Raw genomic sequence first — 57,671 nt, forward strand, 5'->3', positions numbered from 1 at the left:
TACATATTTATCATTTTCATTAAATGTAATACTTGCTGATCCATTATCTAATGTTTTTACAAAACACGCCTGCATAGGTTGTAAATATTGATTTACTGCTGAACCTTCTACATTATTGGTATTTCCTGCAAAAGTGTAGGTAACATAAGCTCCTCTTCCGTTAGCACCTCCTACTTTCGGATCCCAAACGTAATAGAAATTAGAATTCAAATTAGAACTATTAGCCAATACTCCACTCATATCAACAGCAGATTGATAAGGGTTTCCAATGAAATTGTAGCCATTGGCACTAAAACTTAAATTAGTGTTTGTGTACGTTCCAATTTTTAAAGTTCCGCTAGTTCTTAAAGTGGTAATTGTAGGCACGGGTGTATTGGTAGACATGTCAATAGAACGATCTCCTCTTACCATTAATCGAAATGGAGCTCCTGCAGTTAGCGCGTTTGTAGCGGTAGTGTTCGAAATAGCGGACCAAGTTTGCGCTGTATTACCAAAAACAAATAACGAAGCAGCGCCAGATAACGTGGCATCAAATCCATTTGCTCCAGTAGTTGATCCCGCAATGTGCGTTCCGTAACCTGCTGCAGTATTAGAATTGTTTGCGTAAGATGTCGACGTATTATTTTGATTTTCTTGCCAGTTGTACTTGATTGTAGTTGATGTCGTTACCGGAGAACTTAATAATCTATAAGCTCTTTTGGCGGGAATATACCTTTCAACAACAATATTATCTACGGTACCTCCTGTTGATTGTTCAACAATTGCAGTTTTATCAACAACACTTTTCATAACTAGTTTTTCACCTCCATCAATAGTGCCTTGAGTAGCTAGTAAACCGTCCGTAATGGTTAATTTTCCTGAATTTACTGTTGCTGTACCAGAAGATTTATCGAGTTCCAATCTTTTAGTGATGTCAGATACTCCAAAATCAAAAGTTTGAGTATTGTTCCCCGTAACATTTAGTGTTCCATTTGACAAGGTTAGTGTTCCATTATTATCAATGTCGCCAGCAACATATAATTTTCCTGTTCCTAGTGTAATGGTGCCATTGTTAACTATTCCGTCATTAGTATAAAGGAAGTCAGAGTCAGAAATATAGATTTCTTCTCCTGATTCTACTTTTAATTGCGAATAGCAATAAGTAGAAGAAATAAATACAAACAATAAGAGTAATTTAGTTTTCATGTTTACAAACCTTATATTTTAAAAGCCTGCAAATTTATTTCAAAAGAGTTGTTTGAAAGGGCAATAAAATCCGTAATCTGTCCAAAAAATATAAAAAAAGGACAATTTTAATGATGTCTTTCAAGTGTAAATAATGTTATATATTTTTCATTGAAAAGTAGTTTAAAACATTGATTTTTAATGTATAGTATGATAAAACATGCTGAATTATTATATTTTATACCATATAATAATACCAAAAAACATAAAATTTCTGTTTTTTTTGTCGAACTTGTAAGCTGACCGGGTTTAGTAGTTAGACCAATGAAAAGCTTTCCAATGCTTTTGAATTTATTCGGAATCTACGGATGGCTTTTTTGATTTTAGGGCAGTTTTTTTTAAGTCGTTTTGTCTCTTTTAATTTTAATAGGCGAGGCTACTTTTATGACGTATTCTTTTGTAAAAAAAAACATTAATATTAAAGATTTTAAATTAAATGCTTTATTTATAATTTATTACTAAGAATAAGAATGAAACAACGATGAATTACTCTTTAAGTTTAACTCTGTAGATGTAGGTCTCGCTAAACCCTGTAGCCTCCGAAATTTCCTTTACATTTTTCCCTTCTTTCCGCAACTTTACCACTAATTCTTTTCGAAGATCCGTTATTATATTTCCTGGTTTTTTTGGTTTCAATAGGTTGTATAATTGGATAGTATTAATCTTAAAGTGTTCGTTTATTGTTTTGATTCCAACGGTACTTATATTGTTTTCAATAAATTGAATAATATCGTTACGGCTTATTTTCTTTTGATATAAAACAGTAGACTCTTTTAGTTTAAGTTTTTTTCTGACTTTTATAAGTACAAAAATTAAAAGAAAAATAACGCACAGTAGGACTGCTGTAAGTATAGTCCAATGATTATTTTGATATGTGATTTGGGATTTTGATTTATTATTATCAATAAGTAGTTGTAGTTTGTTGAGGTCTATTTTGTACAAGCCATTAATACTGCCCGCGTAAAGTATATTCTTTTCTGTATATAGAGCTCTTTTATTAAATTCTACTCCATTTATAACAATTTGTATTTCCTTAGTTTCTAAGTTGTAGGTATATAGGCCAAAGTTTGTTGCTACAATAAGTTGTTTGTCATTTATAGAAAGTAAAGTGTGAGCGTCATTAAATTCAGCTATTTTTGAAAATCCCGTATCTGTTTCAGCATATAATTCATTGGTCGTGAGCAGGTAGTTTTTCCCATTTAAATAGATGGCGCTAAGTATTGTGGATGGCAATGAAAAATTTGTGCTTATTTTATTGCTGATAAGATCATAAATCATAAAGTTTTCTTCGCTACAGAACATTATTATATTTTCAAATTTGGATGTAAATAGAACAGGGTCCTGTCCTTTTTTTCGATAAATAAATTTGGCTTGCTTTCCATATTTATCTGTTTTATACATTCCATTATTGCAGAAATAGTAAATGAATTGATTTTTTGTATCATAGAAAATATCATCAACTTCACCCAAAGTTTGTCTGGCTACCATTTTTATTTTGGTAATGGAATTTTTCTCAGGTCTATCTGCAGAAATGAGCAATAACTGATTTGAGAAATAGATATAACCTGTATCTTCTATTTCACGAATGTGTCCTTCGGTAAAAGGAGGGAATTCTAACTTGGTCCCTTTACGATAAATACCGGAGTAGGTCCCTACATAATTCTTGCTGATTGTCCTAATGCTATGATTTCTATAGATTATGCTATAAGGTATGATGTCAAAAAGATAAAGCCTTCCTCCTGTTACTATGTAGAGTTTTTTTTCTGTTTTTGCGTAAAATTGCTCTTTTGGGTCATTAGGATAAGGTAACAAATGGTTGAATTTCCTGTTTTCATACTTTTTTATGCCTCCTCGTCTAACCTCTAACTCTCCTTTGTTATTCAAATCAACGTAACCCAATTCGTTTTGAACAGATTTTGCCATTTCACCCTCCCATTTTTGCACTCCTCCAGAACTTCCAGTATAAATGTTGCCATCTTTGTCTTGAATAATATTATAGTAAAAAGGATGAGATACCACTTTATTTAATATAGTATCATTTTGCGAGAAGCAAGAGCCAAATTGGATAAAAAATAAAAAAAGGATAAAATTTATACGCATTTTGACCAAAATTTATTTTATTTTAAAATTTATACAAACATAATTAATTATTGAAAGATAAAAAAATAGAAATATTACAAGCTGAAATATAGTTTTGCGGCATTAATTTTTTCTGGCTTTTTTTAGATATCAGGAAATACTTTATAAGACTATTTTTTAAAGCCTTTATTTCGATTAGGAATATTTTTAATGTTCCTTTTAAACTCATTTTGGCTATCCGTAGTGTACATTATAAAAAGGATTTAATGATTTTCCTTTTGCTCTTAAAGAATTTATAGTATATGGGCAGGTATTTGAAATTGTTTAGTATTTATTTTGGTGTCTTTACTTTACTGTGGTATAACAGCTAAAATAAATAGCGCCCGTATTGGACTTACTGTGGGTACTATAGAAATGCCTTTGGTGCGTCAGTAAATTACAAGTAATTGTTATAAATAGATCTATCCATTAAAAAAAAGTATTCAAAAATAACTTTATAAAAAAACAAAAATGAAATTAAAAAAAATTAGTTTATTAGTATTATTCGTTCTTACAATTATTTCTTGTGAAAAAGAGAAAAGCGTATCTGTTGATTTTCCAGAAGGAATTATTAGTTATAATTATGCGCTAGGAACAGAAAATATCCAAGGACAAACTCCAATTAATCTCGAAAATGCAATTACTGAAAAAATCAGTACAAAAGACCTTGAAATTCATTACAATTCTATAATATTAAGTAGTGTTCAGAATACGGTTGAAAATTTAAAAATAAATTTATCGGATGAAGACAAAGTCCTAAATTATATTACAATTAAAGGATTAAGATATGAATTACAACAATTCCATTTTCACCATCACAGTGAGCATACTGTAAATGGTCAATACAGTGAAATGGAAATTCATTTTGTTCACAAATCGTCAACTGGTGCATATGCTGTTTTAGGTGTTTTAGTAAAAGAGGGACAAACTATTAATAGCTCTTTAAAAACTTTAATAAGTGATTCTCCTGATGCAATTGGAATAAGTTCGTACAATACCAGTTTCGATTTAAATGCAATATTGCCTTTGCAAACAAATAAATATTTTACTTATAGTGGTTCTCTTACTACACCAAATATGGATACCACACCAAATCAAGGTCCATTGACTTGGATTGTTTTCAAAAACAATATCACTTTGACTGCAGCTCAAGTTGAAGAATATAAATTGAAATATGAAGAAGATAATTTCCGTGTAATTCAGCCATTAAATAACAGAACAGTTTATGAAAACAACTAAGTAATTCATAACTCTATAATTAAATAAGCCGTCTCAAAATTCAATTTTGAGACGTTTTTTTTTAAGATTAAATCGGTTTGGGGAAATAAAATTGTTTAAAACAATCCCGATTTGTTTTTCCAAACCAACCACACAAACAATCCTAAATACATCATACAAACCACAAACTTCATAAAACTCGAGGCTAAAAAACCAATAAACGATCCTGTTGCCGCTTTCAGCGCCCGATGATGATCTTTATAATCAAAAAGAAGTTCGCCTGCCAATGCACCGACAAACGGGCCAATAATAAATCCAAAAGGAATTGGAGCAAGAATTCCAACGATTAAACCAATATTAGTTCCCCAAATTCCATACGAACTCCCTCCAAATCGCTTAGTTCCTTTGGCCGGAATCACATAATCTAACACAGAAATAAGGATGGTAATCAATAACGTAATTCCAATAATCCAATAATTGGCAGGAACAGCAGTTGTAAAATAGAGTAGCAGTAAACCAATCCAACTCAGGCCTGGCCCAGGTAAAACAGGCATAAAACTCCCGAAAACCCCAACAATCATACAAACAAACCCAAGAATTAAAAGAACGATATCCATATATTTATTTTTAGTAATTTTGTGAATATAAAACAAAATTCATTCCATATTCAAAACAGGAAAAAACAATTGCATCAGTTGCTTTATATCCAAAACAAAAGAAATGGTTTTCAGAGTCCCGTGAAGATTATTTCCTTTCTAAAGCAACTCAAAAAAAATAATTGTATTTTTATAAAAAATTAGATTAAAACAACCACAGTACATTGAAGCATTATTCCTTTTTTTTAGTTTGTATCCTTTTTAATTCCTGTCAGTATTTCGACAAGCAGATTCCTTCGGAAAAGGAGTTGTTGCAAAAGGAATTAAAGGCCATCAATTGGAAAGAAGTCGACGAATACCCATCGCTACTCGATTGTGAAAAAATAGAAGATAAAAAACAACGCCAACAATGTTTTTTTGAGATTTTAACCCAGCTCATACAGGAGAAATTAAGCACCGACACGCTTTCGGTTCTTTATCCGGAATTAGACACCATCGAGGTCAGAGTCACTATTTTTCCTGATGCAACCATGCAATTCGAACCCCAATTTCCCAAAGATTCGGTCGCATATGACACCATAAAAATCGATAGTATTCTCAAAGCCCGTTTAGTTGATTTTCCAAAAGTGAATCCAGCCATTAAACGCGGAATTCCGGTAAAAACTCAATTTATACTTCCGGTCATTCTCAAAGTCGAATAATTTTTATCCTCAGCACAGTCTATGGAGGAGCTATTTCCAGCTATTCGTTGCAATCTTGTCTGCCGAAACCCGGCAAACAAGGATTTTCACTGCTATCTGGGCTAGGGCTTTAGTGTAAATTAGAACGTTCTGCCTTTCCATTGGTATTTTCCAAACAACGAGTACAAAGCTACACTGGTACTGAAAAAAGGATAAAACAAACTACTCAAAATCAAATAACGCATTTTACTTTTATTCAAAAAATGATTCGACTTGTAAATCAAAACGGTATCGACAAGAAATTTTAAAGCAACTAATACAAATACATTCTGGAAAGTAGTTAAACCCAAGACCCAATACCCAATACCCAAAATCCAAGACAAATTCCCCACAAAAACCAACAGTCCTAATCGGATTCCAAAAGTACTTTGATACGAACTGGTTTTAGATGCCCAACGAACGCGTTGGTAAAACAACGATTTCCAGTCATTCAAAGGTTTAGTTGTAACAATCGTATTTCGAGATTTCAAATAATGCACTTTTTCAGGCGATTTTGCAATTGCTTTTTGCAACAGAAAAACATCATCACCGCTGGCAATTTTGTCATTTCCTTCAAAACCATTTACATCCAAAAATAACGATTTGGTATACGCAAAGTTGGCACCATTACACATAAACCCTTTGTTGATTCCAAAACTCCCAATGGTTGCGCCCTGTAAACTCGCCAAATCCAACTGTTGGAAATGATGCAAAAACGAATTGCCACGATCATACGTTACCGAGCCGGCAATCATCGCAACATCATGAAGCTGAATGTAATTGTCTAAGGTCAATAACCAGTTTGTATTGACCACACAATCGGCATCGGTGGTGATAATCCAGTCTGTAGTCACAATTTGCATCGCAGTTACAATAGCATCTTTTTTGGGTGAATTCGAAACCCGAATGTTCTTTATTATTTGAATATTGTCTCTCGATTGCGCTCGAGATGATAATGAAATATTGAACTCTTCTTCAGAAAAATCATCAACCAAAATCACTTCAAACAATTCCATCGGATAATTCAGCTTCGACAAACTCTCTAATAGAATCGGTAAATTTTCGGCTTCATTCCGGAAAGGAACAATAATTGAGAATTTTGTTTTTGGCATTAAGCCAGTATATTCAATTGTATTCACTTTGGTAAAACCATAAATCAGTACAATTATCGCCAAGCAATATGATAGGATTATAAGGTATAAAACAATTGTAATCATCATCTTTTATTGCGTTTTGTCTCCTTCTACTTTGGAAAGGATTTTAAAATTCAACACATAATAAGTGCCAATTATCACCGGTAAAACCACATTCAAAAACCACATTAAAGTCGAAATGAAAATCACAATCCATTCGTTTACACCAAGAATCCCAAAGAAATAAACCGCCACACTTCCTTTTACGGCAAAGTCCAAAAACTGAAAAGTAGGCAAGGAAGAAGCTAAAAAATAAACAGACGAAATGGTCGCAATCAAGGTGAAATAAGGTAAATCAACATCAAAAGCCAGAAATAAAAAGTAGTATTGGTGTGAGAAAACCAGATAGCGGCAAATGCCTAAAAAAATATTTTTTTGATGAATCGATTTTGGGATTTCATTGATCTTATGAATCAGTTTTTCGATCGAATACCCTTTGATTGTGATTTTTTTGACTGAAAATAAAACTATGAAAAGTAGTATTAGAAATCCAAAAAGCAGCGCTACAGTTTTTGTGGTAATAACATTGTACTGCGCATTGAAATACAACAACCCGAAAATTCCAAAAATAACGGTCAATATCATTTGGATTCCGTTGCAAATCAGGTTTAGGAAAATCACTTTTTTAGTGTTTGATTTGTCAAAAAACAACGCTTTCCCGGCATATTCTCCCACGCCGTTTGGCGTAAAAAGTCCCGCAGTTAATGCGCCAAGAACTTGTTTGGTTGCATCTCCCAAAGAGATTTTATGGATAAATTCAACTAAGTTTTGCCATTTTAATATTTCAAAAAACCGATTCAGAACGCTCAATAACAAAATAAAGGCGATTCCGCCAATGGATTGATTTTTTTGGAATAACACAATGAATTTCTGCCAATCCAGTTTATCGTTATTGGCCAATTGATTGTAAATAAAATAAAACGCACCTCCCACAATCAAAAGTTTGATTAGAAGTACAAGGAATTGCTTAGTTTTGTGTGGAATTGAAATCATTACTGCAAAATAACAAATTAAAATTGGCAAACGAACGCATCATATTAGGAATTGACCCCGGAACGACGATTATGGGTTTTGGATTGATAAAAGTTGTTGGCAAGAACATGCAGTTTTTGCAACTGAACGAATTGCAATTGTCCAAATACGACAATCATTATCAAAAGCTGAAAATTATTTTCGAACGTACGATTGAGTTAATTGATACGCATAATCCGGATGAAATCGCAATCGAAGCGCCTTTCTTTGGTAAAAATGTGCAATCGATGCTAAAGTTGGGACGCGCACAAGGCGTTGCCATGGCGGCGGGACTTTCAAGAGATATTCCAATTACCGAATACGAACCAAAAAAAATAAAAATGGCGATTACCGGAAACGGAAATGCCAGTAAAGAGCAAGTTGCCAAAATGCTGCAGCAGCTTTTAGGACTGAAAGAATTACCTAAAAACCTAGATTCAACTGATGGATTGGCAGCCGCAGTTTGTCATTTTTTCAATTCCGGAAAAGTGGTTGGCGCCAAAAGTTATACCGGTTGGGATGCTTTTGTAAAACAAAACGAAGAACGGGTTAAAAAATAGTAGCCGGTTTTCAGTTTGCACAACTGACCACTAAAACTGAACACTGAATACTAAATCAATGAGCGGAATCTACATACATATTCCTTTTTGCAAGCAGGCGTGTCATTACTGCGACTTCCATTTTTCGACTTCAATGAAGAAGAAAGAAGAAATGGTTTTGGCTATTGCCAAAGAAATTCAAATGCGCAAAAGTGAGTTTGAAAATGAAGATATCGAAACCATTTATTTTGGTGGAGGAACGCCAAGTGTTTTAACTTCAGAAGAAATTAATTTTTTGATTGCTGCAGTTTATAGCCATTATTCTGTGATTGAAAATCCCGAAATTACACTGGAAGCCAATCCTGATGATTTGTCAAGCGAACGAATAATTGAATTGTCTAAAAGTAAAATTAACCGATTAAGCATTGGAATTCAGTCTTTTTTTGAAGAAGATTTGCAACTGATGAACCGCGCTCATAATTCGGCTGAAGCCAAAAAATGCTTAGAAGAAGCAACTCAGTATTTCGACAATATTTCCCTTGATTTAATCTACGGAATTCCAGCAATGAGTAATGAAACATGGAAACAAAATATTGAAACAGCGCTGTCTTTTGGTATTCCGCATATTTCGAGTTATGCCTTAACGGTAGAACCAAAAACGGCTTTGAATAAACTCATTCAAACCGGAAAAATTACGGCGCCTAAAGACGAAGTCGCGCAAGAGCATTTTGCTATTTTGGTCGAAATGCTTGAAAATAATAGTTTCATTCATTATGAATTGTCAAATTTTGGCAAAGAAAACTATTTTTCCAAGAATAATTCAGCGTATTGGTTGGGGAAAAAATACATCGGAATTGGTCCTTCGGCACACAGTTATGATGGCGTTTCCCGAAGTTGGAATGTGTCGAATAATTCGCTGTATATAAAATCCATTCAAGAAAATAAACTGCCTAACGAAACTGAAATTCTTTCAATTGCTGACCGTTATAATGAATATGTTATGACCGGTTTACGAACGATTTGGGGCGTTTCTTTGGATAGAATCGGAACCGAATTTGGAAGCGAATATTTAGAATATTTGAACAAACAAGCACAGAAATTCCTTGATGATGATTTAGTTTTTATCGAAAACAATATTTTGAAACCAACTCCAAAAGGAAAGTTTTTGACGGATGGAATTGCGTCAGATTTATTTATCCTGAACTAGTTTCAGGATCTGTTGATTTTAAATTGATTTATGTATGGAAAAAGGATTTACATATATTTTGACTAATAAAAATGCCACTGTTTTATACGTAGGAGCAACCAAAAATCTTAAAAATAGAGTTGATTGCCATAGAAATGGGACAGGAGCATTTTTTACAAAAAAATATAATGCCACAATTTTAATTTATTTTGAAGAGTTTGATTATTGGAGTGATGCTTTTAAAAGAGAAAAACAACTTAAAAATTGGCATAAAGATTGGAAATGGAATATTGCAAAACTTTCAAATCCTGAATTAAAAGATTTATATTTGAACTTATAAAGTATCTCTGGATGAGATGCTGAAATAAATTCAGCATAAATGCTAGCAACAATTGATAACTTCAAAGTCAATCTATCAAATCCCATTGATATTTCGATTCCATTAACCAATACGGAGGAGAATCCAATTGCCTGGTATATCGACAAGCCAGTCATTGAGCCTGTGGTTTTTGGCGATTGGATAGGAAGTGTAAACAAAGGCGCATCAACTAATTTTAATTCTATTTCCTTCAATCCTCATGGACATGGAACGCACACAGAATGTCTGGGGCATATTACACGCGAATTTTACAGTATTAATCAATCGTTGAAACAGTTTTTCTTTTTGGCCGAATTGATTTCGGTTGTGCCGGAATTGCAAGGAGAAGATTTGGTAATAACGTTAGAAAACATCTCGACTGCGCTCGATGTGACATTGAAGTTAGGTGTTCTAAAAGAAGCCCTAATCATTAGAACGCTACCTAATTTTAAAATAAAAAAGTCTTTAAAATATTCGAATACCAATCCGGCTTATCTTTCTGAAGAGGCTGCGCGTTTCATTCGCGAAAGCGGAATTCAACATTTATTGATTGATTTGCCAAGCGTCGATAAAGAAAAAGATGATGGAAAATTATTGGCACACAAAGCCTTTTGGAATGTTACCAATGTCAACAATCTGAATGCTGATGCGCGATTGGATTGCACGATTACCGAAATGATTTTTGTTCCAGATGAAGTGAAAGACGGCAGTTATTTGCTGAATTTACAAATTGCATCTTTTGAGAATGACGCGAGTCCGAGTAAGCCAGTTTTGTATGCTATTTTAAACGATAAATGAAATAATTTTAAAAAATGAATTTAGAAACGTACTACGAATATTGCCTTTCTAAAAAAGGAGTGACGGAACATTTCCCTTTTGACGAAGATACTTTAGTTTTTAAAGTAGGTGGAAAAATGTTTGCTCTGTCTTCTTTAAGTCAATGGGAAAAAGGGAATCCATCGGTTAATTTAAAATGTGATCCCGAATATGCTCAAGAACTACGAGCGCAATACGATGCCATTCAACCGGGTTTTCACATGAGCAAGGTTCATTGGAATACGATTGCTTTAAATGAAGGGCTTTCGGATCAGTTTTTAGAAGAATTGATTGACCATTCCTATGAATTGGTTTTCAAAAGTTTAACAAAGAAATTGCAAACTGAAATTCAGGAATTAGAAAATTAGGCATTACTTTTGCAAGGCATATGGAATAAATTATAAACACATTCTGAATAAATTCAGCATAAAATGAAAGAACAATTTAAGAAGTTTTTAAACGAAGAACAAGACCCAAAAGCTATTGAAAAAATCGCTTCAAAATTGAGTGATTTATTGATGAAGAATGAAGAAATAGGCTATATCGCGGTTCAGAAAAAACCAGCAATTACAGTTCTTCCGGACAGTATTGTATTGACCAATAAAAGAATTATCATTTGTAAGCCCAAAAATCTGGGACTTTCAATGGATTTTATTGATTTTACTTGGGACGAAATAGAAGGAACTTTTGTAAAAGAAAATATTTTAGGTTCTGAATTTTCGTTTTCGACCAAAACGAATATGGACGTTTCGATTGATTATATTCCTAAAATCCAAGCCCGAAAAATATTTACTTATGCTAAAGAGCAACTAGATATTCTGAAAAATGGTGCTCCATCTGCGTCAATACTTCCTGATGAAATTCCAGTTGTGCCAGTAGATGAAGAAGAAGTTATTGAAGAAATGGAAACAGAAGAAGTAACTAGTTTTGCCGAAATAATGCCGGTTGTTCCTCATTATTCAGAGCCAGTTCAAGAGAATGTTGCTTCAACCACAGAAAATAAATCAGGCGAATTGTCACAAGATGAACTTTTTGCGAAATTACAGAATTACAAAAAATTACTGGATAACGGTTTGATTCTTCAAGGCGAATACGATGCTTTCAAGAAAGAAATTCTAAGTCAGATGTAGCTAGTTATAAAGATCGAAAGTCCTAAAGTCAAAAGATATTTTCTCTTTTAACTTTAGGACTTTCAAATTTTTAATATTCAGATTAAAGTGTTCTTTTCTGCTTTTCCACAAAATTATTAGATTGTAATTCTAATAAATCCGCCGCGTTTTTTCGTTGTAAATCATACAGGTTTTTGTCTTCGGCAATGTCATTATATACTTTGTCATGCATGGCAGCACTTGTTTTAACCAGTAAATTTCTTTGGTATTTGTCTTGTTCTATTGTTGCTTTTAATGCGGTTTCTAAATCTTCCGATTTATAGTCGTATTCTCCTTTTGGCGACAAAAGTTTAGCAATAATTGGCGACGTTTCTATGGCTAAAAACAACAACATGATAAAAAAGGAAGGCAACCAAGGCAGTTTATTCAACGCATTGATTCGTGCCATTAAGCCGTCAAAACCATCAATAATAGGTTGGGTTTCGGTAATTTTTTTGTCTAAATCAGTTTGGAGGGTTTTGGTGTTTTTTTCTTTTTCGGCTATTTTGGCTAAGTTGTTTTTTTGTAAAGTGTCCAGTTCTTTTTTAGCCAAATCGTGTTTGGCTATTTTTTCTTTAAAAACAGGGCCTTTACCTAATTTTTTAGTCCCGGCAGTTCCTTCGGCTTCGGTGATGTAGGTTTCGTATAAAGTGTTTACTTCTTTCTCTTTCTTGGTAATTTCTGCTTTTAGACTGGCAATTTCCGTTTTGTTTTTGTCCAAATCGGATTTGAAATAATTAGCCACTTCTTTTTTATTATTCAAAGCCATGGCATTTTTTTCTTTCAAAAGAACGGTATTGATTTCTTTTTCGAAAATTTTAATCTCTAAAGGTTTCGAAATCACGATGGCAATAATTATAGCCAGAATAATTCGGGGCGTTGCCTGCAAAAATTCGCTCCACAAATTATCTCTTTTTCGAATGGTGGAAACAATAAAACGATCCAGATTAAAGATGAGTAAACTCCAGACAATTCCAAAAAGAATTGCGGGAACAACATCATCAAAAACGGTGAAAAGCGCATAAGAACTGGCAATAAACGCCATAACTGCGGTAAAGAAAACGGTGGCGCCAATACCTACATATTTGGTTTGTTCGCCTTCGGAGCAACCTTCAAGAAGGTTTTTATCGGCTCCGGAACAGAGGATAAAAAATTGTTTTAACATGATTGATTATTTTGATTGATTGATGTTTGCAAATTTAACGCCAAAAAATGAATATTGGTATAAATGATTGATATCTTTTCGATTAGCGTTCAGTTTGATGTATTGTAATAAAAAAGAGCCGCTCTTTACGAACAGCTCCTTTTCTTTTTTGAATTAATAATAACTTATGCTATTGGCGCACCAGCCATGATTTCGGAATTGGCAAATGCTGAAAATTTGGCAAAGTTAGCTTTGAATTTTTGGGCTAATTCCACTGCTTTCTTATCGTATAGTTCAGGGTCTTCCCAAGTATTTCTTGGATTCAATATTTCGCTTGGAACATTAGGACACGATTGTGGTTTAGCAAACCCAAATACTTTATGGTTTTCATAAGCCACATTGTCTAATTCTCCGTTTAATGCTGCGGTAATCATAGCACGCGTGTATTTCAATTTCATGCGACTGCCTATTCCGTAAGGTCCGCCTGTCCATCCTGTATTGATGAGCCATACTTTTACATTTCCGTCTTTCATTTTTTTACTCAGCATTTCTGCATATTTTGTGGGATGTAAAGGCATGAATGGAGCCCCAAAACAAGCGGAGAAATTAGGTTGTGGTTCTGTTACTCCGGCTTCTGTTCCGGCTACTTTTGCGGTATAACCCGAAATAAAATGATAAGCGGCCTGTCCCGGAGTCAGTTTTGAAATAGGAGGTATGATTCCAAAAGAATCGGCTGTGAGGAAAAATATATTTTTAGGGTTTTCACCAATAGAACCTGGCTGAATGTTGTCGATGTGATAGATAGGGTAGCTTACTCGTGTGTTTGGAGTGATGGAAATATCTTGATAATCAACCTCGTTTGTCCCTTCTTTGAAAATAACATTTTCTAAAAGCGCCCCTTTTTTGATGGCTCTAAAAATGTCCGGTTCATTCTCTTCTGAAAGATTGATAACTTTGGCGTAACAGCCTCCTTCAAAATTGAAAACGGTATTTTCATTGGTCCAGCCATGCTCATCGTCACCAATCAGTTTTCGGTTAGGATCGGCGGATAAAGTAGTTTTTCCGGTTCCTGATAAACCAAAGAAAATTGCGGTGTCTCCGTCTTCTCCTACATTGGCACTGCAATGCATAGGTAACGTATTTTTGAAAACCGGCAGAATAAAATTTAAAGCAGAGAAAATCCCTTTTTTTATTTCTCCTGTATATCCCGTTCCGCCAATAAGCGCAATTTTTCGGGTAAAATCTATTATGGCAAAATTACTTTGGCGCGTCCCGTCAACAGCTGGATTGGCTTCAAAATGTGGGGCACAAATTACGGACCATTCTGCTGTAAAATCATCGAGTTCCTCTATTTCCGGTCTCAAAAACATATTGAAACAAAATAAATTTGACCAAGCGGTTTCGGTAACTACTCTCACATTCAATCGGTAATTAGGGTCGGCGCAAACATAAGTATCTCTTACAAAAACTTCCTTTTTGGAGAGGTAAGCAGTTACTTTTGTGTACAAAGCATCAAAAGCGGCTGGCTCAAAAGGAATATTTACATTTCCCCACCATACTTTGTCTTCTGTAATGTTGTCTTTTACAATAAATCGGTCTTGAGGAGAACGTCCTGTAAATTGACCGGTGTTGATGGCCAATGCGCCTGTTGAATTTTCAGTTCCTTGTCCGGATTGAATCGTTAAATCGTGTAATTCGTTAGCGCTTAATTGGTAATGAATCGTAGGGCTTGTAATACCTAAGTCAGTTAACGCAATCGATTTCGTAAAAAGGGCGTAGTTGTCCATAAATTTCTAGTTGTGAGTGTTGTTTTTTAAGACTGCAAAAGTAGAAATTATTTATCAGAAAGATTTGTACTATTCTATTTTAACGTTTTTTTCTTTAAAAAATGGAATAGTAAAACGCTCCATCCCAGTATTAACAGGAGTCCGCCGATAGGAGTTACAAAACCGATAACTTTAAAATCAAATGAAGTGAGGCTGTTTGTTGCTAATAAATAAATAGAGCCAGAGAAAAAGATTACGCCAAAAACAATTAAAAACCAGATGGATTTTTTTGTTTTTTGAGGAAAATCATTCAGGCTTCCAAGGAACAATAAAAACAAGGCATGATACATTTGATAACGCACTCCGGTTTCAAAAGTGACAAGCGCTTCAACCGGCAAGATTTTTTTTAAGGCATGTGCACCAAAAGCACCCAAAATGATTGCTATTATCCCGAAAATTGCTCCTGTAGAAAGTATCTTTTTGTCCATTTTAAATTTATTTTATACAAAAGTATTCCTTATATCGTTAGTAGTAAAATTTTTTACAAGATACTTTTATCTGTATTTAACACAATAGATTTGTTATAAATACAACAATATTGTATGTTTGTGTTACATTTATTTATAAATATGAGAACAATTCTAATTATTGGTGCAGGAAGATCAGCTTCGTCGTTGATACAGTATCTTTTGAATAAATCCGAAAAAGAAAATTTACATCTAGTAATTGGGGATTTATCTTTGGCTTTGGCCGAAAAAAAGACCAATAACCATCCTAATGCTACGCCAATAGCATTAGATATTCTTGATGAAAATCAACGAAAAAAGGCCATTCAAAATGCGACTATTGTCATCTCGATGTTGCCGGCGCATTTGCATATAGAGGTTGCAAAAGATTGTATTTTATATAAAAAACATTTAGTTACGGCATCATACATCAGTGATGCGATGCAGGAACTGGATGCTGTTGCCAAAGAAAATAATTTGATTTTCATGAACGAAATTGGCCTCGATCCCGGAATAGATCATATGAGTGCCATGAAAGTAATTGATGAAATTACAGCCAAAGGCGGAAAAATGCTCTTGTTCGAATCTTTTTGTGGTGGATTAGTAGCGCCGGAATCTGACACGAATCTTTGGAATTATAAATTTACCTGGGCGCCTCGCAATGTAGTTCTTGCCGGACAAGGCGGCGCTGCAAAATTCATACAAGAAGGTGCATATAAATACATTCCTTATGTAAACCTGTTTCGCAGAACCGAATTTCTTCAAGTTGAAGGATACGGGAAATTTGAGGCGTATTCTAATAGGGATTCGTTGAAATATCGCAGTGTTTACGGTCTCGACAATGTTCTTACTTTATACCGGGGAACGATACGCCGCGTAGGATTTTCGAAAGCGTGGAATATGTTTGTGCAACTGGGAATGACCGATGACAGTTATATTATGGAAGGTTCAGAGGAAATGAGTTACCGTCAATATGTGAATTCATTTTTGCCGTACCATCCAACGGATTCGGTTGAAATTAAGATGCGTTTGATTCTTAAAATTGACCAAGATGACATCATGTGGGACAAGCTTTTAGAACTGGATTTGTTTAACAGAGATAAAAAAGTAGGCTTGAAAAATGCTACTCCAGCCCAAATTTTAGAAAAAATCCTTTCTGAGAGTTGGACTCTTCAGCCGGATGATAAAGATATGATTGTGATGTACCATAAATTTGGTTACGAAATAAACGGCAAAAAAGAGCAAATCGATTCAAAAATGGTGTGTATTGGCGAAGACCAAACCTATACCGCTATGGCAAAAACAGTAGGATTACCTGTTGCTATGGCCACTTTATTGATACTCAACGGTACTATAACTACGCCGGGAGTTCAGCTGCCGATTCGTAAAGAAGTGTACCTGCCGATATTGAAAGAATTAGAAGAATATGGCGTTGTTTTTCACGAACAGTCCATGCCGTATTTGGGATATAATCCCGATAAAAATTTTAGTTAATAGTTTTTTAGATTTTTTTTGGTTTGATAAATCCGTTACTCTCGACATTTTGAGAGTTACGGATTTTTTTATGGAATCAATTCTTCTGTAATCAATTCGCCGTTGTTGTAGTTTCGTACCATGATATGCTTCCCTTTTTCGTCAAAAAAATGCCAGTCGCCGTCATAAAACCAGTGGGTTTCGATGGAGTTTGTCGTCGTTTTTGTGAGCCCTTTTGATTGTACTTTACCGTTTTTATGATACGTTGTGGTTTGGCATAAATTGGATTTGTATTTTTCTCGTTTAATTAGTTTTCCGTTCAAGTAATACCTCCATTTTTTGATGGGATCTCCGTTATGGTATTTCCCTATGGATTTATAGTGCAAACTGTCGAGGGAATAGTGCTCTATCCAAAGGCCTTCTCTGTTTTTATTTATTTTTTGGTTAATGGGTTTAGTCTTACAGCCTATAACTGCCAGAAAACTGAGGAGAACGAGTAGCTGTTTCATAGACTGATTTTGGTTTAAGGAAAAATAGTGTGGTATAAATTTAGTTTAAAAACTAAGAGAACTGCTTATTGAAAGGGATTATTTAATCGTTCCTGCAAAGTGTTTAAATAAGTAGTAATACGCAAAATTTTAGGCTAAGGACCCAAGTTTTTACGTTGGTGTACGTAAAATTTTAGGATAGGAACCTAAAATTTTACCCCTTGTAACGTAAAATTTTACGTCATTAGGCTAAAGTTTTACGTATCGATACGTAAAATTTTACGTTGGTAACCTAAAATGGTAGGTTGTACTACTTAAATTTTTAGGTTATTGGGCGGTTTTTGGTAGTGCGTTATTGGGTGTTTTGGACGAATGGGATGCGTACTGCGATTTGCGTTAGGGATTGTAATGGAAATCCTTTATATTTTTTTTAAAATATAAAGATTGCAATGGAAAGCCCGACCGAAGGGAACGCCCAAAAAAAAAATCCGCTCATGTAGAACGGATTTTGGTTTGATATAATAGATGTAAGTATTGAGGCGGAATTTATTCATAAAGGAATCTCGACTGCACTCGATTTGACAAAGGATTTATTTGCTTAATGCTACGAAATACTTGTAAAACAACGGAATGGTTTCGATTCCTTTGAGGTAATTAAAGATTCCAAAATGTTCGTTTGGCGAGTGAATAGCGTCGCTGTCCAGGCCAAATCCCATTAGGATGGTTTTGCTTTTGAGTTCTTTTTCGAACAGCGCGACGATGGGAATACTACCGCCGGAACGTACCGGAATAGCCGGAACGCCAAAGGTTTCGGTATAGGCCATGTTTGCGGCTTTGTAGCCAATGCTGTCTATTGGGGTTACGTAGCCCTGCCCGCCATGGTGTGGTTTTACTTTGACGGTAACGCCTGCCGGAGCGATGCTGATGAAGTGTTTGGTGAACAGTTCAGTGATTGTTGACCAGTCTTGGTTTGGGACTAATCGCATGGAGATTTTGGCGAAAGCCTTACTTGCAATTACCGTTTTGGCACCTTCACCGGTGTATCCTCCCCAGATTCCGTTGACGTCCAGTGTAGGGCGAATGGAGTTTCTTTCGTTGGTGACATAGCCTTTTTCTCCATAAACATCATTTAGGTCTAGTGCTTTTTTATAATTTTCTAAGTTGAAAGGCGCTTTGGCCATTTCGGCTCTTTCTTCCAGGGATATTTCGGTGACATTGTCATAGAAACCGGGAATGGTGATGTGGTTGTTTTCGTCATGAAGCGAGGCAATCATCTTGGCCAAAACATTGATGGGATTTGCAACTGCGCCACCATACAATCCCGAGTGTAAATCACGATTAGGGCCTGTAACTTCTACTTCTACATAGCTTAATCCGCGTAATCCGGTTGTGATTGACGGTTGCTGATTAGAGATCATTCCGGTATCTGAAATTAAAATCACATCGTTTTTCAGTTTTTCCTGATTGCGTTCTACAAACCAGCTCAAGCTTTGTGAGCCAATTTCTTCTTCGCCTTCAATCATAAATTTTATGTTGCAAGGCAAAGTGTTGTTCTGCACCATATATTCTAAGGCTTTTACGTGCATGTACATTTGGCCTTTGTCGTCACAAGAGCCACGGGCAAAAATAGCTCCCTCGGGATGAATTTCGGTTTCTTTGATTACGGGTTCAAACGGAGGGGAAGTCCATAATTCTATTGGGTCAGCTGGTTGTACATCATAATGTCCGTAAACTAAAACCGTAGGTAAAGTTGGGTCTATTATTTTTTCGCCATATACAATTGGGTTTCCCGGAGTGTCACAAATTTCGACAAAATCACAGCCGGCTTTTTCTAAACTGGCTTTAACAGCATTGGCCGTTTTGATGATATCTTGAGCATAAGCAGGGTCTGCACTAACGGAAGGAATTTTCAACAACTCGATTAACTCATTGATAAAGCGGTCTTTGTGTTGTTGTACGTATGCTTTTATATTTTCCATAATGGGCTTTTTTTTATACTTTCAAAAATACAAAAAAGAGTATGAATATTTTTTGCAAAAATTACTTTGAAAGTTAGAAGATATGTTTATATTTGCACCCACAATTACGCGGATATGGTGAAATTGGTAGACATGCCAGACTTAGGATCTGGTGCCGCAAGGCGTGTAGGTTCGAGTCCTATTATCCGCACAAAAAAAGCTTCTCAATCGAGAAGCTTTTTTTATTTAAAATTACTATTCTGTTTTAATCCAGGCGTTTATTTTTTTCTCTAATAAAGCCAAAGGCAATGCTCCGGATTCCAATACTTTTTCATGAAATTTCTTGATGTCGAATTTGGCTCCCATTTTTGCTTCTGCTTTTTTGCGAAGTTCGATTATTTTAAGCTGACCAATTTTATACGACAAAGCTTGACCCGGAATGGCCATATAGCGTTCTATTTCCGGAATAATACTGGCTTCACTTTCGGCTTCATTGGCTAAGGAATAATCTATGGCTTGCTCTCTTGTCCAGCCTTTGCTGTGAATTCCGGTATCAACCACCAAACGAATTGCCCGGTGCATTTCATTGCTTAACATCCCAAAATATTGATATGGATCTTGGTACAATCCTAATTCTTTTCCTAAACTTTCCGTATACAAAGCCCATCCTTCTACGTAAGCTCCAAAACCACTAAATTTTCTAAAATCAGGTAGATTTTTGTTTTCTTGCTGCAACGATATTTGAAAATGATGTCCAGGAATGGCTTCATGAAGGAATAAATCTTCATCACCATAAACATTGTAATTTTTCACATCCGGAATGGGAACATAAAAAATCCCCGGGCGAGAACCATCCGCAAGACCTTGGTTATACTCGGCGCTGCCTGTTTTTTCTCTAAAAGCTTCGGTTCTTCTAATTTCAAATTTTGTTTTGGGTTGCAACAAGAATAATCGGTTGACGTTTGGCTTTATCCTTTCGTAAATCGATTCAAAATTGGCGATAACCTGTTCTGGTTTGGTAAAGGGTTTTAGCTCTTTTTTATTCCGAACTTCTTCAAAAAACGCTAATAACGTGCCTTTGAAACCAACTTGATTTTTTACTTTTTCCATTTCGGCATTCAATCGGGCTACCTCTTTTAAACCTAATTCGTGAATTTCTTCCGGAGTCATTTCGGTAGTTGTATAGGCTTTTGCATAAGCGGCATACAATTCTTTTCCAAAAGCTAAACTGCCTATTCCGCTGGTTGTTCTGCTGGCGGGAAGGTATTCGTTTTTCAAGAAATCAGTCATTTTTTTATACTGCGGAATCAATTTGTCCTTGATTGTTGCGGTGTATTTTGCGGTTAAATCTTTTTTGACTGCCTCAGAAAAAGTATTAGGCATTAGTTTTATGGCTGAGTAAAATAAATTGTCTTCTATTTTTGGTGTAGGCATTTCGGCAAATTGCGGAATCATTTTTATCGTTAAAGCTTTTGGTAAAACGGCTCCTTGTTTGATTCCTTTTTTCATATAAACCATTGCGGAGTCAATCCAAACGGCATATTTATCCATTCTTTTTAAAAAATTGGTATAGTCTTTCTCCGTTTTAAAAGGCTGTGCTCCAGTTCCACCGGCCAATTGTCCCATAACAAGATGCGTTCCCCAAAATTGATGAACAGGCATTAAATTAGTAGGCTGTTTCAATAATTCTTTGCCAATTTTGCATTCCCATTCTATAATATGGTAGCTGATTTTCTCTTCTTCTGACAATTTTGTGGTGTCAACAGCTGTCAGTTCTTTTTCGTATTTATCAATGAAAAGGGATTGTTTTTTGGCGTAAGAATCGGTCATTTCAAATTCTAACTTGTCGTTGAATTCATTTAAACCGTTAGATGTTGCGCTGAGCGGATCAAGTGCGTTCTTATCGGTGAAATAACTTTTCGTCAAAGCCGTAAAATCGATTGATTTCTCTTCTTTTTTACAATTTACCAGCAGTAGCATTGTTGAAAAAAGAATTAATTGAAGGGCAATTTTTTTCATAGTCGTAAATTTAAAACATACGTAAATCTAATGTATTTTATTGAATATCAAAAACTTCATAAAAAGTAGTTTTTAAATTTTGCTTGGAACTTCTTCTTTATATGGGTCTAAAAACGCAACAGTGATTTAGGGAACTAACCGTAGTTTTAACTGTTTTTAAATCAATTTTCCCTAAATTTACGTTCCTTAATACAGCATTTAAATGAAAAACAAATTCTTCGTTATTTTGTTTGCTATCGGAAATATGCTTACAATTGAAGCTCAAGAAAAAAAAGACAATCTGACTATGAATCCATTTTTTCAGGCCTACGAAACACCGTATAATGTGCCGCCTTTTGATAAAATTAAAAACGAACATTTTAAACCGGCAATTTTAGAAGGAATCAAGCGGCATGATGTTGAAATCAACACGATTATAAATGCTGTAGAAGTTCCCACGTTTGAAAATACGGTTCTTGCCATGGAAAATGCGGGCGAATTATTGTCTAATGCCAATGTGGTTTTCTCAAATTTGAACTCGGCAAATACCAACAAAGAACTTCAGAATATTGCCAAAGAAATCGCACCAAATCTATCGGCTCACAGAGATGATATTTATTTGAATGCTAAATTATTTGCCAAAGTAAAAGCACTTTGGAACCAAAAAGAAACTCTAAATCTGAACTTAGAGCAGGCTAAAATTCTGGATAATTTATATAAAGATTTTGTTCGAAGTGGTGCAAATTTATCCGATTCTGATAAAGAAATCCTGAGAAAAATTAATGGTGAATTGTCACTTATAAGTTTAAAATACGGACAGAATATTTTGGCTGAAACCAATAAATATGAGTTGGTTATCGACGCCCAAAAAGATTTAGCAGGACTGCCGCAAGGATTGATTGATGCGGCTGCAGCCGATGCTAAAGCAAAAGGGAAAGAGGGAAAATGGGTTTTTACGCTTTCAAATTCAAGTGTGATGCCTTTTTTACAATATAGCTCTAATCGAGAATTGAGAGAACAAATCTGGAATGCGTATCAAACCAGAGGCAATCATGATGATGAGTTAGATAATAAGGCAAATGCTGTAAAATTGGCAAATCTTCGTGGGCAAAAAGCACGCTTGTTGGGGTATCAATCTCATTCTGATTATGTATTGGAAGAATCGATGGCCAAAAAACCGGTGAATGTAAATAAACTACTGAATGATTTGTGGAAACCAGCTTTGGAAATCGCTAAAACAGAAGCAGCCGATATTCAAAAAATGATGGTCAAGGAAGGAATTAAAGGGACAGTTCAACCGTATGATTGGCGCTATTACACCGAAAAAATCAGGAAAGAACGTTTTGATTTAGATGAGGAGGAGCTAAGGCCTTATTTTAGTTTAGAGCATGTTCGAAAAGGAGTTTTTCAGGTTGCCGAAAAATTATACGGATTACAATTTAAAGAACTGAATTCGGTTCCAAAATATCATGAAGACGCCTCCGTTTGGGAAGTTACAGAGGCAAATGGAACTCTTGTTGGGATTCTGTACATGGACTTTCATCCTCGTGATTCTAAGCGCGGTGGCGCTTGGATGACTTCTTTCAGAAATCAAAAAACGGTTGATGGGAAGCGTCAGGCACCAGTGATTGCAATCGTCTGTAATTTTACCAAACCATCCGGCGAAACTCCGGCGCTTTTAACTTTTGATGAAGTATCGACTTTTTTCCATGAATTCGGACATTCCTTGCACGGATTATTATCTAATGTAACGTATAAAAGTCTTGCAGGAACAAGCGTTCCAAGAGATTTTGTAGAATTGCCTTCGCAAATAATGGAAAATTGGGCAGCAGAACCCGAAGTTTTAAAAATGTATGCCAAGCATTATAAAACGGGCGCAGTAATTCCGGATGCTTTAATCAATAAATTAAAAAAAGCGGGGACTTTTGATCAAGGTTTTGCAACTACAGAATATCTAGCGGCTTCGTTATTGGATTTAGAATACCATTCTCAGACCAAAGACATTACGGTTGATGCAAATGCTTTCGAAAAAGCAGCGATGACAAAAATTGGATTAATCTCCTCGATTATTCCAAGGTATAGAAGCACGTATTTCAGTCATATTTTTTCAGGAGGATATTCTTCCGGATATTACAGCTACATTTGGTCGGGTGTTTTAGATACAGATGCTTTCGAAGCATTTAAAACAACCACTTTATTCAATCCAGAAAAGGCCAAATTATTCCGCGAAAACATATTAGAAAAAGGAGGGACAGAAGATCCAATGGTTTTATACAAACGCTTTCGTGGTGCAGAACCCAGTATTGAACCTTTGTTACGAAAAAGAGGTTTAGACCAAAAACCGGAAACGCTCAAAAAAGTGAAAGGCTGATACAATACGTTTTTAAAACAAAAACCTACAACACTTGATGTTGTAGGTTTTTTTATTTTCATCAATTCATACTATCCGTGATAGACTCTCGAAGAGATAATTTTGTTTTCCTTGATGTCTAATACTTCTGCTACGGGCAAATCATTTTCTCCATCAACCGTTCGAATGTATTCCATAAAAACGCGGTCTCCATTTGCCGTCAGCGATTTTACTTTGTAATTAAGACTTGGCAGCGTATCAAATGCTTCTTGCCACCATTCGCGCAAAGCTTGTTTTCCGGTAATAAGACCTTGAGTTTCGGGATTATGTATTTTTAGTTTTGGACTAAAATGTATGGCATCATCATCATAAAGCGACAAGAGTTTTTCCAGCTCTTTATTGTTGAATGTTTCAAACCATTTGAAGGCAATCGATTGTAATTTTTCGGGGGTCATAGGTTTTTTTTTAAATGAAAAATCCCATATAGCGCAATGCCAATGGGATTTATGGTGTATTTCAAAGAGTTTTATACGTTCTTCAAATTGATAATTTCTTGTTCTGTAAGTAATCTCCAGTTTCCTCTTGGCAAATTCTTTTTGGTCAAACCTGCAAAAGCAACGCGGTCAATACGCAATACATTATAATCAAAATGTTCAAAAATAGAACGAACCACTTTCACGTTAGCCGATCTTAATTGCAAACCAATTTCGCTTTTTGCTTCTCCTTCAATGTAACTCACATCTTCCACAAAAACGCGGTGTCCGTCAAGAGTCAATCCTTTTTGTATTTTTTCTAAATCCTCAAATTTCAAGTTTTTATCTAATGAAACTTGGTAAATTTTAGATGATTTTTGGCTTGGTAATGTAAACTTACGAATCATATCCGTGTCATTCGTGAACAATAACAAACCAGTTGTATTCTTGTCCATTCTTCCAACAGCACCAATTTTTGCAGTTGTAGAACCTTTTACCAATTCCAATACATTACGATATTCCTGACCTTCGTCCATGGCAGTCGTAAAGTTTTTTGGTTTGTTCAGTAAAATGTACACTTTTTTCTCCGGCGTCAATGTAGCACCGTCAAAATTCACAACATCACCCGGTTTTACCATGTAACCCATTTCGGTTACCGGAATTCCGTTTACTTTTACCGTTCCGGATTGAATGTAAATATCCGCGTCACGTCTGGAACACGCACCAGAATTAGAGATATATTTATTCAAACGAATTTCGTCTTTTACCTTTGGTCTTTTAGGAGCCTGATTTGGTTTTTTCTCTACTTTATCAGTAGCAACATCAGCAACTTTAGTATTTATTTTTACTTTTTTTGGCCCTTGTGCCCTTTTTTGCATCGCAGGTTTTGGCTTGTTAGAACTTGGTCTAGAACTCGTTGGTCTAGCGCCACTTCTCTTATTATTGCCTTCCTTGTTATTCATAATATTCTATAATTTGTGCAAAGATAGTATTTATATCATTGGGAAACGATTTTCACCAATTAGAAAACGCTAACTACTTAATTAAATGAGTTTTAATTTAATTTTCAGGAGCTGTTTCCCGCTATCCGCTCTATCTTTATTGCCGAACTCCGGCAATAAAGGATGCCGCTGCTATCGGGGCTAGGCTACAGTAGGAATTAGAAAAGTTTCGGGTTTTTAGAGCATCCCCAAAAAAGAGGAATGCGTCATCAGCAATAATTTTTTTCCATGCCACAACACACTCGGATTGATAAGTACAATACAAAAAACGCCGGCAACAATCAACAACTTCAGGACATTATGAAGCCATAAGAATTGTTCTTTACTATTAGACTTCCATAAGTATAACAAAAAGAAAATCAGAACAATCAGGCAGGCATAAAAGTAAATGTCCATATAGCCCACATCGTAAATTTCAATCAAAATATACACCGGAACAACCGTAAGAATTGTCAGGACAGTAATTGCTTTTTTAGAAATAATTTCACCGTAAAGTATCGGAATCGTTTTGTAATTATTGGCTAAATCACCTTTCAAATTTTCTAAATCTTTAATCATCTCCCGAACCAAAAGCAATAAAAACAAGAACGTTGCATGCGCAAAAATCACCGCAAAATGGGATTTATGATTCTCAATTTCATCAAACGAAATCTGATTGTAGAAATACAATAAAATGGCAAAAAAAGGAATTACAGCCAGTAAAGCCGCGGTTAGATTACCAATTATAGCGTATTTTTTTATTTTATGGGAATAAAACCAAATCAAGAAAATATAAGCCGAAAAGAATAAAAATGCCCGCCAAGAAACAAATAAAGCCATCAATGAAGTGATAAAATTCAGGGTGAAATAAACACTCAACTTTGTTTTCTGACTGACCAATCGGTCTAGCATGGATTTATTCGGGCGATTAATTAAATCTTTTTGACTGTCATAAAAATTATTAATGATATATCCCGAAGCAATAGTAAGCGATGAAGCAAAAACAAGAATAAACAAGTTGAAATCGAGCAAAATACTAAGTGCTCCTTTCTCAGGCGCCAAAATAAATATAGCCGAAAGGTATTGCGCCAGAATAATAATCGGAATGTTGTACCCTCTGACTACAGAGAACAAACTGACAATTTTCAGAATTAATAGCTTGCTCTTTCTGCTTAACATCGAAAAGGGTTAAAAAATTGAAAAGGAATTAGAATTGATAAACGACTTCTAGTTTATAATCCTTCAAAGATAATTTGGCACGTTCTAAATCTTCGGTAAAACCCAGAATATAACCGCCACCGCCGGAACCACACAATTTCAAGTAATAATCATTACTGTCAATTCCTTGTTGCCAAATGCCGTGAAATTGTTCCGGAATCATAGGTTTGAAATTATTCAAAACTACTTTCGACAATTTTTTAGTATTCATGAACAATGATTTCATATCGCCACCCAGGAAATTTTCTACACAAGCATCCGTATATTTTACAAATTGGTTTTTCAGCATAGCACGAAATCCTTTGTCTTTCAGGTTTTCCATAAAAATGTTCACCATTGGAGCAGTTTCGCCCACAATTCCTGAATCCAATAAAAATACGGCGCCTTTTCCGTCAAAACTTTGTGTCGGAATTCCCGTTGCTTCAATATTGTCTTTTGAATTAATCAAAATCGGAATACTCAAATAACTGTTTAAAGGGTCTAAACCAGAACTTTTTCCGTGGAAAAAACTCTCCATTTGAGAAAATATATTTTTTAACTGCAATAATTTTTCACGCGTTAAATTCTCAAGAACCGTGATTTTATGTTGTGCATATTTGTCGTAAATAGCCGCTACAAGAGCGCCACTGCTTCCCACACCATATCCTTGGGGAATGCTGGAATCAAAATACATTCCGGTTTCAACATCATTTTTTAAAGTAGCTATGTCAAAAGTCACTAAATCAGGTTGTTCGTTTTGCAACGTTTCTAAATAAGTGACAAAACGTTTTAAATTACCATTTGATTTTACGGCTTCTTCAGAAGGATTTGCATCTCTTTTTAAGGCTCCGTTGTAAAAATTATAAGGAATAGACAATCCTTTTGAGTCACGAATGATACCGTATTCTCCAAAGAGTAATATTTTTGAGTAAAATAAAGGTCCTTTCATATTTAATTGACAATTAATGGTCGCTTTAACTTTAAAAACTAAAGGTATAAAAAAATTAGTATTGAACTGCGCCAATTCCAATTTGGTCACAAAGGTACTGACCATTTTGGCAATAGCCAACTAATTCGTCCTTAATAAATTGTAACACCTTTTCTTTTACATTTTTTGGATACAAAACATGCACATTTGCGCCGGCATCCAGAGTAAAACAAACCGGAATTACAGTCTCATTTCTGAATTTCCAAATCGCATTAATAATTTGCAACGTGTTGGGCTTCATTAAAATAAAATACGGCATCGAAGTCATCATCATCGCATGCAAAGTCAGGGCTTCACTTTCTACAATTTTGATAAATTCGGTTAGATTTCCGTTTTCAAAAATAGGAATCAGTTGATCTAAATTTTCATGTGCTTGAGCAAATCGCCTTTCGGCAAAAGGGTGGTTGTGCATCAAATCATGGCCAACAGTACTCGAAACTTGTTTTTCGCCTTTGTCAACGAGCAAAATAGTATCTTGGAAATCTTTGAAATTATCATGAATAGCATACGGATATTCCACGCCAAACAAATCAGAACTTCCTTTTATATTGGCTTGATTTCCCCAGACTACAACACTTCCTTTTATGCTTCTGCAAGCACTTCCGGAACCTAAACGGGCCAAAAGAGATGCTTTTTGATAAAAATATTCTTCGGTCATTTCTGGGTTTAAAGCTTTTTCTAAACTCATCAGGTTCATCGCCAAAGCTGCCATTCCAGAAGCCGATGAAGCAATTCCTGAACTGTGCGGAAAGGTATTTTCCGTGTCAATCGTGAAATGATAGTCTTTTAAAAACGGCATATAGATTTCAATGCGTTCCAGAAATTTCTGAATTTTTGGTTTGAAATCTTCTTTTGGTTTTCCTTCAAAAAGTAAATCGAATGAAAAATTCCCAGTATTTATTTTTTTGGCGAAAGCCAATTTAGTTATCGTTTTACATGCATTCAAAGTAAAACTCACCGAAGGATTTGCAGGTATCTGATGTTCCTTTTTGCCCCAATATTTTACAAGAGCAATATTGCTGGGTGCGCTCCATTGAAAATTTCCGCTTTCTATGGTTTGAGAATATTTTGATGGAATAAAATCGGTTGCTGCAATCATAAATTTAAAAATTTACGCAAAGATACTTTTTTTGGGTTATTTGTTTATTCGTTTAGTTGGTTATTCGTTAGAAAGATTTGAGTAAATTTGAGCCATTAAAAAACCAACTATTTCAAGTTATATAAAAAGATTAAAAGCGTGTGCTACACGATTTAGTACGTTTATATTTTCTTAAATTACGAATATGGTTAAAAAACTTCTATTTTAAAAAATTAAAAATGAATAAAATCACCCGAATAATTCTTGTCGTTGTTGTGTGTCTTTCTATTGGTTACATGTCCGGTGTCGTTACCCGTTCTGCGATAACCACTTGGTATCCTACGTTGATAAAACCCAGTTTTAATCCACCCAATTGGATATTTGCACCCGTTTGGAGTTTGTTGTATGTAATGATGGGCGTTGCTGCCGGATTGGTTTGGGATCGTATAGACACTAATAAAGAAGGAGTAAAAAAAGCCTTTTTTTTCTTTGCCATTCAATTAATCTTGAATGCGTTGTGGTCTTATCTCTTTTTCGGATTGCACAACCCAATGTTAGCAGGCTTAGAAATTATTTTATTGTGGCTGATGATTTATGAAACCTATGTTCAGTTTGCAAAAATCAATACAATAGCAGGATATTTATTTATTCCGTACTTACTTTGGGTAAGTTTTGCATCGGTTTTAAATGGCAGTATTTGGTGGTTGAATAGATAATTTTAGCCCTTTCCCGATTTTAAATCGGGAAAGTGATTTTTTTAAACAGCATTTGCCACAATAAACCCGCTCGTCCACGCATTTTGGAAATTAAATCCACCGGTAATCGCGTCGATATTGACGATTTCACCTGCAAAATATAAGTTTTCATGCAGTTTGCTTTCCATGGTTTTAAAGTTGATTTCCTTTAAATCGATTCCGCCAGCCGTTACAAATTCTTCTTTAAAAGTGCTTTTTCCATTGACTTGAAAAGTTCCATTTGTCAATTGATTTGCTAAATTCTGCAATTGTATTTTTGATAAATCTGCCCATTTGGTTTCGGCTTCAATATTTGATGCCAAAACTAAACTTTCCCACAACCGATTGGGAAATTCAAATGGTGATTTTTTAGAAACTGCTTTTTTGGCGTGTTCTTGTTTTAAATCTTTCAATATTTTTTCGGCATCTTCGGTGTCAACATCATTCAGCCAATTTACAAATAGGGTGAATTGATAATTCTTATCGTGCAAAATCCGTGCGCCCCAAGCTGATAATTTTAATATCGCCGGACCGCTCATTCCCCAATGAGTGATTAACAAAGGCCCAGTTGAAGCAAGTTTGGTATCTTTTACTTTTACAGATACTTGTGCTGCAACTCCCGGTAATTCTTTTATTCTGGAATCTTTGATATTAAATGTAAATAGGGAAGGAACCGGCGTTACAATGGCGTGACCAAAACTTTGAAGCATTTCCCAAATTTTTGGATTGCTTCCGGTAGCCAGAATTAATTTTTCCGCAAGATAGTTTTCACTTTGGGTTTCGATTTTCCATTCATTTTCTTTTTTGAAAATACATTGAACACTTTGTCCCGTAAGTACAGCAATTCCTAGTTTTTGTGTAGCTTTTAGGAAGCAATCAATAATGGTTTGCGACGAATTTGAAACGGGGAACATACGTCCGTCGTCTTCAATTTTGAGTTCTACACCGTGTTTTTCAAACCATTCAATTGTATCGCCAGAGCAAAAATGATGAAATGGACCTCGCAATTCTTTTTCGCCACGCGGATAAAATTTCACCAGTTCATTGGGTTCAAAACACGCATGGGTAACATTGCATCTTCCACCTCCGGAAACACGGACTTTGCCGAGTACATCTGCGCCACGTTCCAGAATAGCTACTTTCAGTTTTGGATTTTTTTCTACAATATTGATTGCGGTAAAAAAACCTGCAGCGCCTCCGCCAACGATTATAATGTCAAAATTTTGGTTCATATTCTATCTGGGAAATCGGTGATGATTGCGTTTACGTTGTATGTTTTTATTTTTTGAATGGCTTCATATTCATTGACAGTCCAAGGAAAAACCTGAATGCCTTTTGCCTGAATTTGAGCGGTATTATCTTGGGTCAACAAATGAAATTCGGGATGAATGGCTTCGGCTTTCATGAACTTAGCAAATGAAAAAGCAAGGTCTAAATTGGTTTCAGTTAAAATCCCAATTGGAATATTTTCATTCAAAAAACGAACTTCTTGCACCGCATTCCAATCAAAACTGGAAATTAAAAAATTAGCATACTTCCAGTTTTTCTCCCAAATATATTTCTCAATCAGGGCTACAACTGCCGATGCCGTTCCTTTTCCTTTGAGTTCAATATTGATGAAACACGTTTGATTAACCAGATCAAAAACTTCGTTCAAGGTCGGAATTTGTTGCTCTAGTTCCGAGGCTTGTTTTTCATTTATCCGGAAAGTCTTCAATTCTTGCAAAGATAAGGTATTTACAAAACCTTTTCCATTCGTGGTCCGGTCAATTGTGTCGTCATGAATAACGATTATTTGACCATCAAGACTCAAATGCACATCGAGTTCAATTCCGTCAACACCCATTTCTATTGCTTTCTCAAAAGAAAACAAGCTGTTTTCAGAAGCATACCCTTTGGCGCCACGATGTCCGATTTTGAGCATTTTGATTTTATTTTTGGTAAAGATAAACATAAAAAAAACGCCTTTATTGCTAAAGACGTTTTGATATAAAGTTGTACGGTTTACTTTTTTAATTCTAATAAGACTACGTCAAATACAGAATCGATTGTCACTTTTCCTTTCGAAACCAAGGCTTCTTTTCCGGAATAAGTGTCTATGACAGTTGCGCCTTCAGCGAAAATTGAACCTGTAGAAAGTACTTTTGGACCTGCTGGCAAAGCTAAGCCTACCACTACTTTGTCTGTAAAATCTCCTTTTATAAATGTTCGGCTGAAGGTATAAGGCTGACTTGAAATTTCAGTATGAATTCCGGCTCCAATCGCAGGATGGTTTCTTCTGAACTGTCCTAATTTCTGCCAATGCAATATGATTTTTTGTGTTTCAGGATTTGATTTGATGTCTTCCCAGTTCATAAACGAACGTAAAGTAGCATCGCCCTGAGTTCCCTCAATCACTAAGGAACGAGCGGATTCATCACCGTAATACACTTGTGAAATTCCTGGTGAAAGCAATAATTTTGTTCCGCTTTCTATGCTTTTAGTACGTTTGGCATCAAATGGTCCGCCGTCATCATGAGATGATAAATAGTTCAAAACACTAAATCCTTTCAACTCATTATTCAGCTTCGAAGAATATTTGGAGAATATAAATTCATAGTCTTTTTGAGCATCCCATTTGAATTCGAAATTGATCATATTGTTGAAACCATTTTCATAGTAATTCACTTTTTTATCTCCAAAATCAAAAAGTTGTCCCGTACTGATGCCATAATTATACACTTCGGCAACGGTGTAAAAGGAGTTGTTATCCAGAACTTTTGTTGGGTTATTTTTCTTCCAAGTTGCAAAAGCATAATCACATTGCGTTTTGAAATCAGCCCAAACACCTTCTTCGGTATGTTTCACTGTGTCGGCTCTGTACCCATCAACGCCATATTCAGCGATGTAATCAGTCAACCATTTTATGATGTAATATTTTGGCGTTCTTGGGTAACCGGTTCTTTTGAAAAAAGCATCTAAAGAAGCCATTTCAGTATCATAACGACCTTCTGTTTTCCATTTTTCAGCTAAGAAAGCGGGGATGGTTACTTCTTGAGTACTTTCGGTTTTTACATCAGGAAGGTTTTTTACCAAGGTACAAACCGTAGTGTTTTCGAAGTTGCTGTAGGTGCAAGTAGGCTCAGTTCGTACCCAATCATTAGGCCAAACGGTATCAATAGTTGTAACCGGTCCTGTATGATTAATTACACCATCAAGCATGATTCGAATACCTTTTGCGTGTGCTTTTTCGACTAGTTCGGCTAGGTCTTTTTTGGTTCCGAAATTAGGATCCAAAGCCGTCCAGTCTCTTGTCCAATAGCCATGAAAACCATAGCTTAAACCAGTTCCTTCGTCAACACCATCGTGAATTTGCTCCACAATTGGCGTAAGCCAAATCGCATTGATTCCTAATTGTTCAAAATAACCATCGTCGATTTTTTGAATAATTCCTTTGATGTCTCCGCCTTCAAAACCACGTAGTTTTCCGGTTGCTTTGTTTCTTCCAAAATTAATATCCGAAGCGGTATCGCCATTATTAAAACGGTCTGTCATCAAGAAATATAAATTAGCGCCTTCCCAAACAAAAGGAGTTTTGCTCGTTTCTTTCAAACTTACTTTTTGGGTAGATGAGCAACTCGATACTACTATTGACAGTGCCATCAAGCTATAAAATAGATTTTTTTTCATCGTGTTTTTAGTTTTATTGTAATTGAATTAATATGGTGTTTTTTGCTCCTTTTTTTGAAATTACAGGAATTTCTATTGTTTTGTCTTTAATAATAAAACTACTGTTTTTTCCGTCAACCGTTACTTTTTTAGCCTTTCCATTTAAGTTATGCAGCATTATGCTAATGTTTTTATCGGCAGATTGAAATGTTTTTCCGGTCGTTGTGGTTAGGGTTAAAGTTACCGTTTTTTCATTTGAAGCCGAATTAAAGTTCAGGATTTCAAAAGCGCCTTTCTCGAATGCATTAGCAGTTGTTCCGTCATCATTATACAATTTGCCTTGACTTTGTGCAGTTTTGGCATCAAAATAAAAATGAAGGTCAAAAGCATTCAACGAATATTTAGAAGTATTTTGAATCGTTTTTATCATTGGAATAAAAGCGCCACCGCGAACAAAAACAGGAATATGCTCTTTGGCAACGGGAATAGTTACAGTGGTTCCACCTAACTGTTCCGCATCGGTATAAAAATCAAACCAGTTGTTGTTTTTTGGAAAATAAACCGTTGTCGAAGTCAATCCGGCTTTGGTAATTGGAGTTACTAAAAAGTCATTTCCCCAAAAGTAGGTTTGGCAAACGCTTTGTAATGCTTGATTTTCTGGTTCTTCAAATAATAAAGGACGCATTAAGGGAGTTCCTTTCTGGTTGTTTTCGAAAGCCAAAGTATAATTGTACGGTAGCATTTGATAGCGCAATTCGACTTGTTTTTTGGCTTCGGCTTTGGTGACAATGTCTTTATAAACCGGTTCGGAAGCTACAGCTTCTCCTGCATGCGGGCGAAAAATAGGTTGAAAAACACCATATTGCAGCCAACGAATATAGAGTTCATTATCAAAATAATCACCGGCAAAACCGCCTAAATCAGAATGCATATACCCAATTCCCTGCATTCCCATTTGTAAAGCAATTTCGGTTTGCGACTGTAATCCGCCCCAAGAACGGCCCACATCACCAGACCAAGGAATAATTCCGAACTGTTGTGAACCGGAATAACCGGAACGCATCAGGATAAATGGGCGAGTGGCCGGAAAATCTTTTTTGTACCCGTCTGCTATTAATTTTGCCCAGTTGTGTCCGTAAATATTATGTACTTCATCGGCTTTGCCTTTTGCCGTAAAGGCTTCTGAAGGGAACATTTCCGGTTCTCCTAAATCGCCCCAAAGTCCACCAACACCTTGATGAATTAAGTTTTTATAAATAGACCAAAACCATTGTTTTCCTTCGGTTTTAAAAAGGTCTATAATTCCGGTGTTTCCAAAGTAAAAATCATATACAAATGGTTTTCCAAATTGATCTGTTGCTAATATTTTTTCAGCAACGGCTTCTTTCCATTTGCTCGAAGTTGTTAAGACGAAAGGCTCTGTTATCAAAACCGTTTTGATGTCTTTTGCATTCAAATCGGCAATCATTTTAGTTGGATTTGGAAAAGTTTCTTTATCCCAATCTAAATTCCCTAAAGTTCCCTGAATAGTTTTTCCAAACCAATACAAGTCTATAATTATAGCATCAACCGGAATGCTGTCATTTTTGAATTTTTCAATGGTTTTTTCTACTTCCTCTTGGCTGTGGTACCCAAATCGACTGGAGAAATTACCAAAAGTCCATCGGGCCGGCAAAGGTTGTTTTCCTGTTAAATCGGTATAACTGGCTGTTAGATCTGTCCAGGAATCTGCGGCGATTACCTGATACGTTTTTCTGCCGGAAATAGTTTCATAAGCTAATGTATTGTCTTTTTTGCTGTCTAAATCTAAATATCCAATCGCCGCATTATCAAAATGTACCGCATACATTTTTGAAGATAAAACTACAGGAATACAAAAATTAAGTAGTTCAGCTCGGTCTGCATAGCCATATTGAGCGCGATTGTATAATTTTAAACGATTGCCTCGGCGATTCATTCCTAAAGCTCTTGAACCTCCTCCATAAAGTACTTCGGTGTCATTGAGATTAAAGTCTAAAATTTCAGCATTGGCTGTTTTTACATAACCATTTTTTTCGGAGAGTAAAGCTTTACCTTTATACGAATAGGAAATTTTAAAAGGTGATTTTTCAATCGTGACTACAATTCCTTTTGTTGAAAATAGTAATGTATTTTTGGTTTCTTTTACTTTTGAAATTCCTTTTTGAGGAATCAAAACAACGGCATGCGAATCAGTATTGAATGTTTCTCCTTTTGGAATAAAAGAAGTTTCTACAATTTTTTCAGAATAGGGTTTGAGCAGATACAATCCATCCGAGGTTTTTATTTCTAATGTATTGTTTGTCTTTTTGTAACTCTCGTATTTTCGGTTTGCATTTTGGGCAAAGGCAAAAGTGGAGAGTAATAAGTATATAAATAGCTGTTTCATGTTTATTATTTCACAGAGTTAGCAATGCGTCACAGCCACTCACAAAAAATCGCCCGGTCTGTATTTGCGTTTTTTTGTGAATGGCTGTGGACTGTTTTTTTATTGTAATTCTAAAATCAAAACAGATTTACTTTCGATAGTTAAATCTTGTTTCAAATCGATAGTTTTTGAAGATAAAATGTCTTTTCCTGTAGAAAATTTCTCGATGTTTTCTTGAAACCTATTGGTTTTTATCGTTTGATTATTGTCGCTGTTATTGACTACAACCATGACCGTTTTTGTATCAGTATAACGAAAATAAACATAGACATTGTTTTCAGGAATGTAATGTGTTGTTTTGCCAAAATGTACTGCTTCGTTGGTTTTTCGCCATTGAAATAATTTAGACGTAAAATCAAAATAGTGCTCTTGTTCTGCAGTTCGGCTTGATTTTAAGAAGGCATTATTAGTGTCTTCTTTCCATCCGCCAGGAAAATCTTGACGAATTGCTGCGTCACCGCCTTTGTTCCTATCTCCCGCCATACCAATTTCAGAACCATAATACAATTGCGGAATACCACGTAATGTAGCTACAAGCGCCATGGCCATTTGGTATTTTTTGAAATCATTTTTGTAGACTTCATTGAAACGTTCGGTATCGTGATTTTCGGCAAAAATCATGATGTTATTTGGATTTGGATACAGAAAATCATTGGCTAAATTGTCGTAGATTTTCATCATTCCTTTGTCCCAACTGCCGTCATTTTCATTGAAAATACTTTGGAAAGCATCTAACATGATAAAATCCATGATGCTTGGCAAATTAGAATTAAAGTTTTGAATTGCTCCCACTTTGCTGTCTTTTTGCCAATAGGAAAGTTGGGCTTGATCGCGCATGGAAATTTCACCAACAATGTTTAAATTAGGATATTCATCTGTTATGGCTTTGGTCCATTTTGCAATAGCATTTGGATCGGCATAGTTATATGTATCTACACGCAAACCGTCTAAATCTGCATATTCAATCCACCAAATGACATTTTGTGTCAGGTATTTTAAAACTAAAGGATTTTTTTGATTTAAATCGGGCATAGAAGGCACGAACCATCCGTTAAAACAAATATCGTAATCAATTTTTGAAGCATTTATATCATGAACCGTCGTTCTTTTATGCGATGTTCCGGTGTAATTTTCAAATTGATTAATCCAATCTTTAGTTGGTAAATCATTCATCATCCAGTGTTGTAAACCCCAGTGATTGGTCACATAATCCATGATTAATTTCATGTCCCGTTTGTGTAATTCGGACGCTAATTGAACGTATTCTTCATTGGTTCCATAACGGGGATCAATTTTGTACACATCGGATTGTGCGTAGGTATGATACGAATAGGTTTTGTCGTTGTCTTCACAAAGTGGTGTTGGCCAGACTGTTGTTACACCTAATTCTTTCAGATAATCTAAGTTTTGAATCATTCCTGCAATATCGCCACCGTGTCTTCCGCCGGGATTGCTTCGTTCTGCTTTTTCGATAACAGATTTGTTGTTGTCGTTTTTTGGATTTCCGTTAGCAAAACGATCGGGCATTATAAGATAAATCATATCCGAAGCATCAAAACTTTTGCGTGCAGCGGAATTAGCTCTGCGTTTTTTTAAGGTGTATTTTTTAGTAAAAACGACTTTTTTATCTTTAGAAAAAGAGAAAATAAAATCTTGTGCAATTACATTTTTGGTATCAATTGTTACGAAAATGTAATTTGGATTTTCGGTTTTTATGACATCTGTAATTTGGATTTTATTAGAAACAGTAACTTCATTTTCGGCAATATTTTTACCATAAAATAAAATCTGCAATTCAGTATTTTCCATTCCGGCATACCAAAAAGGAGGTTCTACCCGGTCTATTTGTGCAAAAAAAGGAGTGGAAATGAAAATCATAATTAGGAAAATATTTTTCATTTGAGTCTAAATTTTAAAACCCTTTCAAAGATAAACAATGAAAGGGTTATTATTTTTATGTTGTTGCCAGTTTATTTGGTTCAACCAGCACTGGTTTTTCATTTACAAAAACTGTTAGTTCTTTATCTCCTTCGAGTGTCAATTGGGTTTCATTATGATTGACTGAAATCTTTACAATTTGATTTCTGAAGTTGATTTTAAAGGAATATCCTTGCCATTCTTTTGGAATTTTTGGAGAGAAATGCAAAGTGTCATTTTTTACACGCATTCCGCCAAAACCTTCTACAATACTCATCCATGTTCCGGCCATAGAGGTGATATGACAGCCTTCTTCCACTTCTTTATTGTAATCATCTAAATCTAAACGGGAAGTTCTCAAATAGAAGGTGTACGCCATATCCATTTTGTCTAATTTAGCCGCTTGAATAGAGTGAACACAAGGCGAAAGTGAGCTTTCATGTACAGTAAATGATTCGTAAAAATCAAAATTACGTTCTAATTCTTCTTTAGAAAAATGATCTTCAAAGAAATAAAAACACTGTAAAACATCCGCTTGTTTGATATAAGGCGAACGTAAAACTCTATCCCAAGACCATTTTTGATTGATAGGACGTTGTGCTGGATCTAAGTCTTTTACGGGAACTAAATCTTTGTCTAAAAAACCGTCTTGTTGCAGGTAAATACCCATTTCTTCCGATTTTGGGAAGTACATATTGCCGGCTACTTTATTCCATTCCTGTAATTCAGTCTCTGAAAGGTTCACCTTTTCGATAATACGTTTATGATCCGAAGGATATTCTAATGATACTTTTTGGATTTGTTCGTACGTATAATCAATACACCATTTTGCAATATAATTGGTATAGAAATTATTATTGATATTGTTTTCGTATTCGTTAGGTCCGGTAACTCCCAAAATCATGTACTGGTTTTTGTTTTTAGAGAACGAAGCTCTTTGATGCCAGAAACGGGCAATACCAATTAAAACTTCCAATCCTTTTTCGGGGATATAAGAGTAATCTCCGGTGTAGCGATAGTAGTTGAAAATTGCAAAAGCAATCGCCCCGTTTCTATGAATTTCCTCATGGGTAATTTCCCATTCGTTATGGCATTCTTCACCATTCATAGTTACCATTGGGTATAGAGCGGCTCCGTCTTTGAAACCTAAATTATTTTGTGCGTTTTCAATTGCTTTGTCCAATTGATTGTAACGATACGTCAATAAATTTCGGGCTACTTGTTGGTCTTTGGTCGCCATATAAAATGGAATACAATACGCTTCGGTATCCCAATAGGTGGAACCGCCGTATTTCTCTCCGGTAAATCCTTTTGGTCCAATATTTAAACGGGAATCTTTACCCAGATAGGTTTGATTCAATTGAAAAATATTGAAACGGATTCCTTGTTGTGCTTTTACATCGCCTTCAATCGTGATGTCTGACATTTCCCAAATTTTTGCCCAAGCATCAATTTGATCTTGCAACAATTGGTTGTATCCTTTTGCAAGAGCAGTTTGAATGGTTTTTTCGGCAGCGGTTAATGTGTTTTCATGATTTAAAGAAACGGTATATCCACCAATTTTTTGAATACTGGATTTATCTCCTTTTGCAATGATAACTCCGTAAGAAAACTGAATTTTGTCTGAAAAAGAATCTATAGAAGATGGGGAAACATTAATATTTTCGCCATTCGTCCAGATGCTGTTATGCATGAAAGTGGTTACTTTAAAATGGGTTTTAAACGTTTGAGCGGTTACAAAAGCTTCGTTTCCTGATTTTTTTACATTTAAAGGTTCCCAGAATTTTTCTTCCCAGTTTGCATCTTCATTAGTTACACCAGCATCAATATAAGGTTTGTAAATTATTTTTGTATCCTTGTTCAAAGGAGTGATTTCGTAATTTATTACACCCGCTTCATCAATGTCTAATGAAAGAAAACGACGAATATTTACTGCAACTTCAGTTCCGTTTTTCAATGTGGCTTCAAAAGAACGATTATACCAACCTTCTTTCATATTCAATTCACGACGAAAGTTTTTGACTTCCGTACAAGCATTCAAATCTAAATTTTCACCATTGATTTCAATGTCAATTCCAATCCAGTTTGGTGCGTTTAAAACTTTTGCAAAATATTTTGGGTATCCGTTTTTCCACCAGCCCACTTTGGTTTTGTCCGGATAATAAATACCTGCGATGTAACTTCCCTGAAAAGTTTCTCCGGTATAGTTTTCTTCAAAATTGGCACGTTGTCCCATAGCGCCGTTTCCGATACTAAAGAGACTTTCAGACGATTTTACACTCTCTACATCAAATCCTTCTTCTATGATGGACCAATTGTCTGCTTTTATATAATCTTGATTCATTTTTGATAATTTTTAAAGAGTCAAAAGAGTAAGATTAATTTATTTTAGTAATCTTAAACTATTTTTTGAATCTAATTTTTTAATCTTTTAAGCATTTATTAATTGCTCAATAAAGCTTTTTTCTATTTGCGTGAAATCTTTGAAGATGTATTGTGCTTCTTCTAAGATTGATTTCTCTCCAATTCCTATGCTTACCATATTTCCAATATTTGCAGCTTGAATCCCTGCAACAGAATCTTCAAAAACGATAGCGTCTTTAGGATCTGTTTTTAATAATTTGGCGGCAATCAAGAAAACTTCAGGATCTGGTTTAGCATTGCTGACGTCATTTCCGTCTACAATAGCATCAAAATAATGTAAGATTCCTGTTTTTTCCAGAATTGGTCTGGCATTTTTACTTGCTGAACCTAGCGCTATTGGTTGGTTTTTTTCTTTTAAAAATTGAAGAACAGGCAAAACTCCCGGAAGAATTTCACTTTCATTCATGTCTACCAAGTAGGATAAATACTCTTCGTTTTTTTCAATTAACCATCGGTCTTTATCTTCTTGAGATGCTTCGACTTTTCCTAATTCTAAAATTATATCCAGCGAGCGAACGCGGCTAACTCCTTTTAATAGTTCGTTGTGTTCGTGTGTAAATTCGATATCTAATGCTGTTGCGATTTTTTTCCAAGCTAAATAATGGTATTTAGCGGTGTCAACAATCACTCCGTCCAGGTCGAATATAAATGCTTTAGTCATTTTGATTTTAATTGTGATATTTATTATTTAGTTGTTGCTGTTTCCTTAACAAAGGTTACGGCAAGACCGGCGATTAACATGGAAACTCCCGCTATGGCAATAATCGCCATAGGATGACCTCCAAATAAGGCAATAATGGTACTGCCTAATAATCCGGCCGCGATTTGAGGCAAAGTAATCGTTGCGTTGAATAATCCCATGTAAACTCCCATTTTATCGGCAGGTAATGAACCGGATAACATAGCATAAGGCATGGCTAAAATAGCAGCCCAAGCTAAACCAACACCCACCATAGAAACCAATAATAGGTTTTTATCGTGTACTAAGAACATAGAAATTAATCCGATTCCTCCTAGTAGAAGAGAAAAACTGTAGGTTTTTTTTCTGCCAATAGATTTTGCTATTGAAGGAATTAACAAAGAGAATATTGCAGCTACAGCACTGTAAAAAGCGAACATTACACCGGTCCAGTCCCCAGCTTCATTGAAGCCGATTGATTTTGCATCTAATGCTTCAGGTCCCCAAACTTGATTGGCGATTGCTCTTGTAGTGTATACCCACATTAAAAATAAAGCGAACCAGGAAAAAAATTGTACAAATCCCAACTGCCAAAATATTTTTGGTGCATTTGAAATCAAACTGAAAATACTTGATTTTTCTTTTTTTTCTGGAGCGTCTAAATCTATTTTGTTATACTCTGCATGTTCTTTTGGTGCGTATTCTTTTGTTTTGAAAACAGTCCAAAGTACAGTAATGAGTAAAATAGCTCCTCCTATATAGAAAGACCAAATTACAGATTCGGCTACTTTTTCTCCAGGTGCCGGCACATTTGCCATTCCTGCTTTTGCAAGAATCCAAGGAAGCAAAGAGCCAAAAACGGCTCCAAAGTTAATCAATGCACTCTGTAAGGAATAACCCAAATTGCGTTGATGATCATTTACCATATCTCCAACTAGAGCTCTAAAAGGTTGCATAGTAACATTAAAGGATGTATCCATTAATAATAACATTACAGCTCCGAAAACTAATGGAGGTAAAAGGTATGCGAAGTATTCTGCATTAGGCATGAAAAACATAGCCAACGCAGAGACAATTGCTCCGAAAAATATAAATGGGATTCTGCGACCCAACCGAGTCCAGGTCTTATCACTCGAAAGACCAATTATAGGTTGTACAACCAGACCTGCTAGAGGTGCTGCTAACCAAAAATATCCTATGCTATGAACATCGGCACCTAAGGCTTCTAATATTCTGCTGGTATTTCCATTTTGTAGCGAATATCCAATTTGAACTCCTAAGAATCCAAAACTTAGATTCCAAATTTGCCAAAAACTTAACTTGGGTTTTTCCATTATCGTAAATTGAATTTAATGTACGATAAGCGCTTTGCTTATCAAAACTTGACTTAATTTTCGAAGTAAAAGTAAAAGCTTTGAGGGGTAAATATATAAATATATTTTAAACTTTTATTTTTCATTCTATAATATCTGGGATGCATTTTTAACTACAAGGTTGTAGTGTTGAAAAAAATCAACAAAAAGTATTAATTTGTTGATTCTCTTTCTATAAGGTGTGTCGATATTACTTCGGTTTTGTAGTTTTCTTCTCCTTCTTCTTCCTCTGATTCTAATCTCTTTATAAGCATTTTTGCTGCCTTGCTTCCCATCTTTTTGCCACTTTGACTTACGGTTGTAATAGTAGGAGTGGAGTATTTTGAAATTATTCCGTCAGTAAAAGCGATTACGGCCAAATCTTTAGGAACATTAAGTCCTATTTTATTTGCTATTTTAATGATGGTTACCGCAAAAAGTTCATTTACGGCAAAAACGGCATCTATGGCTTTGTCTTCCAGAAGTTTTCCTATTGTTATTTCGCAAGTATCTACATTCTCAATTCGGATAATTAAATCTTCATTGAATGGGATTCCGTTGTCTAATAATGCTTTGGTATATCCATCTGTTCTTAATTTACCTACACTTATATAATCAACGGTGGTAACTAGTGCAATTTTCTTTTTTCCTTTATCGATTAAGCTTTGAACAGCCTCGTAAGCAGCTGATTTGTCGTCTATAATTACTTTGTCGCAAAGGATTTCATTGGTAACCCTGTCAAACATAACCACAGGCATTCCTTGATTGATGACTTCGGTAATATGGTGAAAATCGCCTTTGAATTGGGTTTCTTTTGAGAGTGACATAATAAATCCGTCGATGCTTCCGTTGGCCAGCATTTCCATATTTAAGACCTCTTTTTCGAATGAATCGTCAGATAAACAAATGATTACGCTATAGCCGTTTTCGTTGGCTACATGCTCTATTCCGTTGATAACTGTAGAGAAAAAATGATGAACAATCTCTGGGATAATAATACCTATGGTTTTTGTTTTTCGATTTTTTAAACTCAGTGCTATATTATTGGGTTTGTAGTGGTAAAATTTAGCAAAAGCCTGTACTTTAAGTCTGGTTTCTTCTCCTATTTCAGGACTGTTTCGTAATGATTTTGAAACGGTTGAAATGGATACGTCAAGCTCTTTTGCTATTTGTTTAAGGGTTACCTTTCTTTTCATAAGTGTAGGTTTGGGAAAATTATTTTAATAATAAAGATATGTTTATTTTTTATTAATGGCAAAATAAGTACTTAAAACTTAAATAATACAGAAACTTTTCAACACTATCACGTTATCGTAGATGGTTATGATTTTTGTCATGTCGAAAACGTTATAGTTTTGTTAAGTTTGCTACTCGAAGTAAAATTAAAACTTAAACGCAACCAAAACTCAAATTAATTTAAACAAAAAGTATGAAAACAATTTACAAAAAGTTGTTATTTTTATTACTACTTCTGCCTTTTAGTATTCTGGCTCAGAATACGGTGAGTGGGACTGTTCTTGATAAAGCATCAGGGCAGCCAATTCCGGGAGTAAATGTAAATGTACAAGGCGCCAATAATGGTGTTTCGACAGATTTTGACGGGAAATTTCAGTTGTCAAATGTAAAGAAAGGGGATCAAATCGTTTTTTCTTATATTGGATATAAAAATTCCGTTGTTAGTTATAATTCTCAAAAAACATTGAGTGTTTCTTTAGAGGAATCTTCTAGTGAGTTAAAAGAAGTTGTTATTCAAGTTGGTTATGGATCTGTTAAAAAGAAAGATGCAACAGGTGCTGTGACAGTATTGACTAGCAAAGATTTTAACAAAGGGCCTGTAACTTCTGCAGATCAGATGATACAGGGTAAAGTAGCCGGTTTACAAATTGTAAATGGTGGTGGTTCTCCTGGTGAGGGCGCAACTATTAGAATTAGAAGCGGTTCTTCTTTGTCAGCAAATAATGATCCTCTATATGTAATAGATGGAGTGCCTGTTGCTGCAGGAGGCGTTAATGGAGGAAGAAATCCATTGTCTACTATTAATCAAAACAATATTGAATCTATATCAGTATTAAAAGATGCTTCTGCAACTGCTATCTTTGGTTCCCGTGCATCAAATGGGGTAATTATTATTACAACTAAAAAAGGTAAAGCAGGAGATTTACAAATTAGTTATAGCGGAAATCTTCAAGTTTCTGAAATTACAAAAAAGGTAGATGCTTTAACGTCTAATCAGTTTAGAGACTTCTTGACTGCTCATGGTACACCTGCACAACAAGCTTTGGTAGGTGCTGCAAATACAGATTGGCAAGAGGAGATTTACAGAACGGCTGTTGGTACAGATCATAACGTCGCTTTAAGCGGAGGTTCTGATAATGTGGTATACAGAGCATCTGTAGGATATGCTAATTTGAATGGTATCTTGAAAAGAGATAACATGCAAAGAACTACTATGGCTGTGTCGTTAACAGGAGATTTTTTTGATAAACATTTAAAAATTCAGTTAAACAACAATACATCTGTTATTAAAAATAATTACAGTAATAGAGGTGCTATTGGTTCTGCTATCAGCTTTGATCCAACTCAAGTGGTTAAAAATGCCGATGGAACTTATTTTCAATGGTTAACATCTCCAACTCAATTCAATCAGTTGGCAGGAAAAAACCCATTATCATTGATTGAGCAACAAGATAATTTTGGAGATTCATACAGAAGTATCGGAAATGTACAATTTGATTATAAATTACATTTCTTATCAGAATTGAAAGCTGTAGCTAATTTTGGTTACGACCAATTAAGTGGTAGAAGTTATGGAGGTGTATCTCCTGATTACTTAAACGGATTAGCTGGTTCGGGATATAATAATTCGTATGAATATACTCAATCCAGAAATAATAAGTTGATGGATTTATACTTGAATTACAATAAAAAAATTGATGCAATCAATACACAAGTTGATGTAACAGGTGGGTATTCTTACCAAGATTTCAGAGATTCTAATGATGGAAGTTCATATAATTTTCAAAATAATAAAATTACTCCTGCAGTTCCAGTGCCTTCACGTGTGAATTTGCAATCGTTTTTTGCAAGAGGTAATTTTACTATCGCTGATAAATACTTGTTAACATTGTCTTACAGACGTGATGGTACATCTAGATTTACAAAAGAAAACCGTTGGGCTAATTTCCCTGCAGTTGCTTTAGCATGGAAAATGAATGAAGAAAGTTTCTTAAAAGATGCGACTAGCGTTTCAACATTGAAACTTAGAGCTGGTTGGGGAGTTACAGGACAACAAGATATTGGAGTTAGTTACCCTTCAATTCCATTGTATTTAGTTTCTAATATCCAAGCACAATATCAATTTGGAAATAGTTTTTATAATACATACAGACCACAACCTTATAATAGTAACCTGAAATGGGAAGAAACTACAACAGTTAATGCTGGTTTAGATTATGGTTTCTTGAATAACAGAATTAGAGGTACAGTAGATTTATATCAAAGAACTACAAAAGATTTATTATTGTATACTCAAAATCCTTCTTTCTTTGGTTTCTCTAATTATGATAATTACAATATTGGAACAATTGAGAATAAAGGTATTGAGTTATCTGCTGATGTTACTCCTGTTAAAACAGATAGTTTCGAATGGAATATCGGAGGTAATGTGACGTTCCAAGATTCAAAAATTACTAAATTGACAACTGTTTTAGATAATACTCCAGGTATTAATACTGGTGGTTATGAAGGTGCTACAGGAAATACAATCCAAAATCACCAAGTAGGATATGCTCCAAGTTCATTCTATGTATATGAGCAAGCATATGGTGCAGACGGAAAACCATTAGATGGAGTGTATATTGATAGAGATAAAAACGGAACCATTAATGCACAAGATAAATACCGTTTCCACAAACCTGCTGCCGATGTATTTTATGGTTTCAATACAAGTGTTACCTATAAAAATTGGGATATGGCTATGAACTGGAGAGGATCTTGGGGTAATTTTAATTACAACAACGTAGATTCAAGTAAAGGTTCTTACCAAAATATTTTAATAAGAAGTACAGATTTGTCTAATGGTGTTCAAAATATTTTAGAGACTGGTTTTACAACTCAAGATACAAAAAGATATGAATCTGATTACTACATTCAAGATGCTTCTTTTGTTAGGTTAGATAATGTAAGTATTGGATATACTTTTAATCAAAAACCGGATTCAACTTCGTTAGTTAAATTAACATTGGCTGCTCAAAATGTATTATTGATTACTGATTATAGCGGATTAGATCCAGAAATTTCGGGAGGTATTGATAGTAATTTGTATCCAAGACCAATCACTTTTACGTTAGGTTTAAACGTTAATTTCTAATACAAATAACAAGAAAAATGAAAAAGATACAAATAAAATTATTGGGTATTTCTTTGTTACTGTTGGTGATGTTATTCCCATCGTGTACAGATGATTTGAACCAAGCGCCAGAAAGCACAAATGCTATTCCAGGTGAAGAATTTTTTACAGATGCAGCTTCGTATAAGCAAAATTTAGCTAAACTATATGCAGGTTTTGCAGTTTCCGGACAAGAAGGTCCTGCAGGTAAACCGGATATTTCTGGAATTGATGAAGGAGAGAGCCAGTATATCAGAGGGTTTTGGTTGATGCAAGAATTAACTACAGATGAGGCAGTAATAGGTTGGAATGATGGTACTATTAAAGATTTACATTATCAAACATGGACACCATTAGACCGTTTTATTACAGCTACTTTTGCTCGTTTCTCTTTTCAGATTGTGAACTGTAATGAGTTTTTAAGACAAACTACAGATGAGAAATTAGCAGCTAGAGGTCTTGATGCAGCTTTAATAACTGAAATTAAAACGTACAGAGCTGAAGCTCGTTTCTTGAGAGCTTTGACCTATTGGCATTTAATTGATATGTTTGGTGGTGGATCATTAGTTACAGAAAATTCTCCATCTTCATTTTACTATCCGGAATATGCTACCAGAGCTGAATTATACAAATTTGTTGACGATGAATTGACTGCGATTACGCCAGAATTGAAAACGCCAAAATCAAATGAAGCTTACAGAGTGGATCAAGCAGCTGCTTGGATGTTACAAGCAAAGTTGTACATGAATTCACAAGTATACATTGGAACAGATAATTATGCAGCAGCAGTTCCTTTAATCAATAAAGTAATAAGTTCAGGATATGCAATACATGATAATTACAATGAATTATTCTTAGCAGATAATGACAAAAATGGCGCTCAAAATGAATTCATTTTTGCTATTGCTTTTGATGGTCTTCACACTCAAACATACGGAGGAACTACTTTCTTGACTCACGCACCAGTGGGAGGAAGTATGCCGGTTGATGAATTTGGTATTAGTGGTGGTTGGGCTGGTATCAGAACAACAGCTGCTTTTGTTGACAAGTTTGCTGAAAATACTAACGATGCACGTGGACAGTTCTATACTGATGGGCAAACTAAGGAAATTGTTGACATTGGTTCATTTACGGATGGATATGCAGTTCAAAAATTTAGAAATGTTGATGTTAACGGCGTTAGAGGAACAGACAAATCTGGTACTTTTTCAGATTCAGATTTCCCAATTTTCCGTTTGGCAGATGCTTATTTAATGTATGCTGAATGTGCTGTAAGAGGTGCTGGAGGTGCAACCAAAGCGTTGGCTAAAACATATGTTGATGCATTAAGAACTAGAGCAAATACTTCAACAGTACTAGAAGGTACTTTGACCTTAGATTTTATTCTTGATGAAAGGTCTAGAGAATTGCACTGGGAAGGACAAAGAAGAACTGATTTAATTCGTTTTGGTAAATTTACAGGAGGAAGTTACGTATGGCCTTGGAAAGGAAATGTTTCTGGCGGAGCTCCTACGCAATCCTACAGAAATTTATTCCCAATTCCTGCAACAGCTTTATCATCAAACCAAAAATTACAACAAAACCCAGGGTATTAATAATATTAAAATATATAAAAGATGAAAAATATAACGAAATCAATAATTGCTTTATTTGCGGTACTTGCTCTGTCTTGTAGCGTAGAAGATGTTCAAGACAGACCAGTAATTCAAGGAGTTGATACTCCTGAGTTAGTTGCTCCGGAAAGTGACAAATCATATGTATTACTTGAAGAAAACGCTGATGTTATAGCAGAACGTTTTGTTTGGTCTGCAGCTACATATGGTGGAGATGTTGAAATTGGATACAAACTTTTAATGGATGTTAAAGGGGGTGATTTTACAAATGCAATCGAATTAGGTGGAACTGCTGGTGCAACTCAAATTGAAGTTTCAGTGAAAACCTTGAATGACGCAGTTCTTGCATTGGAGGGAATTACTGGTGAAATAGGATCTTATGACGTAAAAGTAATGTCACATTTGAGCGGAATTCAAACAATGATTTCAGCTAATCCATTGACTATTTTAATTAACGCTTATCAGCCAGCAGTAGCTAACAATTGTCCAAATCAGTTTGGTGTTGGAGCAGGAATTGTATCTGCAGGTTGGGGATGGAGTACGCCTTTAACTTTGGTTTGTAATGATAACATATTAGTTTCTGCAGTAGAGTTGAAAAATGATACATTTAGATTCTTTACAGTAAACGGAGATTGGGGTTCTGGTAGAAATTACCCTTGGTATGTTACTGAAGGATATAAAATCAGTTCATCTTTAGAAAATGCTAATGATGGTGACTCAAATTTCAGATTCATTGGTACTCCTGGAGTTCACCGTATTAAAATTGATGAAGTTGCAAAAACGATTACAGTAGCACAAGGAGAAACAGCTGTAAATTCTAATTGGTTAGTAGGAGCAGCAACTCCAGGTGGTTGGACTTGGTCAGGTAATAGTGAAACAGAATTAGGCTTAATAAAAGACGGTGTGTTTGAAGTTCCAGTTGTATTAAAATCAGGAGAAACATTTAGAGTGTTTTTAGGAAACAATGGTACTGATGATGGAAACTGGGATGCATCTCATAATTACCCTTACTATGTTACAGAAGGATATACAATTTCTTCTGAGTTTGAAAATGCTGCTGATGGAGATAGTAATTTTAGATATACTGGAGCTACAGGTCTTAGAGTTTTAAAAATTGATACAATTGCTAAAACAATTACATTGAACTAGTATTTAATACAATTCCTAAAAGGGCTATCTTCGTATAGCCCTTTTTTTATCTAATTTAATTAATTATGAAACAAAAAGCCCTCTTATTATTGTTGTTCTTATTCTCCATTGCGGGATTTGGACAAGTGCAAACAGTCACTTATACCGTAAGTCCTGCTACATTTGAAGAAACAACAGCAATTACCATTACTATAAATGGTAATTCTATAAATGAAACAACTTGGGGAGTTACAGGAAATGCTTTGTATATGTGGACATGGTCTTTTGATGTCAATGATGTGAACAGTATAGATTGTCCTACTAATGGTACATGGACTTCGAGCAACGAAGCTAATAGATTTACTTACAATGCAATTTCTGATACTTATACAAAGACTTTTACACCAAATGTTTTTTACAATAGAAATGGATTAGGTAAAATAGGTCTACTCATTAAAGCAAAGGATGGAACTGGAGATAAAAAATCTCAAGATATTTTTGTTGAAGTTGGGGCTTTTCAAACAACATTAACAGCGCCATTACAAAATAGTTCGACAATTATTGCTTCAGGAAGTAATCTAAAAATTACCGCTACTAATACAAACGGAAATGCCAGTTACACCTTAAAAGCTAACGGAACGACTTTAAATACAAATGCCAGTACGGCTAGTTACAGTTATACTCATACTGCTATCACAAACAATCAAAATTATGAATTATCAGTAACTCAAGGGGCTACAACCATTGTAAAAAAATTCAGTGTAATTGTTAATCCGGGAACAATAAGTGCCACTTTGCCCGTAGGTTTAGTTGACGGAATTAACTATAATGCTGTTGATGCAACCAAAGCGACTTTAGTTCTTGATGCTCCATTGAAAGATTTTGTCTATGTAGCCGGAAGTTTTAATAACTGGCAACCTACTTCGGCGTATGCCATGAAAAAAGATGCAACTACAGGCAAGTTCTGGTTGGAGTTGACAGGCTTAGTTTCGGGGACTAATTATACCTATCAATACTGGGTTGTTGATGCTACCCCAATATCTGGAACACCTTCTATGGTGAAAACGGCTGATCCCTATTCAACATTAGTATTGTCGCCAGATGATGATCCCTATATTCCAACAACAACTTATCCAAATCGTCCCGCATATCCAACAGGGCAGGAAAGAGAGGTTACGGTTTTACAAACAGGAAAAACACCTTACGCTTGGAGCAATGCCACAACTAATTTTGTTAAGCCGGAAAAAGAAAAATTAGTGGTTTACGAACTTTTAATTAGAGATTTTGACGCCAATAGAAATTTTCAGAGTGTAATTGACAGAATCGATTATTTTAAAAATTTGAAAATAAATGCTATCGAATTATTGCCTGTTATGGAGTTTGAAGGAAACGAAAGTTGGGGATACAACACTTCTTTTCACATGGCTTTAGACAAATTTTATGGTACTTCCGATAAATTTAAAGAAATGATTGATGTATGCCATCAAAATGGAATTGCGGTAATTCTGGATGTTGCTTTGAATCATGCTTTTGATAGAAATCCAATGGTTAGAATGTGGATGAACGATCCTGATGGTGACGGATGGGGCGGGCCTTCTTCCGAAAATCCTTATTTTAATACTGTCGCTAAACACAGTTACAGTGTAGGTAATGATTTTAATCATCAACTACCAAGAACTCAGAATTATGTAAAAAGAGTTGTAAAACAGTGGATAGAAGAATACAAAATTGATGGTTTTCGTTGGGATTTAACCAAAGGATTTACTCAAAATTGTCCTTCGACAGTTTCAGGAGGTCAAGATAATTGTACTAATAATTATCAACAAGACCGTGTTGATGTTTTGAAAAGTTATGCTGATTATTCTTGGAGTTTAGACCCAACACATTATACTATTTTTGAGCATTTAGGAACAGATGCAGAGGAGAAAGCATGGGCAGATTATAAAATTTCTGAAACTCCAAGTAAAGGAATTATGATGTGGGGTATAATGAATAGCCAATACAATCAGTTAACTATGGGTTATAATACTAGTAACGACATTTCTAGAATGAATAGTACTAGTAGAGGGTTTTTGGCTAAAAGGTTAATGGGTTATGCAGAAAGTCATGATGAAGAGCGCTTAATGTATAAAAACATTCAATTTGGAGCTAATCTGGGTAGTTATAACGTAAAAACAAAAAGTACTGCTTTAGCTAGAATGTCTGCTTTAGGAGCCGTTACTTTATTAGTTCCGGGGCCAAAAATGATTTGGCATTTTGGAGAATTAGGAATGGAAAATTCTATATTTACATGTACTGACGGCACTGTAAACACATCAGCAGATGTAACTTCGGGAGATTGTAAATTAGCTACAAAACCACAGCCACAATGGACAAGTAATTGGTTGGCAGATTCCGGTAGAAGTAAAATTTATACCGATTGGTCAAAGATGATTACTATGAAAATAAACGAACCTGTTTTCTTAGGAACTACCACAATGGTTAGTGCTACAACACTAACTCCTATTATAAAGGTTACAAACAGTAATTTGACTTCTTCAGATCTTAAGGACGTTGTGATACTAGCTAATTTTGATTTAAGTTCTAAAAACATTGTTCCAGTTTTTCCTTATATAGGAACTTGGATAAACCTTATGGATAATACACCAATTACAGTTACAACTGTAAATGATGCAATATCAATTCCGGCAGGTGAATTTAGAATTTATGGTAATAAACAAGCTTCGTTAGCGATTGCAGATTATGAAAAAACAACAACAATTCAGTTGTATCCAAATCCTGCATCGAGTTCTTTTAGTTTAAATATAAATACGACCAAAGTGCAGTTGTTTTCTATAACCGGACAATTGGTAAAAAGTTTTGAAGGCAATCAGTCAGCATCACATCAATTTGCTGTTAATGACTTGAACAAAGGGCTTTATATTGTAAAAGTATTCAACGAAAACAATGAAGTTGAGGTTTTAAAATTGATAAAAAACTAAAACCAAATTTTAAATAAAAAAAGGCTGTCTCTAAAAAAGGCAGCCTTTTTTTATTTGGTTGAAAGTGTTCTATTTTTAAAATAAAACAAAAAAACTGCTCCATTTCCGGAGCAGTTTCTCTACTACAATTAACAATTAAAAACTAAAAAATTATATTTTGCCGTTTTTGATTTCTTCTACAATTTCTGGATTCAGCAAAGTACTGATGTCTCCAAAGTTAGAATAATCTCCTTCGGCAATTTTGCGAAGAATTCTACGCATGATTTTTCCCGAGCGTGTTTTTGGTAAACCGGAAACAAACTGAATTTTATCTAATTTGGCAATTGGCCCGATATGATCCGAAATTTGTTGATTAATCTCTTTACTCAAGTTTTCTCTATCACGATATTCTCCTGATTCTTTTAGGATTACAAAACCATACAATGCATTTCCTTTTATATCATGTGGGAAACCTACAATCGCTGATTCCGCAACTGCCGGATGTTCATTAATCGCATCTTCAATTGGTGCAGTTCCCAGATTGTGTCCGGAAACAATTACTACGTCATCTACGCGACCAGTAATTCTATAGTATCCAACTTCATCACGCAAAGCTCCATCTCCTGTGAAATATTTCCCTGGGAAAGCACTGAAATACGTCTCTTTATAGCGTTGATGATCGCCCCAAATTGTTCTGGCAATTCCAGGCCATGGGAATTTAATACATAAACTACCGGTTACTTGATTGCCTTCTATTTCGTTGCGTTTTTCGTCCATCAAAACGGGCTGAATTCCCGGTAAGGGTAACGAAGCATACGTTGGTTTTGTTGGCGTTACAAATGCCAGAGGTGAAATCATGATTCCGCCCGTTTCGGTTTGCCACCAAGTATCAACTACGGGACATCTTTTTCCGCCTACGTGGTCATTATACCAGTGCCAAGCCTCTTCATTAATAGGTTCTCCTACAGAACCAATTACTTTTAGGGAGGATAATGGATATTTTTGAACATACTCCAAGTTCTCTTTTGCCAAAGCACGAATAGCAGTTGGCGCGGTATAAAACTGCGTTACTTTATGTTTTTCGATGGTTTCCCAAAAACGACTAAAATCAGGATAGGATGGAACGCCTTCAAAAATTACCGTCGTTGCACCATTCAATAAAGGACCATAAAGGATATAAGAGTGGCCGGTAATCCAACCGATATCAGCTGTACACCAGAAAATATCATTTTCTTCGTAGCTAAAAACATTTTTGAATGTATAAGCGGTATAAACCATATATCCGGCCGTTGTATGTACCATTCCTTTTGGTTTTCCGGTTGAACCAGAAGTGTAAAGAATGAATAAAGGATCTTCAGCATCCATGATTTCTGCCACATTATTATCCGAAGCTTTATCTAAAAGAGGTTGCAACCAAATGTCACGACCGTCTTTCATTTTAATTTCGGTGTGCGTTCTTTTGGCTACTAAAACTTTGGTAACACAAGGACATTTTTCTAAAGCTTCATCTACAATTCCTTTTAAATCAATTGTTTTATTACCACGGTAACCGCCATCTGAGGTAATCACCATTTTACATTCGCTGTCATTGATTCTCGCAGCTACTGCCGAAGCCGAGAATCCAGCAAAAACCACCGAATGTATCGCGCCAATTCTGGCACAAGCCAAAACAGAAACCGCTAATTCCGGAATCATAGGCAAGTAAATACAAACACGATCTCCTTTTTTTATTCCTTGTTCACGAAGAACGTTTGCCATTCTGGCCACGCGCTCGTACAATTCGTTATAGGAAATATGTAGCGCTTCTTCGTTTGGATCGTTTGGTTCAAAAATAATGGCCGTTTTTTCTCCTTTTTTGGCAAGATGTCTGTCAATACAGTTTTTGGTGATATTAACTTTGGCATTGGTAAACCATTTGATATCGGCTTCAGCCATATTAAAATCAATTACTTTATCCCATTGTTGGTACCAAGTAAAGTTTTCGGAGGCAATTCTGTCCCAAAATTTTCTCGGTTCACGAATTGATTTTTTGTAATGTTTAAAGTATTCTTCTAAGTTTTCAATTTTGTAATAACTCATTGTTTTTCTAATTAATTCGTTGATATATTAATTCGTTTTTTGAAATATGGTCTTTTATTTATAAACACCAATTTGGTATTTGGTTAAAACGGTTATGATTTCGTCAACAATTGATTCATCGTCAATCGTTGATGGAATTTGAAAATCATCTCCATCAGCAATACTGCGCATCAGTTTTCGGAGAATTTTACCCGAACGTGTTTTGGGTAACCGCTCCACAATAACTACGTTTCGCAAGGAAGCTACCGCGCCAATTTGCTGACGTACTAGTTTTATAATTTCTTGTTCTAACTGATAATGCTCTATTTCTTCACCGTGTTTGGTCACAACCAAAGCTAAAGGTGTTTGCCCTTTTAACTCATCGTGAATTCCTATTACGGCACATTCTGCAACGGCATGATGTGAAGCAACTATTTCCTCCATTTCGGCTGTCGAAAGTCGGTGACCGGCTACATTGATTACGTCATCAACCCTGCCGGTAATGAAAATATAATCATCATCATCTTTAAATCCGCCATCTCCTGAGAAATAATATCCGGGGAATTTATTTAAATAACCCGCCTGAAACCTTGGATTGTCTTTCCATAAATCCATTAAAGTTCCCGGAGGCAAAGGTAATTTCAGTACTACATAACCTTCTTCGTTTGGTCCTAATTCGGTTCCGTTTTCGCCAAAAATTTTAATGTCAAATCCACAAACTGCTTTTCCTACAGAGCCTGGTTTGATGGGCAAATATTCAACACCCATCATATTGGCAATCATGGGCCAGCCGGATTCTGTTTGCCACCAATGGTCAATTGCAGGAACCGGAATGTGCTCTTGGTACCATTCTAATGTGGCAACATCGCAACGTTCTCCTGCCAAAAATTGTGTTTTCAAAGAACTCAAATCATATTGTTTGATGAAATCTCCGTTTGGATCTTCTTTCTTGATGGCACGAATCGCAGTTGGAGCAGTAAACATAACCGCCACTTTGTGTTCTTCAATCATTCGCCAAAACGTACTGGCATCAGGAGTTTTGATTGGTTTTCCTTCAAAAATAATCGTTGTGTTGCGGTTAATTAAAGGTCCGTAAACAATATAACTGTGTCCTACCACCCAGCCAACATCCGAAGCCGCCCAAAAAATATCACCTTCATTTGCATTGTAAATATTTTTCATCGAAAACTTAAGCGCAACCGCATAACCTCCCGTGTCCCTTACAATTCCCTTTGGTTTCCCTGTTGTTCCCGAAGTGTACAAAACGTATAATGGATGTGTGGCGCTTAATGGAACGCAAGGTGCTTCCTCAGAACCGTAAACTAAGGCGTCATAATCAACATCATATTTTTTAAACGGAACTCTTGCTCCTAATTTTCTATTGAAAACGATTACTTTTTTTGGTTTATGATTCGCTAATTCAATTGCTTCATCTACCAATGGTTTGTAAGCAATCAAACGGTCTATTTCAATACCGGAGGAAGCAGTTAAAATTACTCTGGGTTTGCAATCATCGATTCTGATGGCTAATTCGTGTGGAGCAAAACCGCCAAAAACTACCGAATGTGTTACGCCAATTCGCGCGCAAGCCAGCATAGCAAAAGCAGCCTGAGGAATCATTGGCATATAAATTACAGCGGTGTCACCTTTCTTTAATCCCAAAGATTGCATACCACCAGCGAGTTTTGCCACTTCAGTTTTAACTTCTGAAAACGTGTATTTTTTTATATTTTGTGTTACTGGCGAATCATAAATCATGGCCACCTGATCGCCAAAACCATCCTGAATGTGTTTGTCTAAAGCTAAATAACAAACGTTTAATTCTCCATCTTTAAACCAAAGCGGATATCCGTTTTCGTCTTTTGATAAAATGGTTTTTGGTTTGCTGTACCATTCAATTGCATCGGCTTGTGCGGCCCAAAATTTTTCGGGTTGTTCGATGCTTTCTGTATATAGTTCTTTGTAGTTCATTTTAATTGTTGTGTAAAGTAATTGAGTTTAAGCCGATAGTAATTCTTGAACTTGTTCAATCAGTTTCTTGATTGAAAATGGCTTGACGACATATAAATTAGCGCCTAACGAAAGGCCTTTTTCGATGTCTTTTTCTTTGTTTTTTGCCGAGAGAAAAATGACTTTGCAATGCCTCAGTCGTTCGTCCTTTTTTATTTGTTCTAATGTGGCAAAACCATCTACCATAGGCATCATTACATCAAGAATTATAATATCCGGAAGTTGATTTTTAAGGATATCAAGTGCTTCTTGTCCGTCACGGGCGATGAAAACTTCAAAATTATTTTTTTTGAAAGTATATTCTAGTGCCATTACTATGTTGGGTTCGTCATCTACAATTAAAATCTTCTTCATTGTTTTTTAATTATTTTCTATTGTATTATAATTGGGTAAAGTAAAGGAGAAAGTGGCGCCGTTAGTTTCATTATTTTCGGCCCAAATGTTTCCTTTATGGTGTTCAATAATTTGTTTGCAAATTGCTAATCCTAATCCGCTTCCAATGGGTTTTTTGACATTTTGGTTTCGGGATTGGTAGAATTTATCAAAAATAGCTTCAAAATCTTCTTTTTTAATTCCTTTGCCGTTGTTGTGAATTCTTACTTCGACATTGTCTTTGTTTTCAATAATTTGAATCGAAATTTTACCTTCTTTTTCGGCACAGAACTTTATAGCATTCGACAGTAAATTGTGCATCACCTGAATGATGCGTTCTTCGTCATAAAAAGCTTTTATTTCCTTATCGGCATCATTAAATTCGAGCGCTATTTTTTTGTTGTTTATTAATTGTTTTAAAGAAGCTACTGTTTTTGAAATTGTCTTTGAAATGTCATTTCTGGAAAGATAAATTTTCTGTTTTCCGGTTTCAAATTTTTCTAAATCCAGAATTTTATCAATCAATCGATTCAATCGGTCGGATTCCGAAATGATATTTTGTAAAAACTGTTTTCGCAGTTCCGCCGGAATGTCTTCATCATCGTGAAGGATTTCGCTTGCGGCCCGAATCGCGGTGATTGGCGTTCGTAATTCATGCGTCACGGTATCCAGAAATTCATCTTTTTGAATGTCTTTGTTGACCAGCTCCTGATTGGCATTTTTTAACTGTTCGGAAATTTTTTGTAATTCGGTTGATGTTTCGGTTAGTTTCTTGTTGACAATAATATTTTCTTTGGATTCTTCTAAAATGCGCAATACTTCGGTCAGACTGATTTTGTCTTCTTTGACTACGCTTGAGATTAATATTTTGGCGGAAGCCGTACCAATATGTCCTGTTAATAAATTTTCGGCAAACTTGATAAATCGAGCATCGGCCGTTGTTACTTTTTTATCGATATTGTATTTTAAATTAAAAATGGTCAAGGCTCTTTTTGTTCGTTCTTCCCCAAGAAAACGCTGTAGTACTTTTTGAATATCAGATACATAAGCAGTTCCTTTCCATACAAAAGCATCTTCGTGATTGGTGATGTATTTGTCTATGTCTACAAACATTTCGGCATAATTACGCTCTCTGTAGTTTCCTTTGAAACTCACGGAAATACCGGAATAACTGATGACATTAAAAAATAAACTCCAAAAAAGAGCATGTGGAATCGGGTCTAAATAATCTAAACCAAAGAGTTGAAACGGTTTTAAGAGTTCGATTCCCCAAGGTCCTTCTTGTACAAAGGTGTTAGTGGATGCTGTAAGACCGATAGCATAAGGCAGCAAAAGGGTGTAAAAACACATGAGGAAACCAAGAATGATTCCGGTAATTGCTCCTTTTTTTGAACCTCTTCTCCAGAATAATGCGCCAA

At 35.4% G+C, this 57,671-nt stretch carries 44 protein-coding genes and 1 tRNA gene (2 of these 45 running past the window's edge); 16 read left to right on the forward strand and 29 right to left on the reverse strand.

The genetic code is table 11. The annotated features are described in order from the left end of the window. Together O6P34_RS06140 and O6P34_RS06145 are read right to left on the reverse strand one after the other, a co-directional pair. A protein-coding gene (locus O6P34_RS06140; RefSeq protein ID WP_269686446.1) for a T9SS type A sorting domain-containing protein crosses the window boundary here: on the reverse strand, positions 1-1,185 show its 5' portion. Its footprint begins 759 nt before the window's first position; only the first 1,185 of its 1,944 coding nucleotides appear in the window; it begins with the start codon at positions 1,183-1,185; the stop codon falls past the left edge of the window. Positions 1,186-1,710: 525 nt separating this feature from the next. Further along, a complete protein-coding gene (locus O6P34_RS06145) occupies positions 1,711-3,324 on the reverse strand; it encodes a helix-turn-helix domain-containing protein (protein ID WP_269686447.1) in 1,614 nt (537 codons plus the stop codon). A 489-nt stretch (positions 3,325-3,813) separates the two neighbouring features. Here O6P34_RS06145 and O6P34_RS06150 point away from each other — a divergent pair, with 489 nt between their 5' ends. Then, positions 3,814-4,581: a carbonic anhydrase family protein gene (locus tag O6P34_RS06150; protein ID WP_269686448.1), complete on the forward strand. Its 768-nt coding sequence runs from the start codon at positions 3,814-3,816 to the stop codon at positions 4,579-4,581. 95 nt (positions 4,582-4,676) lie between these two features. Here the strand turns inward: O6P34_RS06150 and O6P34_RS06155 are convergent, their stop codons facing one another. Then, positions 4,677-5,177 (reverse strand): DUF456 domain-containing protein, encoded by a 501-nt coding sequence (locus O6P34_RS06155; RefSeq protein WP_269686449.1) that lies wholly within the window; start codon positions 5,175-5,177, stop codon positions 4,677-4,679. A gap of 203 nt (positions 5,178-5,380) precedes the next feature. Here O6P34_RS06155 and O6P34_RS06160 point away from each other — a divergent pair, with 203 nt between their 5' ends. Then, positions 5,381-5,857 (forward strand): hypothetical protein, encoded by a 477-nt coding sequence (locus O6P34_RS06160; RefSeq protein ID WP_269686450.1) that lies wholly within the window; start codon positions 5,381-5,383, stop codon positions 5,855-5,857. Between the two features lie 119 nt (positions 5,858-5,976). Here O6P34_RS06160 and O6P34_RS06165 read toward each other — a convergent pair whose 3' ends face one another. Together O6P34_RS06165 and O6P34_RS06170 are read right to left on the reverse strand one after the other, a co-directional pair. Then, the gene (locus O6P34_RS06165; RefSeq protein WP_269686736.1) at positions 5,977-7,092 is read right to left on the reverse strand and encodes a glycosyltransferase family 2 protein; all 1,116 of its coding nucleotides are present in this window, start codon (positions 7,090-7,092) and stop codon (positions 5,977-5,979) included. Positions 7,093-7,098: 6 nt separating this feature from the next. Continuing rightward, positions 7,099-8,061, reverse strand: coding sequence for a hypothetical protein (locus O6P34_RS06170; RefSeq protein ID WP_269686451.1), 963 nt, complete (start codon positions 8,059-8,061; stop codon positions 7,099-7,101). Between the two features lie 23 nt (positions 8,062-8,084). Here O6P34_RS06170 and ruvC point away from each other — a divergent pair, with 23 nt between their 5' ends. The 6 genes from ruvC to O6P34_RS06200 all read left to right on the forward strand — a co-directional run bounded on the left by ruvC (position 8,085) and on the right by O6P34_RS06200 (position 12,108). After that, positions 8,085-8,639 (forward strand): crossover junction endodeoxyribonuclease RuvC, encoded by a 555-nt coding sequence (gene ruvC / locus O6P34_RS06175; RefSeq protein WP_269686452.1) that lies wholly within the window; start codon positions 8,085-8,087, stop codon positions 8,637-8,639. 58 nt (positions 8,640-8,697) lie between these two features. After that, positions 8,698-9,825, forward strand: coding sequence for a radical SAM family heme chaperone HemW (gene hemW / locus O6P34_RS06180; protein ID WP_269686453.1), 1,128 nt, complete (start codon positions 8,698-8,700; stop codon positions 9,823-9,825). A gap of 34 nt (positions 9,826-9,859) precedes the next feature. Further along, positions 9,860-10,144, forward strand: coding sequence for a GIY-YIG nuclease family protein (locus O6P34_RS06185; RefSeq protein ID WP_269686454.1), 285 nt, complete (start codon positions 9,860-9,862; stop codon positions 10,142-10,144). Positions 10,145-10,183: 39 nt separating this feature from the next. After that, a complete protein-coding gene (locus O6P34_RS06190; protein ID WP_269686455.1) occupies positions 10,184-10,960 on the forward strand; it encodes a cyclase family protein in 777 nt (258 codons plus the stop codon). A gap of 14 nt (positions 10,961-10,974) precedes the next feature. Further along, positions 10,975-11,346 (forward strand): MmcQ/YjbR family DNA-binding protein, encoded by a 372-nt coding sequence (locus O6P34_RS06195; protein WP_269686456.1) that lies wholly within the window; start codon positions 10,975-10,977, stop codon positions 11,344-11,346. A 63-nt stretch (positions 11,347-11,409) separates the two neighbouring features. Next, a complete protein-coding gene (locus O6P34_RS06200) occupies positions 11,410-12,108 on the forward strand; it encodes a PH domain-containing protein (protein WP_269686457.1) in 699 nt (232 codons plus the stop codon). A gap of 82 nt (positions 12,109-12,190) precedes the next feature. On the opposite strand, the gene O6P34_RS06205 is transcribed toward O6P34_RS06200, so the two are convergent. The 3 genes from O6P34_RS06205 to O6P34_RS06215 form a co-directional block, all read right to left on the reverse strand. Then, positions 12,191-13,291: a DUF4407 domain-containing protein gene (locus O6P34_RS06205; protein WP_269686458.1), complete on the reverse strand. Its 1,101-nt coding sequence runs from the start codon at positions 13,289-13,291 to the stop codon at positions 12,191-12,193. Positions 13,292-13,455: 164 nt separating this feature from the next. Next, positions 13,456-15,057 carry a phosphoenolpyruvate carboxykinase (ATP) gene (gene pckA / locus O6P34_RS06210; protein WP_269686459.1) on the reverse strand — a complete coding sequence of 534 codons (1,602 nt, stop codon included), beginning with the start codon at positions 15,055-15,057 and terminating at the stop codon, positions 13,456-13,458. Between the two features lie 74 nt (positions 15,058-15,131). After that, the gene (locus tag O6P34_RS06215) at positions 15,132-15,524 is read right to left on the reverse strand and encodes a DUF423 domain-containing protein (RefSeq protein WP_269686460.1); all 393 of its coding nucleotides are present in this window, start codon (positions 15,522-15,524) and stop codon (positions 15,132-15,134) included. A 141-nt stretch (positions 15,525-15,665) separates the two neighbouring features. Between O6P34_RS06215 and O6P34_RS06220 the strand changes: the two genes are divergently transcribed. Beyond that, complete coding sequence (locus tag O6P34_RS06220; protein ID WP_269686461.1) at positions 15,666-17,036, forward strand: saccharopine dehydrogenase family protein; 1,371 nt, start codon at positions 15,666-15,668, stop codon at positions 17,034-17,036. A gap of 68 nt (positions 17,037-17,104) precedes the next feature. Here O6P34_RS06220 and O6P34_RS06225 read toward each other — a convergent pair whose 3' ends face one another. Both O6P34_RS06225 and O6P34_RS06230 read right to left on the reverse strand, forming a co-directional pair. Continuing rightward, positions 17,105-17,524 carry a toxin-antitoxin system YwqK family antitoxin gene (locus O6P34_RS06225; protein ID WP_269686462.1) on the reverse strand — a complete coding sequence of 140 codons (420 nt, stop codon included), beginning with the start codon at positions 17,522-17,524 and terminating at the stop codon, positions 17,105-17,107. Positions 17,525-18,093: 569 nt separating this feature from the next. Then, complete coding sequence (locus O6P34_RS06230; RefSeq protein ID WP_269686463.1) at positions 18,094-19,482, reverse strand: dipeptidase; 1,389 nt, start codon at positions 19,480-19,482, stop codon at positions 18,094-18,096. Between the two features lie 108 nt (positions 19,483-19,590). On the opposite strand from O6P34_RS06230, the gene O6P34_RS06235 reads away from it, so the two are divergent. After that, positions 19,591-19,672 (forward strand) — tRNA-Leu (locus tag O6P34_RS06235). 44 nt (positions 19,673-19,716) lie between these two features. Here O6P34_RS06235 and O6P34_RS06240 read toward each other — a convergent pair. Further along, positions 19,717-21,480, reverse strand: coding sequence for a DUF885 domain-containing protein (locus tag O6P34_RS06240; RefSeq protein ID WP_269686464.1), 1,764 nt, complete (start codon positions 21,478-21,480; stop codon positions 19,717-19,719). Between the two features lie 202 nt (positions 21,481-21,682). Here O6P34_RS06240 and O6P34_RS06245 point away from each other — a divergent pair, with 202 nt between their 5' ends. Continuing rightward, a complete protein-coding gene (locus O6P34_RS06245) occupies positions 21,683-23,830 on the forward strand; it encodes a M3 family metallopeptidase (RefSeq protein ID WP_269686465.1) in 2,148 nt (715 codons plus the stop codon). Positions 23,831-23,901: 71 nt separating this feature from the next. Here O6P34_RS06245 and O6P34_RS06250 read toward each other — a convergent pair whose 3' ends face one another. The 5 genes from O6P34_RS06250 to O6P34_RS06270 form a co-directional block, all read right to left on the reverse strand. Further along, on the reverse strand, positions 23,902-24,264 hold the full coding sequence (locus O6P34_RS06250) for a nuclear transport factor 2 family protein (RefSeq protein WP_269686466.1): 363 nt from the start codon (positions 24,262-24,264) through the stop codon (positions 23,902-23,904). Positions 24,265-24,335: 71 nt separating this feature from the next. Further along, on the reverse strand, positions 24,336-25,244 hold the full coding sequence (locus O6P34_RS06255; RefSeq protein WP_269686467.1) for a pseudouridine synthase: 909 nt from the start codon (positions 25,242-25,244) through the stop codon (positions 24,336-24,338). A 216-nt stretch (positions 25,245-25,460) separates the two neighbouring features. Then, entirely contained in the window at positions 25,461-26,441 is a 981-nt protein-coding gene (locus O6P34_RS06260; protein ID WP_269686468.1) for a geranylgeranylglycerol-phosphate geranylgeranyltransferase, read from the reverse strand. A gap of 28 nt (positions 26,442-26,469) precedes the next feature. Continuing rightward, entirely contained in the window at positions 26,470-27,408 is a 939-nt protein-coding gene (locus tag O6P34_RS06265) for a mevalonate kinase family protein (protein WP_269686469.1), read from the reverse strand. Between the two features lie 55 nt (positions 27,409-27,463). Then, positions 27,464-28,546, reverse strand: coding sequence for a diphosphomevalonate decarboxylase (locus tag O6P34_RS06270; RefSeq protein WP_269686470.1), 1,083 nt, complete (start codon positions 28,544-28,546; stop codon positions 27,464-27,466). A 218-nt stretch (positions 28,547-28,764) separates the two neighbouring features. Between O6P34_RS06270 and O6P34_RS06275 the strand changes: the two genes are divergently transcribed. After that, complete coding sequence (locus O6P34_RS06275; protein WP_269686471.1) at positions 28,765-29,241, forward strand: TspO/MBR family protein; 477 nt, start codon at positions 28,765-28,767, stop codon at positions 29,239-29,241. A 41-nt stretch (positions 29,242-29,282) separates the two neighbouring features. Here the strand turns inward: O6P34_RS06275 and O6P34_RS06280 are convergent, their stop codons facing one another. The 9 genes from O6P34_RS06280 to O6P34_RS06320 all read right to left on the reverse strand — a co-directional run bounded on the left by O6P34_RS06280 (position 29,283) and on the right by O6P34_RS06320 (position 42,921). After that, positions 29,283-30,491: a BaiN/RdsA family NAD(P)/FAD-dependent oxidoreductase gene (locus O6P34_RS06280; RefSeq protein ID WP_269686472.1), complete on the reverse strand. Its 1,209-nt coding sequence runs from the start codon at positions 30,489-30,491 to the stop codon at positions 29,283-29,285. Continuing rightward, entirely contained in the window at positions 30,488-31,183 is a 696-nt protein-coding gene (locus O6P34_RS06285; RefSeq protein ID WP_269686473.1) for a glycerophosphodiester phosphodiesterase, read from the reverse strand. Before O6P34_RS06285 ends, O6P34_RS06280 begins: the two co-directional genes overlap by 4 nt. A gap of 80 nt (positions 31,184-31,263) precedes the next feature. Continuing rightward, complete coding sequence (locus O6P34_RS06290) at positions 31,264-32,928, reverse strand: alpha-amylase family glycosyl hydrolase (protein WP_269686474.1); 1,665 nt, start codon at positions 32,926-32,928, stop codon at positions 31,264-31,266. A gap of 13 nt (positions 32,929-32,941) precedes the next feature. After that, entirely contained in the window at positions 32,942-35,314 is a 2,373-nt protein-coding gene (locus O6P34_RS06295) for a glycoside hydrolase family 31 protein (RefSeq protein WP_269686475.1), read from the reverse strand. Between the two features lie 99 nt (positions 35,315-35,413). Then, positions 35,414-37,252 (reverse strand): glycoside hydrolase family 13 protein, encoded by a 1,839-nt coding sequence (locus O6P34_RS06300; protein ID WP_269686476.1) that lies wholly within the window; start codon positions 37,250-37,252, stop codon positions 35,414-35,416. Between the two features lie 55 nt (positions 37,253-37,307). Beyond that, positions 37,308-39,614 carry a glycoside hydrolase family 65 protein gene (locus tag O6P34_RS06305; protein ID WP_269686477.1) on the reverse strand — a complete coding sequence of 769 codons (2,307 nt, stop codon included), beginning with the start codon at positions 39,612-39,614 and terminating at the stop codon, positions 37,308-37,310. Between the two features lie 87 nt (positions 39,615-39,701). Further along, on the reverse strand, positions 39,702-40,355 hold the full coding sequence (gene pgmB, locus O6P34_RS06310; protein ID WP_269686478.1) for a beta-phosphoglucomutase: 654 nt from the start codon (positions 40,353-40,355) through the stop codon (positions 39,702-39,704). A gap of 23 nt (positions 40,356-40,378) precedes the next feature. Continuing rightward, complete coding sequence (locus tag O6P34_RS06315) at positions 40,379-41,707, reverse strand: MFS transporter (RefSeq protein WP_269686479.1); 1,329 nt, start codon at positions 41,705-41,707, stop codon at positions 40,379-40,381. 191 nt (positions 41,708-41,898) lie between these two features. Continuing rightward, positions 41,899-42,921 (reverse strand): LacI family DNA-binding transcriptional regulator, encoded by a 1,023-nt coding sequence (locus O6P34_RS06320; RefSeq protein ID WP_269686480.1) that lies wholly within the window; start codon positions 42,919-42,921, stop codon positions 41,899-41,901. Between the two features lie 233 nt (positions 42,922-43,154). On the opposite strand from O6P34_RS06320, the gene O6P34_RS06325 reads away from it, so the two are divergent. From O6P34_RS06325 to O6P34_RS06340, 4 genes are all read left to right on the forward strand, one after another. After that, positions 43,155-46,094: a SusC/RagA family TonB-linked outer membrane protein gene (locus O6P34_RS06325; protein ID WP_269686481.1), complete on the forward strand. Its 2,940-nt coding sequence runs from the start codon at positions 43,155-43,157 to the stop codon at positions 46,092-46,094. A 17-nt stretch (positions 46,095-46,111) separates the two neighbouring features. Next, on the forward strand, positions 46,112-47,707 hold the full coding sequence (locus tag O6P34_RS06330) for a RagB/SusD family nutrient uptake outer membrane protein (RefSeq protein ID WP_269686482.1): 1,596 nt from the start codon (positions 46,112-46,114) through the stop codon (positions 47,705-47,707). 21 nt (positions 47,708-47,728) lie between these two features. Then, positions 47,729-48,874 carry a SusE domain-containing protein gene (locus tag O6P34_RS06335; RefSeq protein WP_269686483.1) on the forward strand — a complete coding sequence of 382 codons (1,146 nt, stop codon included), beginning with the start codon at positions 47,729-47,731 and terminating at the stop codon, positions 48,872-48,874. A gap of 65 nt (positions 48,875-48,939) precedes the next feature. Next, complete coding sequence (locus O6P34_RS06340) at positions 48,940-51,834, forward strand: alpha-amylase family glycosyl hydrolase (protein WP_269686484.1); 2,895 nt, start codon at positions 48,940-48,942, stop codon at positions 51,832-51,834. Positions 51,835-51,984: 150 nt separating this feature from the next. On the opposite strand, the gene acs is transcribed toward O6P34_RS06340, so the two are convergent. The 4 genes in view from acs to O6P34_RS06360 are tightly spaced (at most 54 nt apart) and all read right to left on the reverse strand, a layout consistent with a single transcriptional unit that may run on beyond the window. Then, positions 51,985-53,892 carry an acetate--CoA ligase gene (gene acs, locus O6P34_RS06345; protein ID WP_269686485.1) on the reverse strand — a complete coding sequence of 636 codons (1,908 nt, stop codon included), beginning with the start codon at positions 53,890-53,892 and terminating at the stop codon, positions 51,985-51,987. Between the two features lie 54 nt (positions 53,893-53,946). Beyond that, complete coding sequence (locus O6P34_RS06350; protein ID WP_269686486.1) at positions 53,947-55,842, reverse strand: acetate--CoA ligase; 1,896 nt, start codon at positions 55,840-55,842, stop codon at positions 53,947-53,949. Between the two features lie 27 nt (positions 55,843-55,869). Next, positions 55,870-56,235 carry a response regulator transcription factor gene (locus O6P34_RS06355; protein WP_269686487.1) on the reverse strand — a complete coding sequence of 122 codons (366 nt, stop codon included), beginning with the start codon at positions 56,233-56,235 and terminating at the stop codon, positions 55,870-55,872. 6 nt (positions 56,236-56,241) lie between these two features. Further along, positions 56,242-57,671, reverse strand: the 3' portion of a protein-coding gene (locus tag O6P34_RS06360) for a sensor histidine kinase (protein ID WP_269686488.1). The gene runs 1,276 nt beyond the window's last position; only the last 1,430 of its 2,706 coding nucleotides appear in the window; its start codon lies beyond the right edge, outside the window; the stop codon is at positions 56,242-56,244.

Origin of the sequence: Flavobacterium lacustre (assembly GCF_027474525.2) — a bacterium.
In the GTDB taxonomy this organism is placed as follows: Bacteria; Bacteroidota; Bacteroidia; order Flavobacteriales; family Flavobacteriaceae; genus Flavobacterium; species Flavobacterium lacustre.

Coding starts and splice junctions, on each gene's coding strand:
- O6P34_RS06145 (WP_269686447.1), bottom strand. CDS start 3,324: ATGCGTATAAATTTTATCCTTTTTTTATTTTTTATCCAATTTGGCTCT.
- O6P34_RS06150 (WP_269686448.1), top strand. CDS start 3,814: ATGAAATTAAAAAAAATTAGTTTATTAGTATTATTCGTTCTTACAATT.
- O6P34_RS06155 (WP_269686449.1), bottom strand. CDS start 5,177: ATGGATATCGTTCTTTTAATTCTTGGGTTTGTTTGTATGATTGTTGGG.
- O6P34_RS06165 (WP_269686736.1), bottom strand. CDS start 7,092: ATGATTACAATTGTTTTATACCTTATAATCCTATCATATTGCTTGGCG.
- O6P34_RS06170 (WP_269686451.1), bottom strand. CDS start 8,061: ATGATTTCAATTCCACACAAAACTAAGCAATTCCTTGTACTTCTAATC.
- hemW (WP_269686453.1), top strand. CDS start 8,698: ATGAGCGGAATCTACATACATATTCCTTTTTGCAAGCAGGCGTGTCAT.
- O6P34_RS06185 (WP_269686454.1), top strand. CDS start 9,860: ATGGAAAAAGGATTTACATATATTTTGACTAATAAAAATGCCACTGTT.
- O6P34_RS06190 (WP_269686455.1), top strand. CDS start 10,184: ATGCTAGCAACAATTGATAACTTCAAAGTCAATCTATCAAATCCCATT.
- O6P34_RS06195 (WP_269686456.1), top strand. CDS start 10,975: ATGAATTTAGAAACGTACTACGAATATTGCCTTTCTAAAAAAGGAGTG.
- O6P34_RS06200 (WP_269686457.1), top strand. CDS start 11,410: ATGAAAGAACAATTTAAGAAGTTTTTAAACGAAGAACAAGACCCAAAA.
- O6P34_RS06205 (WP_269686458.1), bottom strand. CDS start 13,291: ATGTTAAAACAATTTTTTATCCTCTGTTCCGGAGCCGATAAAAACCTT.
- pckA (WP_269686459.1), bottom strand. CDS start 15,057: ATGGACAACTACGCCCTTTTTACGAAATCGATTGCGTTAACTGACTTA.
- O6P34_RS06215 (WP_269686460.1), bottom strand. CDS start 15,524: ATGGACAAAAAGATACTTTCTACAGGAGCAATTTTCGGGATAATAGCA.
- O6P34_RS06220 (WP_269686461.1), top strand. CDS start 15,666: ATGAGAACAATTCTAATTATTGGTGCAGGAAGATCAGCTTCGTCGTTG.
- O6P34_RS06225 (WP_269686462.1), bottom strand. CDS start 17,524: ATGAAACAGCTACTCGTTCTCCTCAGTTTTCTGGCAGTTATAGGCTGT.
- O6P34_RS06230 (WP_269686463.1), bottom strand. CDS start 19,482: ATGGAAAATATAAAAGCATACGTACAACAACACAAAGACCGCTTTATC.
- O6P34_RS06240 (WP_269686464.1), bottom strand. CDS start 21,480: ATGAAAAAAATTGCCCTTCAATTAATTCTTTTTTCAACAATGCTACTG.
- O6P34_RS06245 (WP_269686465.1), top strand. CDS start 21,683: ATGAAAAACAAATTCTTCGTTATTTTGTTTGCTATCGGAAATATGCTT.
- O6P34_RS06250 (WP_269686466.1), bottom strand. CDS start 24,264: ATGACCCCCGAAAAATTACAATCGATTGCCTTCAAATGGTTTGAAACA.
- O6P34_RS06255 (WP_269686467.1), bottom strand. CDS start 25,244: ATGAATAACAAGGAAGGCAATAATAAGAGAAGTGGCGCTAGACCAACG.
- O6P34_RS06260 (WP_269686468.1), bottom strand. CDS start 26,441: ATGTTAAGCAGAAAGAGCAAGCTATTAATTCTGAAAATTGTCAGTTTG.
- O6P34_RS06265 (WP_269686469.1), bottom strand. CDS start 27,408: ATGAAAGGACCTTTATTTTACTCAAAAATATTACTCTTTGGAGAATAC.
- O6P34_RS06270 (WP_269686470.1), bottom strand. CDS start 28,546: ATGATTGCAGCAACCGATTTTATTCCATCAAAATATTCTCAAACCATA.
- O6P34_RS06275 (WP_269686471.1), top strand. CDS start 28,765: ATGAATAAAATCACCCGAATAATTCTTGTCGTTGTTGTGTGTCTTTCT.
- O6P34_RS06280 (WP_269686472.1), bottom strand. CDS start 30,491: ATGAACCAAAATTTTGACATTATAATCGTTGGCGGAGGCGCTGCAGGT.
- O6P34_RS06285 (WP_269686473.1), bottom strand. CDS start 31,183: ATGCTCAAAATCGGACATCGTGGCGCCAAAGGGTATGCTTCTGAAAAC.
- O6P34_RS06290 (WP_269686474.1), bottom strand. CDS start 32,928: ATGAAAAAAAATCTATTTTATAGCTTGATGGCACTGTCAATAGTAGTA.
- O6P34_RS06295 (WP_269686475.1), bottom strand. CDS start 35,314: ATGAAACAGCTATTTATATACTTATTACTCTCCACTTTTGCCTTTGCC.
- O6P34_RS06300 (WP_269686476.1), bottom strand. CDS start 37,252: ATGAAAAATATTTTCCTAATTATGATTTTCATTTCCACTCCTTTTTTT.
- O6P34_RS06305 (WP_269686477.1), bottom strand. CDS start 39,614: ATGAATCAAGATTATATAAAAGCAGACAATTGGTCCATCATAGAAGAA.
- pgmB (WP_269686478.1), bottom strand. CDS start 40,355: ATGACTAAAGCATTTATATTCGACCTGGACGGAGTGATTGTTGACACC.
- O6P34_RS06315 (WP_269686479.1), bottom strand. CDS start 41,707: ATGGAAAAACCCAAGTTAAGTTTTTGGCAAATTTGGAATCTAAGTTTT.
- O6P34_RS06320 (WP_269686480.1), bottom strand. CDS start 42,921: ATGAAAAGAAAGGTAACCCTTAAACAAATAGCAAAAGAGCTTGACGTA.
- O6P34_RS06325 (WP_269686481.1), top strand. CDS start 43,155: ATGAAAACAATTTACAAAAAGTTGTTATTTTTATTACTACTTCTGCCT.
- O6P34_RS06330 (WP_269686482.1), top strand. CDS start 46,112: ATGAAAAAGATACAAATAAAATTATTGGGTATTTCTTTGTTACTGTTG.
- O6P34_RS06335 (WP_269686483.1), top strand. CDS start 47,729: ATGAAAAATATAACGAAATCAATAATTGCTTTATTTGCGGTACTTGCT.
- O6P34_RS06340 (WP_269686484.1), top strand. CDS start 48,940: ATGAAACAAAAAGCCCTCTTATTATTGTTGTTCTTATTCTCCATTGCG.
- acs (WP_269686485.1), bottom strand. CDS start 53,892: ATGAGTTATTACAAAATTGAAAACTTAGAAGAATACTTTAAACATTAC.
- O6P34_RS06350 (WP_269686486.1), bottom strand. CDS start 55,842: ATGAACTACAAAGAACTATATACAGAAAGCATCGAACAACCCGAAAAA.
- O6P34_RS06355 (WP_269686487.1), bottom strand. CDS start 56,235: ATGAAGAAGATTTTAATTGTAGATGACGAACCCAACATAGTAATGGCA.